Origin of the sequence: Bacteroides sp. 41_26 (assembly GCF_949740115.1) — a bacterium.
GTDB lineage: Bacteria > Bacteroidota > Bacteroidia > Bacteroidales > Bacteroidaceae > Bacteroides > Bacteroides nordii.
The window spans coordinates 1-57,671 of the sequence record NZ_CATJGZ010000123.1; the positions used below are offsets into that span (position 1 = coordinate 1).

38 protein-coding genes and 1 pseudogene (1 of these 39 running past the window's edge) are annotated in these 57,671 nt (G+C 39.5%); 26 read left to right on the forward strand and 13 right to left on the reverse strand.

Going from position 1 to position 57,671, the window contains the following annotated elements; all coding sequences use genetic code 11:
* Window positions 1-127 precede the first annotated feature (127 nt).
* A complete protein-coding gene (locus QX565_RS18150) occupies window positions 128-1,174 on the reverse strand; it encodes a leucine-rich repeat protein (protein WP_122201565.1) in 1,047 nt (348 codons plus the stop codon).
* A 168-nt stretch (window positions 1,175-1,342) separates the two neighbouring features.
* Between QX565_RS18150 and QX565_RS18155 the strand changes: the two genes are divergently transcribed.
* The 3 genes from QX565_RS18155 to QX565_RS18165 all read left to right on the forward strand — a co-directional run bounded on the left by QX565_RS18155 (window position 1,343) and on the right by QX565_RS18165 (window position 6,169).
* Window positions 1,343-2,215, forward strand: a complete 873-nt coding sequence (locus QX565_RS18155) for a CPBP family intramembrane glutamic endopeptidase (RefSeq protein ID WP_289293813.1) — start codon at window positions 1,343-1,345, stop codon at window positions 2,213-2,215.
* A 291-nt stretch (window positions 2,216-2,506) separates the two neighbouring features.
* On the forward strand, window positions 2,507-4,066 hold the full coding sequence (dnaB, locus tag QX565_RS18160; protein WP_025867152.1) for a replicative DNA helicase: 1,560 nt from the start codon (window positions 2,507-2,509) through the stop codon (window positions 4,064-4,066).
* Between the two features lie 198 nt (window positions 4,067-4,264).
* Entirely contained in the window at window positions 4,265-6,169 is a 1,905-nt protein-coding gene (locus QX565_RS18165) for a polysaccharide biosynthesis protein (protein WP_025867153.1), read from the forward strand.
* 65 nt (window positions 6,170-6,234) lie between these two features.
* Here the strand turns inward: QX565_RS18165 and QX565_RS18170 are convergent, their stop codons facing one another.
* The 5 genes from QX565_RS18170 to QX565_RS18190 form a co-directional block, all read right to left on the reverse strand.
* Window positions 6,235-7,206: a dihydroorotate dehydrogenase-like protein gene (locus QX565_RS18170; RefSeq protein WP_221650156.1), complete on the reverse strand. Its 972-nt coding sequence runs from the start codon at window positions 7,204-7,206 to the stop codon at window positions 6,235-6,237.
* Window positions 7,207-7,217: 11 nt separating this feature from the next.
* A complete protein-coding gene (locus QX565_RS18175) occupies window positions 7,218-7,892 on the reverse strand; it encodes a YggS family pyridoxal phosphate-dependent enzyme (RefSeq protein WP_289293815.1) in 675 nt (224 codons plus the stop codon).
* A gap of 94 nt (window positions 7,893-7,986) precedes the next feature.
* A complete protein-coding gene (locus QX565_RS18180; RefSeq protein ID WP_002559826.1) occupies window positions 7,987-8,451 on the reverse strand; it encodes a DUF4494 domain-containing protein in 465 nt (154 codons plus the stop codon).
* A 169-nt stretch (window positions 8,452-8,620) separates the two neighbouring features.
* Complete coding sequence (locus QX565_RS18185) at window positions 8,621-10,507, reverse strand: fimbrillin family protein (RefSeq protein WP_289293816.1); 1,887 nt, start codon at window positions 10,505-10,507, stop codon at window positions 8,621-8,623.
* A 5-nt stretch (window positions 10,508-10,512) separates the two neighbouring features.
* Window positions 10,513-12,405, reverse strand: a complete 1,893-nt coding sequence (locus tag QX565_RS18190; protein WP_289293817.1) for a fimbrillin family protein — start codon at window positions 12,403-12,405, stop codon at window positions 10,513-10,515.
* Window positions 12,406-12,934: 529 nt separating this feature from the next.
* On the opposite strand from QX565_RS18190, the gene QX565_RS18195 reads away from it, so the two are divergent.
* The 11 genes from QX565_RS18195 (at window position 12,935) to QX565_RS18245 (ending at window position 38,920) form a co-directional block, all read left to right on the forward strand.
* A complete protein-coding gene (locus QX565_RS18195; RefSeq protein ID WP_289293818.1) occupies window positions 12,935-16,144 on the forward strand; it encodes a SusC/RagA family TonB-linked outer membrane protein in 3,210 nt (1,069 codons plus the stop codon).
* A gap of 24 nt (window positions 16,145-16,168) precedes the next feature.
* On the forward strand, window positions 16,169-17,899 hold the full coding sequence (locus tag QX565_RS18200; protein ID WP_289293819.1) for a RagB/SusD family nutrient uptake outer membrane protein: 1,731 nt from the start codon (window positions 16,169-16,171) through the stop codon (window positions 17,897-17,899).
* Window positions 17,900-18,034: 135 nt separating this feature from the next.
* On the forward strand, window positions 18,035-20,950 hold the full coding sequence (locus QX565_RS18205) for a chondroitinase family polysaccharide lyase (RefSeq protein WP_289293820.1): 2,916 nt from the start codon (window positions 18,035-18,037) through the stop codon (window positions 20,948-20,950).
* Complete coding sequence (locus QX565_RS18210) at window positions 20,947-23,376, forward strand: glycoside hydrolase family 95 protein (RefSeq protein ID WP_289293822.1); 2,430 nt, start codon at window positions 20,947-20,949, stop codon at window positions 23,374-23,376. The genes QX565_RS18205 and QX565_RS18210 overlap by 4 nt, the downstream gene beginning before the upstream one ends.
* 10 nt (window positions 23,377-23,386) lie before the next feature.
* Window positions 23,387-26,482, forward strand: coding sequence for a glycoside hydrolase family 2 protein (locus QX565_RS18215; RefSeq protein WP_289293823.1), 3,096 nt, complete (start codon window positions 23,387-23,389; stop codon window positions 26,480-26,482).
* A gap of 5 nt (window positions 26,483-26,487) precedes the next feature.
* Window positions 26,488-29,610 carry a chondroitinase family polysaccharide lyase gene (locus QX565_RS18220; protein WP_195349622.1) on the forward strand — a complete coding sequence of 1,041 codons (3,123 nt, stop codon included), beginning with the start codon at window positions 26,488-26,490 and terminating at the stop codon, window positions 29,608-29,610.
* Between the two features lie 35 nt (window positions 29,611-29,645).
* Complete coding sequence (locus tag QX565_RS18225; RefSeq protein ID WP_195349624.1) at window positions 29,646-30,830, forward strand: NHL repeat-containing protein; 1,185 nt, start codon at window positions 29,646-29,648, stop codon at window positions 30,828-30,830.
* 452 nt (window positions 30,831-31,282) lie between these two features.
* The gene (locus tag QX565_RS18230; protein ID WP_289293827.1) at window positions 31,283-35,338 is read left to right on the forward strand and encodes a hybrid sensor histidine kinase/response regulator transcription factor; all 4,056 of its coding nucleotides are present in this window, start codon (window positions 31,283-31,285) and stop codon (window positions 35,336-35,338) included.
* 89 nt (window positions 35,339-35,427) lie between these two features.
* Window positions 35,428-37,890: a phenylalanine--tRNA ligase subunit beta gene (pheT, locus tag QX565_RS18235; protein WP_221650164.1), complete on the forward strand. Its 2,463-nt coding sequence runs from the start codon at window positions 35,428-35,430 to the stop codon at window positions 37,888-37,890.
* A gap of 50 nt (window positions 37,891-37,940) precedes the next feature.
* Window positions 37,941-38,675, forward strand: a complete 735-nt coding sequence (locus QX565_RS18240) for a YebC/PmpR family DNA-binding transcriptional regulator (RefSeq protein WP_221650165.1) — start codon at window positions 37,941-37,943, stop codon at window positions 38,673-38,675.
* Window positions 38,675-38,920, forward strand: coding sequence for a TIGR03905 family TSCPD domain-containing protein (locus QX565_RS18245; protein ID WP_221650166.1), 246 nt, complete (start codon window positions 38,675-38,677; stop codon window positions 38,918-38,920). Before QX565_RS18240 ends, QX565_RS18245 begins: the two co-directional genes overlap by 1 nt.
* Window positions 38,921-38,998: 78 nt before the next feature.
* Here QX565_RS18245 and QX565_RS18250 read toward each other — a convergent pair whose 3' ends face one another.
* On the reverse strand, window positions 38,999-39,391 hold the full coding sequence (locus tag QX565_RS18250; protein ID WP_221650167.1) for a DUF8479 domain-containing protein: 393 nt from the start codon (window positions 39,389-39,391) through the stop codon (window positions 38,999-39,001).
* 195 nt (window positions 39,392-39,586) lie between these two features.
* Between QX565_RS18250 and QX565_RS18255 the strand changes: the two genes are divergently transcribed.
* From QX565_RS18255 to QX565_RS18265, 3 genes are all read left to right on the forward strand, one after another.
* A complete protein-coding gene (locus tag QX565_RS18255) occupies window positions 39,587-40,840 on the forward strand; it encodes an Nramp family divalent metal transporter (protein ID WP_221650168.1) in 1,254 nt (417 codons plus the stop codon).
* A 75-nt stretch (window positions 40,841-40,915) separates the two neighbouring features.
* Complete coding sequence (locus QX565_RS18260; RefSeq protein WP_221650169.1) at window positions 40,916-41,788, forward strand: methylated-DNA--[protein]-cysteine S-methyltransferase; 873 nt, start codon at window positions 40,916-40,918, stop codon at window positions 41,786-41,788.
* Window positions 41,789-41,842: 54 nt separating this feature from the next.
* Complete coding sequence (locus QX565_RS18265) at window positions 41,843-42,607, forward strand: exodeoxyribonuclease III (protein WP_289293830.1); 765 nt, start codon at window positions 41,843-41,845, stop codon at window positions 42,605-42,607.
* 5 nt (window positions 42,608-42,612) lie between these two features.
* Here the strand turns inward: QX565_RS18265 and QX565_RS18270 are convergent, their stop codons facing one another.
* Complete coding sequence (locus tag QX565_RS18270; protein WP_221650171.1) at window positions 42,613-43,020, reverse strand: secondary thiamine-phosphate synthase enzyme YjbQ; 408 nt, start codon at window positions 43,018-43,020, stop codon at window positions 42,613-42,615.
* A 75-nt stretch (window positions 43,021-43,095) separates the two neighbouring features.
* On the opposite strand from QX565_RS18270, the gene QX565_RS18275 reads away from it, so the two are divergent.
* The 6 genes from QX565_RS18275 (at window position 43,096) to nhaA (ending at window position 48,973) form a co-directional block, all read left to right on the forward strand.
* Window positions 43,096-43,554 (forward strand): C-GCAxxG-C-C family protein, encoded by a 459-nt coding sequence (locus QX565_RS18275; protein ID WP_221650172.1) that lies wholly within the window; start codon window positions 43,096-43,098, stop codon window positions 43,552-43,554.
* Window positions 43,555-43,709: 155 nt separating this feature from the next.
* Window positions 43,710-43,910, forward strand: a complete 201-nt coding sequence (locus QX565_RS18280; RefSeq protein ID WP_195350289.1) for a winged helix-turn-helix domain-containing protein — start codon at window positions 43,710-43,712, stop codon at window positions 43,908-43,910.
* 144 nt (window positions 43,911-44,054) lie between these two features.
* Entirely contained in the window at window positions 44,055-44,306 is a 252-nt protein-coding gene (locus QX565_RS18285; protein ID WP_289293833.1) for an SEC-C metal-binding domain-containing protein, read from the forward strand.
* 217 nt (window positions 44,307-44,523) lie between these two features.
* Window positions 44,524-46,305, forward strand: a complete 1,782-nt coding sequence (gene lepA, locus QX565_RS18290; protein WP_007485882.1) for a translation elongation factor 4 — start codon at window positions 44,524-44,526, stop codon at window positions 46,303-46,305.
* A gap of 132 nt (window positions 46,306-46,437) precedes the next feature.
* Window positions 46,438-47,616, forward strand: a complete 1,179-nt coding sequence (locus QX565_RS18295) for a cation:proton antiporter (RefSeq protein ID WP_289293835.1) — start codon at window positions 46,438-46,440, stop codon at window positions 47,614-47,616.
* Window positions 47,617-47,659: 43 nt separating this feature from the next.
* Entirely contained in the window at window positions 47,660-48,973 is a 1,314-nt protein-coding gene (nhaA, locus tag QX565_RS18300; RefSeq protein WP_289293837.1) for a Na+/H+ antiporter NhaA, read from the forward strand.
* 322 nt (window positions 48,974-49,295) lie between these two features.
* On the opposite strand, the gene QX565_RS18305 is transcribed toward nhaA, so the two are convergent.
* Window positions 49,296-50,528, reverse strand: coding sequence for a DNA recombination protein RmuC (locus tag QX565_RS18305; protein ID WP_221650176.1), 1,233 nt, complete (start codon window positions 50,526-50,528; stop codon window positions 49,296-49,298).
* Window positions 50,529-50,531: 3 nt separating this feature from the next.
* Complete coding sequence (gene map / locus QX565_RS18310; protein WP_221650177.1) at window positions 50,532-51,386, reverse strand: type I methionyl aminopeptidase; 855 nt, start codon at window positions 51,384-51,386, stop codon at window positions 50,532-50,534.
* Window positions 51,387-51,822: 436 nt separating this feature from the next.
* Here map and QX565_RS18315 point away from each other — a divergent pair, with 436 nt between their 5' ends.
* Window positions 51,823-53,610, forward strand: a complete 1,788-nt coding sequence (locus tag QX565_RS18315; protein ID WP_289293839.1) for a glycoside hydrolase family 88 protein — start codon at window positions 51,823-51,825, stop codon at window positions 53,608-53,610.
* A gap of 24 nt (window positions 53,611-53,634) precedes the next feature.
* Here QX565_RS18315 and QX565_RS18320 read toward each other — a convergent pair whose 3' ends face one another.
* Window positions 53,635-55,275 (reverse strand): B12-binding domain-containing radical SAM protein, encoded by a 1,641-nt coding sequence (locus QX565_RS18320; RefSeq protein WP_289293841.1) that lies wholly within the window; start codon window positions 55,273-55,275, stop codon window positions 53,635-53,637.
* A gap of 114 nt (window positions 55,276-55,389) precedes the next feature.
* On the opposite strand from QX565_RS18320, the gene QX565_RS18325 reads away from it, so the two are divergent.
* Both QX565_RS18325 and QX565_RS20665 read left to right on the forward strand, forming a co-directional pair.
* A complete protein-coding gene (locus QX565_RS18325) occupies window positions 55,390-55,809 on the forward strand; it encodes a hypothetical protein (protein ID WP_002559847.1) in 420 nt (139 codons plus the stop codon).
* A 10-nt stretch (window positions 55,810-55,819) separates the two neighbouring features.
* Window positions 55,820-56,220: pseudogene (locus QX565_RS20665) on the forward strand (hypothetical protein).
* A 308-nt stretch (window positions 56,221-56,528) separates the two neighbouring features.
* Here the strand turns inward: QX565_RS20665 and QX565_RS18340 are convergent.
* Together QX565_RS18340 and rlmD are read right to left on the reverse strand one after the other, a co-directional pair.
* Entirely contained in the window at window positions 56,529-57,455 is a 927-nt protein-coding gene (locus tag QX565_RS18340; RefSeq protein WP_221650181.1) for an RluA family pseudouridine synthase, read from the reverse strand.
* A gap of 10 nt (window positions 57,456-57,465) precedes the next feature.
* Window positions 57,466-57,671, reverse strand: partial view of a 23S rRNA (uracil(1939)-C(5))-methyltransferase RlmD gene (rlmD, locus tag QX565_RS18345; protein WP_289293845.1) — the 3' end only. Its footprint extends 1,213 nt past the window's final position; the window shows 206 of its 1,419 coding nt (coding positions 1,214-1,419); its start codon lies beyond the right edge, outside the window; its stop codon occupies window positions 57,466-57,468.

Genomic DNA, 57,671 nt, shown 5'->3' on the forward strand with positions numbered 1-57,671 from the left:
AAAATCTAAACTATACCTACAACGAGGAAATACTTTACTTGCCATATGAATTTTTATAATGTTAAAACGGTGTAAAGTAAATCTGTATTAAGTCACTCTGATGTTTCTTTATTAATTTTCTCGATTCCTACTTGTATATCAACTTGTTTTCTACCCCGTCGCCAAATAGATTATCACCCAATGTTGTAATTTTATCTCCTGTAGCTACCACATGCCGTAGATTATCACATCCCATAAATGCACCGAATTCAATAGCGGTTACACTGGCGGGTAACTCTACCGTACCACATAATCTGCCGCAATTGCTAAATACACGTTGGCCGATCACCTTTAGTCCGTGGGGCAATTTTATACGAAGCAAATATTTTTTTTGAGAGAATGTAAAATCCGGAATAGAAGTTGCATTTGTTTTTGCAATATCTACAGCAACGAGGTTGGGCATGTAGTCTCTGATTAGTTTGAAGTCGTTGTTGTCCAATTTACCTTCAATTGTGAGGAAGTTGATATCTTTGGGCTGTAAGCCTGCCTTTTGTATTTCACTCTCCAGACTACTCATTGCACCCACTTGCAAAGTAGCTTCCTGTGGTTCTCCTTCGATGAAGGCAAATGATTTCCAGTTATCCTTTATTTTGTATCCGTCGCTGCTACCTAATGGGACGAAAATGGCAGTAATACTGTCTGCCAACCCTTCCGGAAGGAGATTGGGCGGCGTTTTCTTTCTGATCTGGCAAATAGCAAGATTACTGCAACCCTTAAAAGCAGCATCTTCGATGTTCTTGATCTTTTCTGAAAGAACCACTTTTTTCAATGACATCTTTCCTTGAGGTTGTCCGTTTACTACCTGGCAGAATGCATATGCAGGAATAAAGTTGGGCATATATACATAGAATTTGTCGGGATGTGTTCCGGCTTTTCCTGTATACATTTTGATCTCTGCATTTGAGATATCGAGTACTTCTAAGTTTTTAAATTCATCCCGCAGGTGCCTGAAGTCTTCTGCATTGATTTTTCCTGTCAGTGTAAGATGAGTAACACTGTTTGCTTCGTCTTCGGTCATCATTGAAATCAATGTTCCTGCTTTGGATACAAAATACTGTTTTTTAATAGGTTGCGCCATAATTCCCGGTGTCGTTGCAGCCAGGAGCAGACCTATAAATAAATGTTTTATTTTCATGAGTGAGCTTTTATTTAGACAAATATACAGAAAAAAGGGAGAACACGCCTCTCTTTTTGTTTTTTATAGTTATTTTTGCTTCCGGCTTAACAATTAATAATGCGGCAGTGGGCATAGTTTTACTATAAGGCTATATGATTGTGGCATACTCTAAGTAAATTATTATATATGGAACAAGAAAATGCTATCCGCCAGGAAAATCCCAGGACAGGGGTTCATGTACTTATCAGTCTGTCTGTTTATATAGGATTATATTTCTTTCTTTCCATGGTGCTTTCTGTGGCTGCTTATCTTGGTTTGGGGCTTTCGGGGGTACATGGATCGTATACACTGTCCCAATACGCAGTTATTCAGACAGCCAGTTTGCTGGCCAGTGTCCTTCCTGCTTTGTTTGTTCTTAAGTATTGCGATTATCGTCCGTTTTCTGATTTAGGACTTAGTATCCGGGGGCGTTGGAAAGACTTCTTGTATGGATTGTTGGTGGCTGTACTCCTGTATGGTATTGGATTCGGACTTTCATTAGCATTGGGAGAGGTCAGGATTATGGGAGTTCATTTTAGCTTTACCAATCTGGCGGGGAGTTTCGGTGTCTGTATTCTTGTTGCCTTTACAGAAGAAATAATGATTCGTGGCTATGTTTTGGGACGGTTGCTGCGGACGAGGCTTAACAAATTCCTTTCGTTGCTGATTTCGTCTGTGTTATTTTCTCTGATGCATCTTTTCAATCCGAATGTAGCTTTTCTTCCCATGCTGAATCTTGTGTTGGCTGGCTGTCTGCTCGGAGTTGCTTTTCTCTATACCCGTAATCTCTGGTTCCCGATTTCGTTACATCTGTTCTGGAATTGGTTGCAAGGTCCTGTGTTGGGGTATAAAGTAAGCGGGATTGAGCTTTGTCCGCCACTGTTACAGCTGCAACTGCCAGAGAATACCATTTTGAACGGCGGTACTTTTGGCTTTGAGGGATCTATCATCTGTACGATACTGATGATTGTACTGACGGGAAGTATTATCTGGTACTTTGAAAGAAGAAAATGCAGATAAATAGGTTTTCTTACTTATAAAATTACGTATTTAACGCAGTGTTAAATAGGTAATTAACGCACAGTTAAAATGCATAGTTTATATGGATAAAGTACGTACTTTAATGGTGTAGATATACAAATGTTAAATACACATTATTAGGTTGCAAATAGATATTTCTTATCAGTCTTGCTATCTTATTCTGCTATCAGTCTCATTTTTATTTTCTATCTTTGTCACCCCCTTTGCATACTGGCAGTGTGCTTAAGGATTAGATTGTAAATGAATAGAATTTAAATAGTAAATATAAAGATGGCTGAACAACCCAAAAGAACTCCACGTAATACCAAATCCAAAACTCCACAACCTATAACTGATTACGGACGTATTCAGCCTCAGGCGCCGGAACTGGAAGAGGCTGTATTGGGTGCTTTGATGATCGAGAAAGATGCTTATTCTTTGGTGAGTGAAATACTTCGTCCGGAATCATTCTATGAACATCGTCATCAGTTGATCTATGCTGCTATAACCGATCTGGCAGTCAACCAGCAGCCGGTGGATATTCTCACGGTAAAAGAACAACTTGCCAAACGGGGTGATTTGAAAGAAGTAGGTGGTCCGTTTTATATCACACAGCTGAGTAGTAAAGTAGCCTCTTCTGCGCATATTGAATATCATGCCCGTATCATTGCACAAAAGTATCTGGCACGTGAGCTTATTACTTTTACCAGTGGCATTCAAAGTAAAGCGTTTGACGAAACGCTCGATGTGGATGATTTGATGCAGGAAGCCGAAGGAAAGCTCTTTGAAATTTCGCAGCGGAATATGAAAAAGGACTATACGCAGATCAATCCGGTGATTAGCGAAGCGTATCAGTTGATTCAGAAAGCTGCTGCCCGTGCCGATGGATTAAGTGGTTTGGAGAGTGGTTTCACTAAACTGGATAAGATGACTTCCGGTTGGCAGAATTCCGACCTCATTATTATTGCTGCCCGTCCGGCTATGGGTAAAACGGCTTTTGTGCTTTCCATGGCGAAGAACATAGCTGTCAATTTCCGTAATCCAGTTGCATTGTTTTCGCTTGAAATGAGCAATGTACAGTTGGTGAACCGTCTTATCTCCAATGTGTGCGAAATACCCAGTGAAAAGATCAAGAGCGGACAGCTTGCTGCATATGAGTGGCAACAGTTGGACTATAAACTGAAAGACCTGATCGACGCACCGCTTTATGTAGATGATACGCCTTCTCTATCCGTGTTTGAGCTTCGTACAAAGGCACGCCGTCTGGTACGTGAGCATGGTGTAAGAATCATTATTATTGACTACCTTCAGCTGATGAATGCCAGTGGTATGGCTTTTGGTAGCCGTCAGGAAGAGGTTAGTACTATCTCTCGTTCGCTCAAAGGGCTTGCCAAAGAGTTGAACATTCCTATTATTGCTCTGTCACAGTTGAATCGTGGTGTAGAAAATCGTGAGGGTATTGAAGGAAAACGTCCTCAGTTGAGTGACCTTCGTGAATCCGGAGCCATTGAGCAGGATGCCGATATGGTATGTTTTATTCACCGTCCGGAGTATTACAAAATATTTCAGGACGATCATGGAAATGATCTTCGTGGTATGGCCGAAATAATTATTGCAAAGCATCGTAATGGTGCTGTGGGTGATGTTCTGTTGCGATTTAAAGGTGAATATACTCGTTTCCAGAATCCGGATGATGATATGGTAATACCTGTGCCCGATGCAGGGGCGATGCCTGTACTTGGCTCGCGTATGAATAGTAGCTCCGGTAATGTTCCGCCGCCTGTACCCGATTTTGCTCCACAAAGTGCCAATCCGTTTGGTGGAGGAGATGAAGGACCTTTGCCTTTCTGATTAGTAAGTTTTTGAGAATGTAATAAACGCATTGGAATCATTGAATTTCAATGCGTTTATTACACTTTTTTTATTATTTTCGGTTTCTATTGATTTGTAGGGAAACACAAAAGATTTTTTATTATTTTGTAAAATAAAGCGGTGGTTGATAAAAATAATGTATCTTTGCAACGCCTAAAACAAAAAACTGTAAAAAGAATGAAACCAAGATTTTTTCATCGATACCTTTCCTCAAAGGTGTTGCCTATTTGGACTATTCTGTTGATTGATGTCTTTATTATTGTATCTTCGTGTATGTTGTCATATGCGCTCCGTTATGATTTTCGTAGTATTTTTTTAGACTCTTCTACTATTGATAAGACTATTCTCTGGACAGTAATTGTTAATCTGGTATTTTTCCGGGTATTTCGTACGTATTCCAATGTACTGCGTTTTTCTTCATTTGTTGATATTATGCGCATTTTCGTATCCCTCACCGTATCATATGGGACGTTGATGGTTACGAGTGTTCTTCTGGATACATATTTCAATGTAAAGATAGCTCCGGTAAGTGTGTTGTTTATGGCGTATGTCATAAATTTTGCTCTGATGGCTTGTTCGCGCATTGTGGTTAAAATGTTTTTTGAAATCATTAATTTTGATCGTAGCCAGACAGTTAATGTATTTATTTATGGTGCAAAAGAAGTAGGTGTAAATATAGCCAAGTCACTTCGTGTGAATTTACGTAATCATTATCGTTTGCGTGGTTTTATTGCCGACGAACCGGAATTGATTGATAAGATTATGATGGGAGTGAAGGTGTATCCCAATGATGATACGCTGATTGAGAGGTTGGAGGATCGCGATGTGAACACCATTATCATTTCTCCGGCTAAGATGGATCAGTTGAAGAAAACGGACATAGCAGATCGTTTGTTGGCTCATAATATAAAACTACTTACTGCACCTCCTTTGAGTGAGTGGGGTGGACAGCCTTTGAATCGTACTCAGTTGAAGGAAATCCAGATTGAAGACCTTTTGCAACGCGAACCGATTGAAGTGGATATTCATAAGATTGCTTCTCATCTTGAAGGAAAAAGGGTGATGATTACCGGTGCAGCCGGTTCTATCGGTAGTGAGATAATGCGTCAGGTAGCTTCTTTTAATCCTTATAAACTTATTCTGGTAGATCAGGCAGAGACACCATTGCATGATATTCGTCTTGAATTGCAGGATCGATGGAGAGATATTGATGCTGAGACAATCGTAGCAGATATTTCTAATCCGACCCGTATTGAAGCTATTTTCCGTGAATATAAGCCTCAATATATATTCCATGCAGCTGCCTACAAACATGTGCCAATGATGGAGGATAATGTGTCCGAGTCTATTCAGGTAAACGTAGCAGGTACACGTATTTTAGCTGATTTTGCTGTAAAATACGGTGCAGAGAAGTTTGTGATGATCTCTACTGATAAGGCTGTAAATCCAACGAATGTGATGGGATGTTCCAAACGTATTTGTGAGATTTATGTGCAGTCTTTAGCTAAGAAATTACAGGAAAAAGGAGAGGGAACCGTACAATTTATCACTACTCGTTTTGGAAATGTATTAGGCTCTAATGGCTCTGTTATTCCTCGTTTTCGTGATCAGATTCAGCGCGGAGGTCCTGTAACTGTGACTCACCCTGAAATTATTCGTTATTTTATGACTATTCCTGAAGCTTGTAGATTGGTACTTGAAGCCGGAAGTATGGGAAATGGCGGGGAGATTTATATCTTCGACATGGGCAAACCGGTTAAGATTGTTGATTTGGCTAAGCGTATGATTAGTCTTTCGGGGCGTACAGATGTAAAAATAGAGTTTACCGGATTACGGCATGGAGAAAAGTTATATGAGGAACTTTTGAACGTGAAGGAGTTGACAAAACCTACCTATCACGATAAGATTATGATTGCTACCGTCCGCGAGTATGATTATGATGAAGTAAAAGAGCGTATCCAGAATTTAATTGAAATGAGTTATACGTACGATCAGATGAAGATTGTAGCAGCAATGAAGGATATTGTTCCCGAATTTGTAAGTAAGAACTCTTGTTTTGAAGCGTTGGATAAGAAGAACTAATAGGCAAAAATAAAGGATAAAAAAATAGCTGTGTTACAAAAATAACGCAGCTATTTTTTTATTCTCTATTTGTTGGAGAAGTATTTCAAGAATTGAGTACGTTCCCACATATTGATGCCTTGCACATCTTTTGCATTTAATTTTCCCTTAAACTGTGCAATACTTTTAAACCCTTTCTGTTCCATCCATGTGGCCAGGAAACGGGTCATTTCTCCAATATACATGTTGGTATTTTGGTAGATTGTACTACATACTTCTACAGCTGATGCTCCTGCCAGAATCGCCTTTACTACAGCTGCAGGTTTGTGTACCCCTCCGGATGCTGCGTAATCGATCTTATCAACCATTGAAGAAGCAATTCCTACCCAACGAAGTGTTTTGGATAAGTCGGAAGCACTACTGAATACATTTCCGGAGATATGTTCCATCTTTTCAATATCAATATCCGGCTGGTAAAAACGGTTGAACAATACAACTGCTGCTGCGCCGTTAGCATAAAGTTGGTCAATGAGCGCCACAGGATTGGTCAGGTTATCACCCAGTTTCATGATTACAGGAATCTTAACGACTTTTTTAATATGACTCAGAATATCAATATGGCGTTGTTCAAACGAGCCATATTGATATTGAATGTCCGATTGCACTGCGAGGATATTAATTTCCAATGCATCCGCACCGGCTTCTTCCATCTGCTTTGCAAAATCAATCCATTCTGTATCTGTATAACAGTTGATACTTGCGATGATTGGAATATCACATACTTTCTTGCTTTCTTTGATCAGTTCCAGATATTCGGCCAGTTTATGTTCTCTGATATAATCAGCCAGATAATCATTACCCTCAGAATATGTGGGATCTTTAAGCTGATCAGCTTCAATAAGTATCTGCTCCTCAAAAAGCGATTTCAATACGATGGCTCCGGCTCCTGCTTCGGCCAACTTCTTGTTTTTTCCGGCACTATTGGTTAGTCCCGAACTGCTAATGATAATGGGATTCTTAAGTTGAAGCCCGGCAAAAGTAGTTTTTAAATCGGTCATAGTAGATAATTTTAAATGTTATAGTCTCTTTCTCCAAAAATCTTGCTTCCTATCCGTACAAGTGTACTTCCTTCGGCAATAGCCTGAGGATAATCATGTGACATACCCATAGATAGTTCACAAAAAGTGTCTGAATGAGAGAAGTAAGTAGCTTTCAATTCTTTGAAAAAACTATTTAAAGAACAGAATTCCCGGTCTATTTGTTCAACATCATCTGTGTTGCTGGCCATGCCCATAAGTCCGCATATCTGTACGTTTTTCAGTTCTTTCCATGTTCCGGCAGACAACATCTCCCTGCATTCTTCAGTGCTGAAACCAAACTTTGTCTCTTCTTGTGCTATATGCAATTGCAACAGGCACTTAATGGTACGTTCAACTTTGGCAGCTTGTTTATTGACTTCTACAAGCAGCTTATATGAGTCGATACCATGAATCATGGCTACATAAGGAGCCATATATTTAATTTTGTTTGTTTGCAAATGTCCGATGAAATGCCATTCGATATCCTTGGGTAAGCTCTCGTGTTTGGCAGTCATCTCCTGTACTTTGCTTTCTCCGAAAATACGCTGTCCCGCATTATAAGCTTCTTCTATCGCTTCACTGGGATGGAATTTCGAAACAGCAACCAACCGGACTCCTGAAGGTAGTTCGGTCAATACTTCTCTTAGATTCTCCGCAACACTCATATTGTTGATTTATAAATTATGATTTATGAATTATGATTTATGAAAAACTCCGGTGTATGAATTCATAAACCATAATTCAAAAATCATATATCAATTAAACTTCCGGTTTATCATTAGGTCCTGCACTGTATGGATATACGTCCATAATGGCAGTCTCGGCTACAGAGCCAATTTGGTAATCAGCCATTGTACCTTTCATTCCTTCATCCAGTTTTTTCACAGCATCACGTAAGTCAGATGCCTGCACTAATACCTGTGTGGATGTTTTTTTCTCAGCACCACTTTTTTCGTCCAGAGTGACAAAGATGAGTTTGCATTTGAACCAGCGGTCTGCCGACTCTTCTTCACTGGGAAATAGTTCGCTGTAATTGGCGCGTTTGATATCTGAAACGGTGAATTCTCCTGTGATAAATGGGGTCATCTCTTCGATAATGCGTGCTTCTGCTTCTGTAAAGCTGAGTGCATCTACCAAATAGGGTTCGGTTACCTTTTTATTCATTCCGTTTTCCATTAGTTTTTCGTAACGGATTTTGCACTCAAACCAAGTATGCATTGCCATATTTTTCTGCTTTTTATTTAGTTAATATATTATTTTTCTGCCATTTATCTTTCCAATAGGGCTAAATGGTCTACAAAGATAATTCAAAAAACATCTTTCTGCATCTATAAACAAAAGAATTTATCACAAATAAAGCAGGTTTTAAAGTCTTTTTTCGGGATGAACTTACTTACTCAACTACACATCGCACTGAATATCCACAATAATCTGAATAGGCTGCTCCTTTAATTTCATGCGTGTCATACCTCAGAAGAACACCGTTTTCTGCTACTGCTTTTTGGGTGGCTCCCATATTCCAATAGGCAGTATATTTCCTGGCAAATTGATAGATACTGGAATCGTTCTCTTTTACTTTAGTAAAGATGCCGGTGGCAATAGCATTGAACCCTGTTGCATTGGAAGATATGAATCCGGATTTTTCCCATAAATCATCTCCTTTCAGAACTGCTCCGTCTCCTTCGATGTATATTTTTAATAGTTCCCAGGCACTATTATCGGCTATTTTCCATCCTTTGGGAGCTAACTTTCCGGTGACAACAACTGCTTTATTATAGAAAATAAATGTGGACTCTTTGAAATATCCGGCAGAGCTTTTAGAATAATTGGTAGCTGTTTTTAAAGTGATTTTCTTTCCGTCATTGTATAATGTTGTCCGAAGATCTTTTCTGGTCCAATATTGAGTCCCGATTTTTACAATGGGATACGTGATTATTTCACTTCCTCTGACGTCGGACAATATCTTCTTTTTAATAGACAGTAATACCGGATCGATGGGAGGTATAAATGTAATTGATAAATCAGAGGTGATATAGAAAGAAGAGATTGGACGCTGGTTGCCGGGAGTGTAACTTAATGTGTTTGTATCACTGTGCCACATCACTTTACCACCATGTACTGCATTGTCATCACTGATTATCTGAAGTACGGTTCCTTTTGTCCAGTCACTTTTTCCATCTTTTACAGGATAGATAACAATCGCTTGTGCATGTATTTCGGAAGCAGATAAATATTCCTTGCAAACTTCTGCTACTATTTTTCCATCAGAGGTGATGTTGTATACAGAACTTTGTTCAAAATCAAAATCGCTAATTGAGATACATGTCTTTTCTACTTTTTCAACGGGAGTGATTTCACTTTTGTTTCCTTCTTTCCAGTCATTAATGTCTGGTATTATTCCACTTATTCCTTGTTGCGGATTGTACAGTATTGTAAGTTCACAGGAAGTACCACTTCCTAATTCGTAATTCTCGGCAAGCTGACATTCATAACGTTTAGAATCTGCAGATAGCGTGAGTATCTCTGTTCCTGCTGCTATCGTTTGTGGAATTAATATACTTCTTTTTCCAATTAATGTTCCATTATCGATGCTCCATTCACCGTTTGGAAGAATATTTTGAATTTCATTGAGCAAAGAAAATTCCTTTGTTTCAAAATCATATCTGGCTTGTGTGAAGACGTCATTTATGCGAATTGAGGGATTATTCTTTTTAAGTGCATTTATATCATATCCTCCTGTTGGCTTGATTCTGATAGTTAGTTGGCATAGTTGGTGTATATGAGGCAATTCTACATTCTTTTTACCCGAAGCGACATTACTAACTTGTGCGGTCATGAAATCAGAATTGTTATAGCTGGCTATTGAACTCTGATCCGTACATACGGTTAGATCTATCGTATTTTTCTCCTCTGTAATACCTGCTTTCTGATAAGGGTAATAACTAATAAAATCACATTTTATCTTTTCTGCCGGATAATATATTTCTTCATCAGAAGTAAATCCTGAGGCTGTACAACTAAAACGTTTGTTTGATACATAACGTTCTTTACTCAAAGTCGCAGGTGATACCAGAACATATATTCCAATAGCTTCATTACACTCTTTTTGGTAAATTTGAGTATGGAGTGTTTTTGCCGATATTTTGATAGGAATATCACTGGGAGTAATAGAAGTCTTTTCTTTTTCTTCTTCTCCGATGCTGTTGACACACGAACTGGCTATCAAAGCACTCAATGCAATGATATTTGTACGAATTATTGTCTGGATATAGGTATTCATATGTGTTACTCTTTTAGGCAACGTATGGAATAGGCACAGTAATCGGAGTTTTTGACTCCTCCTGTTTCATTTAGTTTATAGCTGAGAGAAAAACTTTTATCATCAGGTGTTTGGTTTTCTTTTTTTATGCTCCAATAACCTACAAGCTCTTTAGAATAACTATAACTATACAGACCCTTATCGGATTTAGAATAAATACCAATTGGGCTTCCGTTAAATCCGGTTTTATTATTAGCTTGGGATATACTATTATAGGATGTCCATGTATCTGTCTTCAATACCGCAGCTTCATCTTTAATATAGTTTTTTAATTTCTCCCATTCTGTATTATCTGGTAGTTTCCATCCTTGAGGAGCCATCTTACCTGTAGTAATAGCTGCCTGGTTATAGAAATAGTTAGAATATGATAGGTAATAACCTGCTGTTGTATTCTTCAGATTGTTTGTATTATTGGTAATGGAAGTCGCATCATTATACTTAGTTGTCTTCAGATTCTCCTGCATCCAGTATTGAGTACCTATTTTTACAATTGGATAAATATTTGTTTCGGCACCTCTGATATCTGTTAACACACTTTCTTTGGCTTGAATTTGTTGTACGTCCTCACTTTTTTCAAAGATTATATTTCCATTTTCGTCTACATAAATTTGTTCTATTGGAGCTTTATTTCCAGCTATGTAGGTAAATGAATTATTTGTTTTATCCCAGTTGATATTTCCTCCATGTATATTTTGAATTTCACCAAGTATTTGTAGTACAGTTCCTTTGTTTGAATTGTTTGTAGGATATAAAACAATAGCTTGTGCATCGATATTATCACCTAACAGGTATTCTTTACAGATCTCTCCGATCACTATATCCGATGAAGTTGTCAGGTTGTATATACCGGTTTTCTCAAAATTTAAGTCAGAAACAGTTACCGAGCTATTATCAACTTTTTCGTCAAGATCTGTACTACCACTGCTGCCTGGTTTCCAATCACTTATAGATGTTGTGATTCCTCCTATTCCTACCCTTGAGTCATATCTGAGTAAAAGTTCGCAACCGGTTTCACTTTCTAAAGTAAGATCCGTTGGCATGGATGCACAATAAACTTTGTTGTTAACCCGCAATGTTAATTCGCAATCGGGCGTTATAGGTTGTGGTATTAAAATGACTTTTTTTCCGGTAAGTTGGTGACTTTCTTCGTCTATTTCCCATTTTCCGTTTGGAGTAATGCTTTGTGGGGTATTGAATGCGCTGAATAACTCTGTATCCATGTTATATGTAGCTTTTGTATTCAGATTGCTGATACTGATAGATGCATTCTGCTGTAGCTCATTGATATTTTCTTCTTCGTAAACTTGTAGAATGATACTTAACTGGCATAACTTGTGATTATATTGTAAGTTTACGGCCTTCAGGCTTGGGGAGATCCCGGTTGCTTTAGCTACCATGAAATCTGAATTACTATATTCTGTAGTTGAACTTTGGTCGGTGCTGACATTGACTTTTATGTGATTACTTCCTTGTATAATTCCCTCCTCCTGATAAGGGTAATAACTGATAAAATCGCATTTACCTTCTCCTTTAGGATAGTATATTTCTTCTTTAGGCGTAAATCCGTCTGATGAATATGTAAGGCGCATATTCTCTATGTGTCTTGATCCGCTTAGATTTTCCGGTTGGGCTAATACATAAAGTCCAATGGCATTGTCGTTGTCGAATTTGTTATCAGTGATACGTGTGTGAGCCTGGACTTGTAATATTCGTCCGGAAATAGTGATGGGTATATTACCCGAAACAGGTAGAGGAGTAGGCTCTTCTAACAGTTGAATATTGTTAACACAGGAAAAATAGAAAAGAGAAGTTACTGCTATTAAACTATGTTTAGCAGCTTTTTTAAGAGTGTTTTTCATGTTGTTTTATTGTTTGTTATCCGGTAAATGTAATACAATATATCTTATAAATAAAATTTTATCTATCTGATTTCCAATATAATTTGTAATGATTTGGTTTGTAGTATTTTAAAAATAATGTTGTTTGTATTTATTTTTTGATTTTATTATTTAATATAATCCATTTTTTTTAGTCAACGGGCTGTTTCTATGAAGAAAACTTTTCTTTGCTATTTACATATGAAGTTCATTTAAGCGATAGTTACTACGAAATATGAATAAAAAAACAATTTATAATCTAATGATAGTAATATATGAACTGTTATCAGATCGTTGAATACTGACTCTGAAACCGTTGATTTATAACGGTATGAACGATATCTAACTTTGTGCGAACGAAAACAAAATGGAAATCTGTTTTTTTGAATAAACCCGAAACATTTGAATTTTGACCTGTGTGAACGAGTTAATATATTTGCAATATCGATAAGAAACGTACTCTGTATCCTTTCTTATTCTAACTTTATGTATAACTTTATATTTAATTATTATGCAAAGAAAAACAAGATGTCTTTTCGTAGTATTTCTTCTACTTACAAACCTTGTGGTGTATGCACAGAGTATTACGGTGACAGGAAAAGTGGTGGACAGTGACGGTCTGGAAGTCATTGGAGCAAATGTTACTTTAAAAGGAGCGCCCGGAGTAGGGGCGATTACCGATCTGGATGGTCATTACAAATTAAAATCCGACAATCCTTCCAAAGATGTACTGGTATTTACTTTTATAGGAATGGATACCCAGGAAGTACCGGTGAAAGGAAGAAGTAAGATTGATGTAACTTTAAGAGCAAGCTCCGTAATGCTTGATGAAGTAGTGGCAATTGGTTATGGTGGAATGGCCCGTAAGGATATTACAGGATCTGTTGTTTCTGTGGATGCGGAAGCTCTTTCTAAAGTACCTGTGTCGGACATCACCCAAGCTTTGGCAGGACGTGTCTCCGGAGTAATGGTAACACAAAATGAAGGTGAACCGGGATCTTCTATCTCTATTCGTGTACGTGGAGGAATTTCTATTACGCAAAGTAATGAACCGCTGTATATTATTGATGGTTTTCCAAGCGAAGATGGTCTCTCGTCTGTAGACCCTGCAGATGTTGAATCTATTAATATTCTAAAAGATGCTTCTTCAACAGCTGTCTATGGAGCACGTGGAGCCAATGGAGTGGTAGTGATTACTACCAAAACTGGCAGTAAGAATGATAATAAATTCTCTATTTCTTATGATACTTATGTTGGGTTCTCCAAACTGGCAAGTAAGTTGGATATGCTCTCAACAAAGGAGTATGTGTTTCTGGATTATGAAAGACGAAACTTCTCGGATGAAGATATAGATGCCGGTAATATAACCGGGTTTACCAATTTATATGGTGACTTTGCCGATATTGAAAAGAATTATGCAAATCGTAAAGGTATAGATTGGCAGGAAGAGGTTTTCGGAGGAACAAAAGTTATGCAAAACCACCGTGTAAGCATTGCCGGAGGAACAAAAGAGTTGCGATATAACATGTCATATGCCTATTTTGATGAAGAAGGGCTGATGAAAGCCAGTGGGAGCAGCAAGCACAACGCTAAACTGAAAGTTGATCATAAACCGAATGACCGGTTGACTGCTTCGGGATCAATTTCATTTGATCATACTACGGTATATGGTATGGGAACTTCCGGTGATAATTATGGATTTAATAAGATGGGATCTATTTTATCTTATCGTCCTACTGCCGGTATGTTGGGAGATGACAGGCAGTTGGTCGAGAATGATGATCCACTGTATGATGACGATAAGAATGCAATGCAGAATCCTATTATATCAGCCCTCTCGGAACATAAGAAAAGAGAACAGCGGACCATACAGATCAATGGTAGTCTGAGTTATGAATTATTGAAGGGATTGACTTTTAAAAATACTACAGGAGCCCGTTTCTCTACCCGTCGTACGGAAACATTTTACGGAGCACTTTCTTCTACTGCCAAACGTTCGAGCATTAATGGTACTTTGCAGAACAATGAACAAGGTAGTTTCTCAACTTCAAATACTTTGACGTATGCAGGAAAGGTAAAAAAACATAGTTATGATGTGATGCTGGGACAAGAATATGTGGCACGTTGGAGCCGTTGGTTCAGTGCCAGTGCTTCTAACTTTCCAAATGATGATATCGGTTTGAATGATATGTCGTTGGGAGCTACTCCGGGAACTCCAAAATCATCTTATAATGATGATGACATTCTCTTGTCATTCTTTGGGCGTGTGAACTATTCGTATGCAGATAAATATTTATTTTCTGCTTCCATGCGTGCTGACGGTTCTTCAAAATTTGGCGCCAACAATAAATGGGGATATTTTCCGGCTGTATCTGCTGCATGGCGTGTAGGTGAGGAGGCATTTATCAAGAATCTGAATGTGTTTTCTGATCTGAAGTTGCGTATAGGATATGGTTTGGCTGGTAATAATAGAATTAGCAGTTATGCTTCATTACCGATTATGGGTAGTAATAACAATTTTTATCCGAATGGAGAAGGAATAACCAATGGGTTTGCCTCTACACAGATTCCGAATAAAGATCTGAAGTGGGAAGCTAACAAAACATTAAATATCGGTCTTGACTTCGGATTTTTTAATCAGCGTTTAACCATCTCTCCGGAATTTTATATAAACCGTAGTTCCAATCTGCTTTTAAATACAAAGATTCCTACCTCTTCAGGATTTAGCACAATGCTTCAGAATATTGGTGAAACTGAAAATAAAGGTATTGATATCAGTATTACTTCTGTTAATATCCAGACTAAGGATTTTCAATGGATTACCAATCTGAACTTATCGCATAACGTAAATAAGGTGATCGCCTTAAACGATCAGGATAGTTTTCTGGAAGAAGCTAAATTCGGATGGAATCAGAATAACTATATCGTTGAAGTAGGAAAATCATTAGGGCGGATTTATGGTTGGAAAACAGTTGGATTATATCAGGTGGATGATTTTAATTATGATCCTGCAACAAAAAAATATACATTGAAGGAGGGTATTCCCTATAATAAGAATAATGCTCCACAACCGGGATATTGGAAGTTTGAGAACGTAGATGATGAAGGGGTGAGCAAAGGGGTTATTGATGATAATGACAGGACAGTCATTGGTGATACAAATCCTTATTTGTATGGAGGTATGAATAATACGTTCAGTTATAAAGGTTTCGATTTGAGTATTTTCCTTAACTTCAGTTTGGGAGGAGATATTCTGAATGCAACGAAATTGGCTAATACTCTTTCCGGAAGAACAGGAAATACTACAGTACTTGATATTGCCAATTCATCGAACCGTTGGGTAACGATTGGAGAGGATGGTAAGAAGATTACTGATCCTACTGCATTGTCACGTTTAAATTCGGGTAAAACAGTAGCTTGTTACAGTGATATGCAGGATGGCGATAAGTTCATGCACTCATGGGCAATTGAAGATGGCTCGTTTTTGCGAATCAATAATATTTCACTGGGATATACATTCCCGGCAAGTATGTTGAAGAAGACAAAGGTTATCAAGAAATTACGTTTATATCTGACGGCTAATAATATTCATACCTTTACTAAATACAGTGGATTTGACCCGGAAGTTTCAACAATGGGCAATGGAATTACACGTGGAGTGGACTGGGGAGGATATCCGAGAAGCCGTTCTTTTGTTTGTGGTGGAAGCATTACTTTTTAATAACTGATAATGATGAAAAATAATATGAAAAAATATATAGCAATCTTCTGTCTGATGTCCGGACTGACATCTTGTACCGATCTATTGACGGAAACCCCTGAATCCTATTATGATTCAACCAATTATTTCGTCTCAGTTCCTAATGCAAATATGGCTGTTGCTGCCGTGTACAACACTTTAGGAGGTATGGGACATTACGGGCAAGCAGAAATGGCCATACCTACCTCCGATGATATGTATTATGTATCAGGTACTAATACGGATAATCTGCGCCGTGATATTTCGCATTATATGGTTTCAACAAATAACCAGTGGATAGAATCTACATGGGATGCAAAATACAAAGGACTTGACAGGGCGAATTTTGCATTGGATGGAATTCGTTCAATGAAGGAATATGCTATAGGTAATGAAACATTGAAGAAGTATGAAGGTGAACTTTGCTTTCTCCGTGCTTTTATAGCTTTACAGCTGGTGAGAAACTGGGGAGATGTTCCGTATAAAACAACCTATACGGCTTCAGTTAGTGATGCTTATTCTCCTCGTGTAGATCGTGAATTAATCTATGATCAGATTATGTCGGATCTGGAAATAGCCAGAACTCAGCTTCCATGGGCTGATGTAAATACAAGTCCGGAACGGGCAACTCAGGGAGCTGCCAGAGCATTAACTATGAGGGCATTATTGCAAAGAGCCGGATATAGTCTGAAAGCAGATGCTAAACTCTCACGCCCGTCTGAAGATAAAAGAAAAGAGTATTTCAATGCAATCCTGACAGAATGGGAAGCTTTCAAAAAGAGTGGTTTCCATAATTTTTATTCCGGAGGATACGAACAAGCCTGGAAAAATTATTGCCAGAATGTAGATGAACCGGTAGAGACGCTTTGGGAAATAGCATTCTACACTCCCGACGGGAAAGCTCCCGGTGCAGGTATGTGGGGGACTTACATTGGTCCTTCAACAGACCAGGCCAGTATTTACGGACGTGCTAATTCCTTTTTTGTAGTCCTTCCTACGTGGGCTTCTTTCTATGACGAGAATGATATTCGTCTGGATGTAAATATATGCCAATATAAAATTGATAATAAGAGTCAGAAAGTATATAATATTAAGCCTTACGATCCGAAAAAACCAGCTACAAGTCCGGATACCCCTTCCAATAAATTCTATTATCCGGGCAAGTGGAGAAGAGAATGGATTGGGGTAGGTATGTCTAAAGATCCTAATAATACGGATGTGGATTATGCGGTTTTGCGCTATCCGGATGTAGTATTAATGGTAGCTGAAGCTATGAATGAGCTGGATAGAACCGATGAGGCTGTTGAACTGTTAAATATGGTTAGAAAGCGTGCCGGGATAACAGAACTGAAAAAAGACTTCTCTAATTATGCTGCTATTTATAAAGCACCGAAAGTGATAGATCTTGATTTCATTGATGATTCTACTCCTGCGGGTAAATTCAGAACCGCTTTGTATTGGGAAAGAGGCTTTGAACTGTGTTATGAAGGTACTCGTAAATATGATCTGATTCGCTGGGGTATTTTGAAAGAATCATTGGAGAACATGTATAAGTATATGAAGTCGACCGAAAATTTACCTGATGGTGATCCGAAGAAATATAAATATGCATTGAATGCTTTTCCTGCAGGTAAAGGAGATCGGTTTGTAACAGGTAAGCATGAGCTATTTCCGATACCATTGATGGAAATACAACGGAACAAGGCATTGGGCTCATTGAATAATCCGGGTTATTAAGGTTTGTTTTTAGGATAAATTGGATTTGATTTTACCACCGGTATCGCAGGATTTGCAGAGATATTACATTGTCTATTGAATGTATAAAGCTGTGTGAACTGTGCAACCGGTGGTGAATAATTAGTAAATTGGAAGATGAAAATAAAAAAATGGGTTTTGATTGCTTATCTCTTATGCTTCATTACAGAGGTGATGAAAGCACAGGTCTATTCTTTTGAGAATAAAAAAGTACCGGAAGAATGGAGTATCGATGGTGGAAAACTTGAAGTATCCCGTTTAAAGTATAAAGAAGGCAAACAATCACTTAAAGTAGTATGGGATAAAAATGCCATTGTGCGTTTTACAGGAAAGGAGTCTCTGGATGCTGCAAGCCGGTCGGTTAATGGTGGGATTACAGCATGGATATATAATGAGGTACCGGTCACAGAATATATGTATCTCTCGTTTGCTGATGAATCCGGAGCAGAGGTGTGTCGGCTACCTTTTAAAATGGATTTTAAAGGATGGCGTTGTGTATGGGCTAAGTTCAGGGAAGATATGCTGATGAAGCCGGGAACTATAATTACCTCCTGTGCTATGATAATGCCTGAGAACGTAGAAACCGGGACTATATATTTGGACTATGTAGAGTTTACTCCTACGGTTTCGTGGCAGAAGATGTCAGACGCACAATATAAGGTAAATCAAAAGGATTATAGTTTGATTCACGATTTTATAGGATATCGGAATACATTTCCCGATCTTTCGGACGTGATTGTCAGAGATGAGAATAGAAAGGGAGTTGAGACAATTAAAAACAGATTGATGAAGTGGTATTTAGGAGATCAGTCTGCTGATAATCATCCGATGGTAGAAATCAGAAAAAGAGGTGAGAGTGATTTTATAAAGAAAGGTTTGAAAGCTGCGGAAGAAATTCAAATCAGATATGATGCCGATGGAGTGGCAATGGGAGAAGGATTATTTCCATTATACTTCTCTAAAGCAGGTGTTACAAATGTAGCTACCTTCCCGGACATTAATAAGTACATTCTATTACCTCTGGCATTAGATTACCGGAAAAACAAATCAGAAAATAGCCTGAAGAAAGCACTCTATATTTATGATTGGTTTCATGATCAGGGATGGGCTGATGGTAGCGGAATGGGAACATTATGCTTTGAGAAACTGCGCAGTGCAGGATATTTTCATTCGTTCTTTCTGTTAAAAGACAATTTATCTGAAGCTCAGTTGAATCGGGAATTGAAAGCCTTGAAATGGTTCACAATGTTCGGAGCATGTTATCAGAAACCTGAACATGCCGGAGAAGTAGCAGATAATCTTCGTGCATTGGCTTTACCTAAATTGATATATGCACTTTCGTTGACTGATTTGACAGAACAGCAAGCAGCTATGACAGCTTTTTCTTCTTATATGAATAATGCACTTGATTTTGGTCCGGGCTTCTTTGGGACTATCAAAGCCGATTATTCAGGCTATCACCATCGGGGTCCTTATAACAGCGCATATTATCCTCATGCACTTTATGCTGCATCTTTAGTAGCTTATCTTTTGCACGATACCCCCTATGCTCTTTCAGAATCTTCATTGACGCACCTGAAACAAGCATTACTTACTTTCAGATTTTTTTCGGCCAATCTGAATATACCGTCAGGTACGGTAGGACGTTTCCCTCGTGGACAACAAGTATTGCAGGAGTTGTTGCCGGCTTTTGCCTATGTTGCTCAGTCGTTTCCCGAAACAGATACTGAACTGACTGCTGCTTTTAAACGCTTGGTTCGCAAAAATCCGGATGTAGTAAAATCGTTTATGGCAGAGGTGAATTCTGATCTTACTTATACTAACAGTGTGGGCGAAGCAGAAGCTATGATCAAGCTGTTACAAATGGATATAGAAGAGGAATCAGCGCCGGAAGGTTCTCTGTTTATGCCTTATTCCGGTTTGTTGGTAGTCAAAAATAAAGATTATCATATTAATGTAAAAGGGTTTAGCAAATATATATGGGATTATGAATCGTCTGTATCCGAAAATTTATATGGGCGCTATTTGTCTTACGGGCAGATTGAGTATTTCCATTTTGGGAAAAATACCCGTAGCTTCTATCCGGCTAATCAGGCTTTTGACTGGAATTATTTGTCGGGAACTACTTCTATTGTATTACCTGTTACAGAATTGGGAGCGAAGAAAAATAAGCACCGCAATTTCTCGGATGAAACCTTTTTGTGTGGTGTCAGTACTACCGGTCAACGGTCTATGTTTTCGATGAGGCTGCATGATTTGAAATATGATGATAGTTTTCGTGCTAACAAATCGGTTTTTGTAATAGATGATATTATTCTATGTCTTGGATCTGATATCCGTAATGGCGATAAGCAACATAAAACTGTAACGACTCTGTTTCAGTCTCCTGTGAAACAAAAAGTGAAGATGGAGAAACGTAAAACAGGAGTATTACTCAATGATCATTCAGGTATGTTGTATGCTATGAAAGATTGTGATCCGGTAGTTCAAAAAAATGATTCGTTTACAATTGCATACATTGATCATGACGTAGCTCCCGACCGGGCAGGGTATCAATATTACGTAGTTACTAACGGAGATAAACAACTGGCTGCACACCTGTTGTCAGAAAATACACCCATACAGATTCTGCGTCAGGATGATAAAGCTCATATAGTGAGAGTAAAAGACAGGGATATCACCTATGGAGCAGTTTTTAATAAGGATCAGACGTTTGATTCATTGTTAGTGAAGCGTGTTAATATTCCTCTTTCCTATATAATAGAAAGTGAGGATAAAGATAAAATGAAAGTTTTCTTTTCAGAGCCGGATATGCGGAGAGTTTCGAGAACCAGTATGGACGGTTTATCAGAAGAAGACGTGATAGAGGAAGAAAGAGCTATTGAAACAGAGTTGGTTCTTAATGGTATGTATGACGTTTATAGTCCTGTTACTCCGTTGAAAGTTCAATATGAAGATGGAAATACATTAGTACGTGTTTTGACGATACGTGGTAATAACTATATGTTTAATCTCCGAAAGAAAAGCTTATGAAAAAGATTTGGTTAATAGTGATCTGTTGTTTGCCGATTTTTTGTGTAAATGCACAGAATGATCTGACGTTATGGTATACAACTCCCGCCCGTGTATGGGAAGAGGCTTTACCTCTCGGAAACGGGCGGTTGGGAGCTATGGTGTTTGGAGATACCCAAAAAGAGCGGATACAATTTAACGAAAACACATTGTATAGTGGTGAACCTGGTGCATTAAACCGCTCTACTTGTATCCTGCCTCAATATGAAAAAGTACGGGATTTACTGAAGCAGGGTAAGAATGTTGAGGCCGAGAAGATCATGCAATATGAATGGATAGGCAGGCTTAATGAAGTATATCAGCCTTTTGGAGATGTCTGTTTTGATTTCAAAATGAAAGGAGAAGTGACGGAGTATGTTCATTCGCTGGATGTGGAGCAGGCAGTGGTTACTACCCGGTATAAACAAGGAGGGACAGGGATTTTACGAGAGGTCTTTGCTTCATTTCCGGGACAGGCTATCGTAATACATTTAAAGGCTGAAAAGCCGGTATTACACTTTGAGATGCAACTTGCATCATTGCATCCGGTTCATCTGTCCACTGAAGGAGGAAGACTTCAGATGGAAGGACGGGCTCCTTCACATGTACAGCGGAGAACTATTGAGGGGATGAGGAAATATAATACAGAGCGTCTGCATCCTGAATATTTTGATGAAAGGGGAAAAGTGATCCGTACGGAACAAGTGATTTATGCAGAAGACACAGGTATGGCATTTGAAGCTTGCGTTATACCGCTGAAGAAGGATGGAGTAATCACCCTCAAAGGTAACAGACTGGTTGTGAAAGATGCGTCGGAAATAACATTTCTGCTTTATGCAGCAACTTCTTACAATGGTTTTGATAAGAGTCCGTCAAAGGCAGGGAAGAATGTGGCAAAAGAACTGCAAGCACAGCAGAAAAAACTTGCCGGCAAAGAATATCAGCAAATCAGAAATGAACACGTCGCTGATTACCAGTCTCTGTTCAAACGGGTAGACCTGGTATTACCATCTTTTCCGAATCAAAAAGATAAGCCGACAGATATCCGGTTGAAAGAATTTCAAACGAAGACTGATCTGTCATTAATAGCACAATTATTTCAATATGGCAGATATCTGATGATTTCAGGTTCCCGTCCCGGAGGGCAGCCATTGAATTTACAGGGCTTGTGGAATGATAAAATAATTCCGCCCTGGAATTCGGGCTATACGACAAATATTAACTTGCAGATGAATTACTGGCAGGCTGAAGTAACTAATCTGTCCGAATGTCATCAGCCGCTTTTTACATTTATCGAAGAAATAGCACAGTCGGGTAAGGAGGCTGCCCGTAATATGTATGGGCGAAATGGTTGGATTGCCCATCATAATATGTCTATCTGGCGGGAAGCCTATCCGGCAGATGGATTTGTGCATTGGTTTTTCTGGAATATGTCTGGTCCCTGGTTGTGTAGTCACATCTGGGAGCATTATCTTTATACGAAAGATGTTGCTTTTTTAAGAGAGTATTATCCGATATTAAAGGAGTCTGCACGTTTTTGTTCCGAATGGCTGGTGCAGAATACAAAAGGAGAATGGGTGACTCCGGTCAGTACTTCTCCGGAAAATACATTTCGTATGCCGGATGAGAGAGAAGCAGCTGTATGTGAAGGATTGACTATGGATATGGCTATTATCAGAAATCTGTTTGGAAATACGATTCATGCTGCTGAGCTACTGGATATTGATATAGAGTTTCGTAAAATGCTTGAACAGAAATCAAAATATTTAGCCGGATATCAAATCGGTTCACACGGACAATTGTTGGAGTGGGATAAAGAATATGAGGAGACAGAACCTCAACATCGTCATCTGTCACATCTCTTCGGTTTATATCCGGGCTGTGATATTACTCCTGATACACCGGAGGTTTTCAAAGCTGCCCGGCAAACATTGATTGATCGGGGGAATAAAACCACAGGTTGGAGTATGGCATGGAAAACAGCTTTATGGGCACGCCAGTATGAAGGTGAGCAGTCATATGCCGCATTAAAAAATCTGATGAGTTTTATTGATCCGCTTGTGGAAAGCAAAAAAGGAGGCGGATTGTATCGGAATATGCTTAATGCACTTCCTTTTCAGATTGACGGAAACTTCGGGATTACTGCCGGTATTGCAGAAATGTTGCTGCAAAGCCATCTTGGAAATATTCATTTACTTCCTGCTTTGCCGACGGAGTGGAAAGAAGGAAAGATTACCGGATTGAAAGCAAGAGGTGGTTTCCTGGTGAATATGGAATGGCAAGATGGTAAACTGCGGACTGCAACCATTCGAAGTGAATACCCGGCAGAAGCTACAGTCGTTTATAAAGATGAGAGACGGGTGTTGTCATGGAGGGCCGGAGAGGAGAAACTGCTGACTTTTAATTAAACCATATGAAATGTATATAAAAATTATCTATACGATACTAGGACTATTAATTGGTTTTGGAGATTTCTTTTTATGTGCTCAGAATAAAGTTGAAACGGAAGCTGATTTCTATACTAAGATTGCTCAGAACGAATCAGGAGAACAACTATTCCGGACTTTGGAAAGTCCACTTGGGAAAACTTTACCTGTGGATAAACAGCTAAAGTGGAGTGGAACGACTGGATATCAGTTTAAGCCAATGGAAAAGATTGATAATTCGGAGGAAATGAAGGAAGCACTGAACCGGATGAGAAAAGACCTTGCGGTATATCTGAAAGATGTGGCACCGAAGAGTGTGGATGTAAGGAGGCGTCTGGTGATATCGAAGATGCAATTTCGTTATGAGACGGAAGAAGACCGGGAAGACTTTACTTGTTTGTTGCGGGGAGAGGGACAATGGGATTCAGTACCCATCCCTTACTATCACGGCCCACAAGGGCCATCGACCGCCTGGTATAGGGTAGAGTTGGAATTATCCGAAAATATGTTTTCATTTCCTGCCTTAATGCTTCACTTTAATGGAGCAGATTACTATACAGATGCATTTCTGAATGGGCATCATGTGGGTTATCACGAAGGAATGCTCGATTCGTTTGAATTTGATATAAAGAAATATGCTCGCAAGGGGAAGAATATTCTGTTAGTTAGGTTACGCAATGATTATTCCTTACTGGGAAGTGAAGGGGAGAATCGCCGTTGGGGACATAAATTAGCTGCTAGTAATTCTCCGGGATGGGACGATCCTTTCACTGGATGGTCTTGTTGCCCTGCCGGATATGGGATATACCAGTCCCTTTATCTGGAAACTCGTTCGGTTCCATATATTGAAGATATATTTCCTCGTCCCAACTTAAAGGATAAAAAAATTATTCTTCATGTGGAAATAGAGTTGGCAAATGGAGATGAAGCGGAAGAGTTTATGTTGAAATATAGTGTTTACGGGCAAAATTTTGCCTGTTGTGTAACTCGGGATCAATGGCAGAAAGTGGAAGTTGTGGGTGGGAGAGTAGTCACCTCAATTGAGATATCTATGCTTAAACCGGAGTTAAGGCTTTGGTCACCTGAAAGTCCCTGGCTATATCAGGCACAGGTAGAGTTGTATGATAAAACGGGAAGGGTAAGACTCGATAGTCGTAAGCGACAATTTGGTATGCGTTCTTTTGAAATATCAGCCAGTAGTATCCCGAAAGGACGAATGCTGCTGAATGGAGAAGAAATTCGTCTGCGAGGGGCTAATACAATGGGGTTCTTTCAGTTGGATGTGATGCGGAAAGACACAGCTCAGCTAATAGATGATATTTTGCTGGCGCGTTTGACCAATATGAATTTTATCAGAACTACACAACGGACAATGCCCGAAGAAGTCTACGATTATGCAGATCGTCTGGGGTTATTGTTACAGTCAGATTTACCATTATTTGCTTATATTAATCACAAACAATACAGTGAAATATTGAAACAGGCGGGTAATATAGAACGGTTATTACGTAGTCATCCCTCTGTTATTTTGCTGAGTTATCTGAATGAATCGATGGCCGGGAAAAAACCTCACGCTTTAAATCGGCAAGAATATGAACGGTTGTTTGAAGCTTTGGATGTTGTAGTGCATCATGAGAATCCCGATCGGGTAGTGAAGTATATAGACGGAGACTATCAAATGCCTAACGGCGGGTTCCCAGACCACCATCTATATAATATATGGTATGAGAATCATGGTATTTCCATAGATAGAATGTGCAGAGGCGATTGGATGAAAGTTCCGGAAGGCTGGATGTATGGTTGTGGTGAGTTCGGGGCTGAAGGACTTGATTTTGTCGAAGTTATGTGTAAATATTATCCTCAGGAGTGGTTACGGACGGACTTGGTAGGAGATTGGTCTCCCAAGAATCTGATAGCTCGTCATTCGAAGGCTCAGACTTGGGATAGGCATTGGCATTGGTTTGAAACCCAGAAAAGTATGGAGGATTGGGTGGAAGAGAGTCAGACTCATCAAGCTTGGGGAATATCCAAAGTAGCACGTGCTTTCCGGAGAATGCCTCGTATGAACTCGTTTGCTGTCCATCTGTTTATCGATGCCTGGCCCAATGGTTGGATGAAGGCAATCATGGATTGTAAAAGGAATCCTAAAAAAGCATGGTTTGCTTATCGGGAAGCTCTAACACCACTGGCAGTTCAGGTAGAGTCTGAACGCAACTTGTTTTATGCGGGAGAAGAGTATCCTTTTCAGATATGGATTTGTAATGATGGTCGATATTTCTCAGATATGCAGTTGAGATATGTGATGGAATATTCAGGAAAGGTATTGGATAGTGGACAATGTGATGCTGTAATACCTACTGTCAGTGACGGGTCTGCGTTCCAAGGATTTCTGAAGGTGAAGTTGCCCGAGGTTAATCGACGTTCTGTAGTAATAATACGAATTGGACTATTCAGTAAGAGTACAGGAGAGCAACTTCACGAGGATGTATTTAGTTGTACCGTATTTCCCAGGTTATCAATAGAAGATTCCCAGGTGATATATCCATTAGGTGAATGTGCTGACGAGAAAGAAATACTAAGTGTGTTTCAGCCAAGAATGATAAGGCAAAGTGGAGGAAATATAGTGCCTGAGAATATTATTCTTATCAGTGATCTTAAAGCCTATATGCTGCGAAAAGAGGAAATAGATAAAGCTGTTAGGAATGGAGCAAAGGTGGTTTTCTTGAGAGAAGCATTGGCGGAGGATGCGGAACTTTGTGGGAGTAGTGTTGAACCGGACAACTTAAAAGGACATAGTTGGATATTATTTCGTAATGCGTCGCATCCCTGGTTGCGTCAAAGTGGAAGTACGGATTTGAAATATGCATTTGATTCATCGGTGAATGCACCGCAGCGTTATACGTTTACTACTCTTCGTGCTCCGGAATTCGTGCCTGTACTGACTTTTAAAGATCAGGTAGTGGTCGCTGAGAAACCATATGGAAAAGGGCAGGTTGTTTTACTTTCGCTTAATTTGGCAGGCAGATTGACAACTAATCCTGTTCTTGGTAATATATTGAATTCAATAATGAAACGAACTAATCAATGAAAAATATGAATAGAATCAAATTTTTTTTCTTTTTTGTCTTTTTGACTGTGACATTTGGTCTACAGGGACAGGTTATTTCTTTTGAAGAAGATGATGCACTCAATGCATGGAAGTGTACTAAAGGAACTGTAACGATTTCCTCTGCAAAAGTAAAAGTAGGTGATGCTGCTTTGTGTTGGAATATAGAGCCCGGAAGTGTATTGACTGCAGAAAACTTAACTTCGCTTAAAACAGTATCGACAAAGAGTAAAGGTGGTGTAAATTTGTGGATATATAGTTCAAAAGCTATGGATGATGTGATGCAGATAGGATTTTATAATGCTTCGGGAGTGAAGAAGTGTAAACTTGATTTCCGTATGAACTTTGTAGGATGGCGTTGTTTGTGGGCATGCTTTACAGAAGATATGGGACATGATCGTACTCAACTGACCACAATGAAATTTGAGATGCCTGCCGGAGCTTCCGGAACGGTTTATCTGGATTATATCGAATTTGTAGCAACCAGTTCCTGGCAAAGGATGCCCGATTATCAGAATCGTACCATTAAAGGAGATGAATCTTACTTGACCTCTCGTGAAATTTCAGTTCCTTCTTCTGTTGGGGTGACTGACGAACAGGAGGAGGCGATTAGGGTAATAAGTAAAAGATTGGAAAATTGGTATTTAGGAACAGGGAGATATACTTCGAATGATATATATAAAAAACGTAAAACAGCTGTCAATAGTTGGATGAGCACCGGACGGCGTAATGCTCCCACTATTGATGAGAATGGAACGGTTGATAAATCCGGGTTATTTTCATTAGGATTTGATGGGAAGTCGGTGGATGGAGTGAAACTGAAAACATTTAAGAATATCAATGAGTCATGCTTACTCCAACTGGCATTTGATTATCGTATTAATAATAACTCTGCCAGTTTGGATAAAGCAAAAAAGATTTATGAATGGTATTACGATCAAGGTTGGGCTGATGGGAGTGCTTTGGGGACGTTGTATCTCGAAATGCTACGTAGCAGTGGCTTTTATCATTCCGTGTTTTTGTTGCGTGATCAACTTTCGGAAGAGGAGAGTAAACATATAACCGAAGCTCAGCATTGGTATACCCGTTTGGGAGATGCATTTATTGTACCGGAGACACCGGGAGAATTGGCCGACTATATCCGTTCACTTGCTGTACCCAAACTACATGCTATCTTAATGATGACTGACAAGCATCAACAGATTGCTTCTATGGAGTCTTATTGTAAATATCTGAATAATGCTTTTTCTTATGCTCCCGGATTTGCCGGTTCATTCAAGCCTGATGGTTCTGGTTATCATCACCGTGGAACATATCTGAGTGCTTATTATCCTCAAGTAGTTTATGTGGCTTCTATGCTCTACTATCTGCTTCATGATACGCCTTTTCAACTGGATAATGAGATCTACGATATTCTCAGGAATGCATTGCTTTCTTATCGTTTCTTCTGTGGTGAATATGCTGTGCCCGGTAGTACTTGCGGACGTTTTCCCGAAGGGGCTGAGGTACTTCATACGCTGATACCGGCATATGCTTATCTGGTGATGTCTTCCGGAGAGTTGGATACTGAACTTCAGGCTGCTTTCCTGCGTTTGTGGAAGCCTGAACATAGTTTGGTAAGTGCTTATTTGGCAAAAACAGCCGTAGATATTTGTTATACAAGAAGTTTGGGTGAAGTGGAATTGCTTCTGGATGCTGCATCTAAAGGAGGGGATGCTGAAACGAATCTTGCAGGTACTAAGTTCATGCCTTATTCAGGGCTATTGGTATATCGCCAGCCGGAGTGGATGTTTACTATAAAAGGGTTCAGCAAATATATCTGGGATTATGAGAGTTCCAACTCAGAGAATGTATATGGACGGTATCTGAGTTACGGACATGTGGAATATACCGATCTGCAAAACGGTCAATCGACTTTACGCCCCAAAGAATGGGATTGGACACATCTCCCCGGAACAACTGCAAAGCAGCTATCTGATAATGAATTACACTTTAGTACGGTGGGAGATAAACATCGTAATTTCTCAGATCAGAGTTTCCTCGGAGGGATTGCTTTCGATAAAAATACGAGTCTGTTTACCAACCGGATGCATGACAATGCCATTGACAAGACGTTCTACGCAGATAAATCTTTCTTTGTTTTTGGCAATGTGGTTTATTGCATGGGCAGTGGCATCAAGTCGGGATCGGCAGATGTAGAAGTGCACACCACTCTCTATCAGAATCTGAAAGGAGAGAATAGCAAGGCAGTACAGCGACCGGATGAAAAGACCGTGTATGATAATTGGGGAAATCTGTTTCTGATTCACCAGGGAAACCTGTCACTGTCAGAAAACGAAAAGTTCGATTTGGGATATATCAATCATGGAAAAGGAGCTAGCAATGCGCTTTATGCTTACACCTGGCTCATCAAACCGGAAGAAGGACAATCGGACGTTTATAGGAATAATTCTCCTTTTGAAGTGCTGAAACAAAATGAAGAAGGCCATGTGTTGTGGCACAGGCAACAAAAAGTCCTTATGGCATCTATCTTCAAAAAAGGAGATGTCACGGGGTGTAAGCACATTCGTTATGTAAATAAACCGATGATGATTGTGCTGAAAGAGGACAACGGAATGCTGGATGTTGCTTTCACCAATCCGGATATGGATAGAGAGAGTGCATCCAATAACAATGCACTTACAGATGCAATGGTGAACATGCCGGGACGTATTTCTGAAATATCTTTCCGCATTGATGGAGAGTATAGGAATACCGACGTAGATAGCCCTGTCAAAGTAACCAGTGAAAACGGAGTCACTACAGTGACTTATTCCGAATCGGGCAACGGAGAGACTTACAGAGTATTACTGACCAATAAAGCTACCGGATTGGAAGTTATATCTTCAAAAGAGAAAATTGAAATCTACAAAGAAGCTACCGGTTATTGTATTGTTACTGGAGGAATTCCGGCTGCGGTATCGGTTTTGGATGTAAACGGTCGTGTAGTGAAAACCATTTATGGGCACGGTGAAAATCTGACGTTGCCATTAGACGATTATCCTCATGGTGTTCTTATGATAAAAGTGACTACTCGTGAAGAGGTTGTAGTTAAGAAGATTATTTTTTAATCAAAATAAATTATAAACAATTAAATCGAAAAACTATGTGTGGAAAAACATTATTGTTCGCTTTGGCCTTGACTTGTGCCGCTTCTATGAATGCTCAGAATTATACACTTTCGGATGTTTCTGTATCAGGGACAGCTCCCAAAGGAATAGTCGTTAAAGGAGAAGCATTGTATATTGCCTTTTCGGGTGATAATAAAGTGGTGAAAACCTCTTTGGATGGCAAAAATACACTATTAACAATCACAGAGGGATTGAATCTACCCTATGATGTAGATTGCGATATGGATGGAAGAATTTTTGTTGCCAATCAGGGAGAAAAGGAAATTAAAGTTTACGATGCAAATGGAACTCTCGAGAAGTCTGTATCTATAAAAAAGATGAACGGAGATGTTGTAGGTAGTGCCGTTACCGGTGTAACTATAGGCAAAGATGGAAAAATTTATGTAGCTGTAGGAGGCAGTTCTTACAATGCTATCCATATTTATGACAGTGAGTTAAAGCTGATTCAAGTGTTGGATCAGATGGCACCGGATAACGGAATACCGGGATGTGATAAACTTCGTATTGTGAGAAAGGTCTTTTTCGATTCGAAAGGAACAATGTACATTTCGGATAAAAATACCGGAGTAATTGTTGTCGATTTCTATGATGATAATGTGATATATCCGTTTTCGTTGATAAAACGGGAAGATGGTATTAATAGATATAATAATGTAGCCGGTATAACAGAGACTTCGGATGGAAACCTGATAATAGCATTGGATGCGGATAAGAAACAAGGTTCGGATATTTTATCTTATAAAGGAGTATGCTGTTTTTCTCCGGAGGGAGTATTCACAAAAATGATAGGTGCCGTTGATGGTAGTGATTACGGAATGCCTTATGGGTTGGCCGTGAATGCTGATAATGATTTATATGTTGCAGATTCCAATAAGAATGTTGTTAAAATGTGGAAAGCTACAGGTGCCTCGGGTATTCATTCTGTTGGAGATGTAACTGTATCTTGCTTCCCGAATCCGTTTGTGGAAAGTCTCACTGTAGAACTGGATGCGGTTGCTTTGCATCGGATAGAGCTGTGTGATGTGATGGGGCGCATTGCTTATTCGGCTGAGTCAAAAGGAACTTCACATTTGATTATTCCTACTAATTCACTTTCAGAGGGTGTGTATTTGCTGCTGATTGATGGAAAAGCGTCAGGAGGAAAGTTGATTAAGAAATAAGAAAGAAATGTGACAGATACTAAAACAACGTTTTGGTATCTGTCACATAGATGTTTATGTGTAACTGATCTAAATAAATTTTATGGATTAATTGGGGGGGGTATCTGACAAATGTATAGTTGTCAAAAAAGTAATTACAAGCTTTTTGAAGAAGATACGTGAGATAAGGTATGAATGTTTTTGTTGTATAATTGCTTGATTTATAGCGAATATCAACCTCCTGGTTTAAGGTAGACAAGGTTGTACACTTTAGTATGGTATAAGTGTACAACCTTGTAAAGTAAAGCCAAAGCGTTAAAAAACGATTAAAGATATTAACAAATGATGCGTTCATTGGATACTTCAGAAGAATGTTATTGAACTTAAATTAAAGCCATTCAGAGCAAGATATATTTCTTATTTCCGTTGTAAATCTATATATTTGTGTCACACTATTCACTGGTAATAATACTATGATAAGAAAAAACAGTTTGCTATTAATCTTTCTTCTTCTTTTCTCGGCTTCTCTCCATTCGGCAGTAGATATGAATGAGGTCGTATTTACACATATCGGATCAGAAAAGGGTCTTTCCCAAAACACTGTTTTTGATATAACTCAGGATACAAAAGGAAATATGTGGTTTGTCACTAATGATGGAGTGAATAGATATAATGGATATACTTGTACCGTGTTTCAACATGATGTAACAGATAGTACTTCTATAGCAAATAACATTGCTCACTCTATTCTGATTGACAGTAAAGGAAGAATCTGGGTTACCACAAGAAACGGTTTGTCGTATTACAACGAAGAGAAAGATTATTTCATAAATTTTGAATATTTAAAGGAGGGACAGAGGCAAGAGTTTATGAAAATTGTGGAAGCAGATCCGGACCATTTACTTTTGATTACGAAAAGAGCTTTGTTTTTGTTTGATATAAAAGAAACTTCTTTTAAAGAGGTGTCATTGTCCCATATTGAAGGTCCCATGTTACTTTCGATGTTGATGAAACAAGATGGGATTATATATGTAGGTGCCCGGGAAGGTTTGTTTACGTATTGTCCGACAGAATCTAAACTAAGTTTAGTGTATGGCCCGTTTAATAAAAGACTGGTTAATACGGTTTGGAAAAGTGCTGCCGATTGTTTGTGGGTAGGGACTGAAGGAGAAGGATTGTATAAGATAAACCCTCTTACAGGAGAGAGGAAAAACTACCGGCATATATCGTCTGATAAACGGAGTTTAGCATCGAATTATGTTCGCGCGTTAAGGTCCGATGAGCAGAATCGCTTGTGGGTAGGAACGTTTGATGCGTTATCTATCTATGATGAAGAGAATGACTCGTTTACTTCTTATAAAAATAATCCTGTACAACCCGAAAGTATTTCTCAAAGCTCAGTTCGCTGTATTTTTAGGGATATACAAGGGGGGATGTGGCTGGGGACTTTCTGGGGAGGGGTGAACTATTACCATCCTTTGAAAAACCGTTTTCGTAATATGAAGCATATTCCGTTTCAGAATTCATTGAGTAGCGATGTTGTCAATTGTATAGTGGAAGATGCTGAATCGAATTTATGGATTGGTACCGACGGTGGCGGACTGAATTTCTATAATACAACAACCCAAAAGTTCACTTCTTATTCCCTGAAAGTAGAAAAAAACAATCAGAAGGTCAGTGCCAATAATATCAAGGCTATTTATATTGATGAAAAGAATGATCTGGTTTTTATTGGAGCACATGCAGGCGGATTAGCTGTTCTTCATCGGAGATCGGGTAAGATGGAATATTACAACAGTGGACTTTCAGACGAGAATGTGTATGCCATTATTCCTGATGGAGAAGATGCTTTATGGATCGGAACACTAAATACTTTGGCCAGATTTCGGATTAAAGAGAGAAAGTCTGTAGCTGTTTCAAGGCAGAAAGATGGTACTCCTTTCCAGAGTAGACGGATCAGGGTTTTGTTCAGAGATTCGAAACAAAGAATATGGATGGGAGGGGAAAATGGATTGCAGGTCTATCGTCAAATAGGAGAAGAATTACAGTTGCAATACGTTATACCAAAAGATTCGCCATTGAATGACAGTTATATTACTTGTGTATATGAAGTACATGATGGGATATTCTGGATTGGAAGCAGGGAAGGGTTGTATAAATATAATGATAATACCGGGCAGGTGAATTGTTATACGAAGCGGAACGGACTGTTTAATGATGTGATCTGTGGAGTTATGGAAGATACTTTCGGTCGGTTATGGATAAGCTCTAACAGAGGATTGAGTTGTTTGGATACTGAAACGGAAATCTTCAGGAACTATACGGGAGTAGACGGCTTGCAGAATAATCAATTCAATATGCTATCTTGTTGTCATGCATCGGATGGACAAATGTATTTTGGAGGTATTAAGGGAATAACGACATTTATTCCGGAAAAACTGATGGATAATCCTTATACACCATCGGTGATGATTACAGATTTTCAGTTATTTGGAAGTTCTATTCGTCCGGATGATGAGACGGGTATTTTACAGAAAAATATAAGTGAGACGGACAAGATAACACTTACATCCTCACAATCTTCATTCTCTATAGATTTTGTAGTCTCTAACTACATTTCGGGAGAACATAATACGTTTGCTTATCAGTTGAAAGGATATGATAAGCAGTGGTACATATCTTCAGACAGAAGAACAGTGTCTTATACAAATCTTCCCGACGGGACTTATCATTTTCTTGTAAAGGCTGCCAATAATGATGGGAGGTGGAATGAACAGCCCACCCGGCTGGAGATTGTAGTGTTGCCTGTGTGGTATAAAACCTGGTGGGCCATTTTGCTGTTTATTATTCTTGCTTTGACAGTAGTGGCTTTTGTCTTTCGTTACTTTTGGCAACGCAAAATAATGCAGGCACAGATAGAACAGGAAAGAAAAGATAAGGAAAGGCAAGAAGAGTTGAATCAGATGAAGATACACTTTTTTATTAATATGTCTCATGAACTACGTACGCCACTGACTCTTATTCTTGCACCTTTGCATGAAGTACTTGCCCGAATTGACGATCAGTGGACTCGTACACAATTGAAATATGCCCAGAAAAGTGGACAAAAAATGCTACGTCTGGTGAACCAGTTAATGAATTATCGTCAGGCTGAATTGGGAGTTTTCCACCTTAAAGTACAAAAAGGGAATGTCTGTCGGTTGATAAGTGATACGTTTATGTCTTTTGAACGGTTGGCACGTAGTCGGAAAATAGATTATAATCTATATATTGAGATAAATGATGATGAGTGGATCTTTGATGCCAGATATCTGGAATTGATAACAAACAACCTGCTTTCTAATGCTTTTAAATATACAGGTGATGGTGGAAGTATTACGGTAAAGGTACGTGAACAGAATAATTGTTTGCTATTGCAGGTTGTTGATACCGGGATAGGGATTACTCAAGAGAATCAGAAGAAGATTTTTGAGCGTTTTTATCAGGTTCACGAGGGTGGAAACGGAAGTGGAATCGGATTATCCCTGGTTAAAAAACTGATAGAACTTCATCATGGAACAATCACTTTGGAGAGTGAGGTGGGGAAAGGTTCTGTGTTCTCGGTATATATTCCGCAAAATATAGTTGTATACAGAGAAGACGAGTGGATGTCGGACGAAGCAGAACAAGCAATGCTAGAAAAGGGCAATGTATTGCCGGATGGTGTTCAGTATGAGGTGAAAGAGATAAATGAGAAAGAAACAGATACTGATACAAAGGATACCATTAAGCAGAAAGAAAGAGTACTTATTGTTGAAGATAATGAAGATATCAGACGATATTTGGCGGAAGAACTAAGAGGCTTATTTGAGGTTTGTGAAGCTACTAACGGAGAGGAAGCATGGAAGCTCCTGAATGAACAAGAGGTAGATGTAGTCATTACAGATGTAATGATGCCTGTAATGGACGGGGTGAAGTTAACAAAACTGATAAAAAGGAATATTCGTACGTGTCATATTTTTGTGTTGATGTTAACTGCAAAAACAGAAATCGAACATCAATTAGAAGGTTTACAGACAGGAGCAGACGATTATATCCCTAAGCCTTTTGTGATGGGTATACTTATACTGAAGATACAGAACTTTATACGTGCCCGTTATCGCATTCTTGATCATTATGCAAAGTCATTGGAAGTTGATCCGCATAAAATGACTTTTAATGCATTGGATGAGGCTTTCCTGAAAAAGGCAGTGGATGTTGTTGAAGCCAATATGAGTAATCCGGAATTCTTAACAGAAGATTTTACTTCTGAGATGGGAATGGGGCGCACTGCATTACACTTGAAAATGAAGGCTATCACAGGAGAGTCTACCACTGATTTTGTACGAAAAATACGTTTTAACAGAGCGTGTGCTTTGCTGAAAGAAGGGCGTTATACTGTTGCAGAAATTAGTGTAATGGTGGGTTTCAGCAGTCCTTCTTATTTCACAACCAGCTTTAAGAAATATGTAGGTTGTTCGCCGGGAGAATATAGCAAAGGAAAGTGGTGAAAGTTAATTTTCTACATATTAATTCCCTGCCAACCAAAAAAACTTATTAACTTTGCGAATCTTTTTGGAAACAATAAAAACTTAATGATATGAATATCTCTTATAACTGGCTGAAAGAGTATGTTAACTTCGATCTGACACCTGATGAAGTAGCTGCTGCGCTTACTTCCATCGGACTGGAAACAGGGGGCGTGGAAGAAGTTCAAACCATTAAAGGAGGTTTGGAAGGACTCGTGATTGGCGAAGTGCTGACATGTGTGGAGCATCCTAATTCAGACCACTTACACATCACCACAGTAAATCTGGGAAATGGGGAACCTACTCAGATTGTGTGCGGAGCTCCTAATGTAGCTGCCGGACAAAAAGTAGTAGTTGCCACATTAGGTACGAAACTTTATGACGGTGATGAATGCTTTACTATAAAGAAATCAAAAATCCGTGGTGTGGAATCTATCGGGATGATCTGTGCAGAGGATGAAATTGGTATCGGAACCTCCCACGACGGTATCATTGTATTGCCGGAAGATGCTGTTCCGGGTACGTTGGCCAAAGATTACTATAATGTAAAGAGTGATTACGTACTTGAAGTAGATATCACTCCAAATCGTGCAGATGCTTGTTCTCATTACGGTGTGGCTCGTGATCTGTATGCTTATCTTATTCAGAATGGTAAACAGGCTACATTACAGCGCCCATCAGTAGAGGCTTTTGCCGTAGAAAATCATGATCTTGATATTAAGGTAACAGTAGAGAATAGTGAAGCATGTCCTCGCTATGCCGGTGTGACTGTAAAGGGTGTGACTGTGAAAGAAAGCCCGGAATGGTTGCAGAATAAACTTCACCTCATTGGTGTGCGGCCTATTAATAATGTAGTAGATATCACCAATTATATTGTTCATGCTTTCGGACAACCGTTGCACTGCTTTGATGCAGATAAAATCAAGGGTGGGGAAGTAATTGTGAAAACAATGCCTGAAGGTACTCCTTTTGTGACATTGGATGGTGTGGAACGTAAGTTGAATGAACGTGACCTGATGATCTGCAATAAGGAAGAAGCTATGTGCATTGCCGGTGTATTCGGCGGATTGGATTCCGGCTCTACAGAAACTACAACAGATGTATTTATCGAAAGTGCTTATTTTCATCCTACATGGGTGCGTAAGACAGCCCGTCGTCATGGTTTAAATACTGATGCTTCGTTCCGCTTTGAAAGAGGTATCGATCCTAATATTACTATCTACTGTCTGAAACTGGCTGCCTTGTTGGTGAAAGAACTGGCGGGAGGTACAATCTCCAGTGAGATTAAAGATATTTGCGTTGCACCTGCACAGGATTTTGTAGTCGAGCTTGCGTATGAGAAAATATATTCGTTGGTGGGCAAAGTAATTCCGGTGGAAACAATTAAAAGTATTGTATCCAGTCTGGAGATGAAGATTACAAATGAAACAGTTGAAGGTTTGACATTGGCTGTTCCTCCTTATCGTGTAGATGTGCAACGTGATTGTGATGTGATTGAAGACATCCTTCGTATCTATGGATACAATAATGTGGAAATTCCTTCTACATTGAAGTCCAGCCTGACAACTAAAGGTGATGCGGATAAATCAAACAAATTACAAAATTTGGTTGCTGAACAATTGGTTGGTTGCGGGTTTAATGAAATATTGAATAACTCTTTGACTCGTGCTGCCTACTATGATGGATTGGAAACTTATCCCTCTAATCATCTGGTAATGTTGATGAATCCGTTGAGTGCTGATTTGAACAGTATGCGTCAGACATTGTTATTTGGTGGTCTTGAGAGTATTGCTCATAATGCCAATCGTAAGAATGCCGATTTGAAATTCTTTGAATTCGGTAATTGTTATTACTTTGATGCCGATAAGAAGAATCCGGAAAAGACATTGGCTGCATATGCGGAAGATTATCACCTTGGGTTATGGGTGACAGGCAAGAGAGTTTCAAACTCATGGGCGCATGCAGATGAAAACAGTTCGGTGTATGAGTTAAAGGCTTATGTAGAGAATATACTGAAACGTCTGGGACTTGATTTACACAATCTTGTAGTGGGTAATCTGACTGATGATATATTTGCAGCTGCTCTTTCTGTTAATACAAAGGGTGGAAAACGTTTGGCTACATTTGGTGTCGTAACGAAGAAGTTGCTGAAAGCATTTGATATTGATAATGAAGTGTATTATGCTGATTTTGACTGGAAAGAACTGATGAAAGCTATTCGTTCAGTGAAGATCAGTTACAAGGAAATATCCAAATTTCCGGCTGTGAAACGTGACCTTGCATTGTTGCTTGATAAGAATGTTCAGTTTGCTGAGATTGAAAAGATAGCGTATGAAACAGAGAAGAAACTTTTGAAAGAGGTAGAACTTTTCGATGTGTACGAAGGTAAGAATCTGGAAGCCGGTAAGAAATCGTATGCAGTGAGTTTCTTGTTGCAGGACGAGTCACAGACACTTAACGATAAGATGATTGACAAAATCATGTCTAAGCTAGTGAAGAATCTGGAAGAAAAGCTAAATGCGAAACTGAGATAGAAATCTTGTGGAAATTAATAATTTAAAATTAATAATTAAAATATAGACCAATGGGAAGAGCGTTCGAATATAGAAAAGCTACCAAGCTGAAAAGATGGGGTAATATGGCCCGTACATTTACGAGAATAGGTAAACAGATTGCTATTGCTGTAAAAGCCGGTGGGCCGGATCCTGAAAATAATCCGCACCTGCGTGCAGTTGTTGCTACTGCAAAACGTGAGAATATGCCGAAGGATAACGTGGAACGCGCTATCAAAAATGCAATGGGTAAAGATCAGAAGGACTATAAAGAAATGAATTATGAAGGATATGGTCCATTTGGTATTGCTGTATTTGTAGAAACTGCAACTGATAATACTACCCGTACTGTAGCTAATGTACGTAGTGTTTTCAATAAATTTGGTGGAACATTGGGTACTTCCGGTAGCCTCGATTTTATGTTCAGTTGGAAATCTATGTTCACTATTGCCAAGAAAGAAGGATTGGAAATGGATGAACTGATTCTTGAACTGATCGATTACGGAGTAGAGGATGAATATGATGAGGATGAGGAAGAAATCACAATTTATGGTGATCCTAAATCATTTGCTCAGATTCAGAAATATCTTGAAGACAATGGTTTTGAGGTAAAGGCTGCAGAATTTACCCGTATTCCGAATGACGAAAAAGAACTGAATGACGAACAACGTGCTACTATTGATAAGATGGTAGAACGCCTTGAAGATGACGAGGATGTTCAGAATGTATATACTAATATGAAACCGGCGCCTGAGGACGGAGAATAATGAAGTATGTCTATAGAACCCAGGGTACTTGTAGTACGAATATTGAACTCGATGTAGAGAATGGTATTCTGAAAGAAGTGGCCTATTGGGGTGGATGTAATGGTAACTTACAGGGAGTTTCCCGTTTAGTGAAGGGGATGAAAGTAGAGGAGGTGATTACCAGACTGGAGGGTATCCGGTGTAGTGGCCGTCCAACTTCCTGTCCCGATCAGTTATGCAAAGCATTGCACGAAATGGGATATTGAAATTAATATAGCATCAAATAAAAACGGAGACACTATTTTTAAGTGCCTCCGTTTTTATTTGATAGAAATTCTTTTTTTTTATTTGTACAGATCCGGTGTTATCTTAACACGAAACAGCTCTTGATGAGTCTTGTCTGATAGATAGACATACAGCATAGTTACATCCATTTCTCTGTATATTTTAAGATCATCCGTGTTTTTGATAATTTCCGGAAGACTTTCTGCCAATTGCTTTTGAGTAGCCTCTGCAATAGTAGGATCATCAGCAGTACCCGTGAGGGTATAATAGTAGGTAAATGTGTTATCACCACCTGTGTAACTGGTACTGTCCATTCTTGTCATTTCGTCTATAGTCATAGGACATTGTTTATTTACTTCTTGAGAAGCAATCTCGAATACTTTTTGTTTTGCCTGCTGGCAAGAGGTTAATGTAAGTACAGTAAGGCAAACTGCTGAGAGGATTTTTTTCATATAATGTCTTATTTTAAATTAAATAACGTTCAAAGATAAGGGTTTTTGATGAACAGAACAAACGGCTGGATTGTTTTATTTATTATCATTAAGGTAGATTGCTACCTTTCAACAAAACCAGATTAAACATTGTTTTTGATAGCATTTAATCGTAATTTTGTGCAAACATTAAAGAAAAAAGAACAGAACTTTATTATGCGGAATATATTTAAGGATTTAAAGCGTAAAGACCATAAACGCTATTTAGGGGGACTGGATGTGTTCAGATATATCGGTCCCGGCTTACTTGTCACTGTAGGATTTATCGACCCGGGTAACTGGGCTTCTAACTTTGCCGCTGGTTCTGAGTTTGGTTACTCCTTATTATGGGTAGTAACGCTGTCTACCATCATGTTAATCGTACTTCAGCATAATGTAGCGCATTTGGGTATTGTAACCGGACTTTGTTTGTCAGAGGCTGCTACTCAATATGCCCCCAAATGGGTATCACGTCCTATCCTTGGGACGGCTGTATTAGCTTCTATATCTACTTCGTTGGCTGAGATTCTTGGGGGGGCCATTGCATTGGAGATGCTGCTTGATATCCCTATAATCTGGGGAGCTGTATTGACCACGGCTTTCGTTTCTGTTATGTTATTTACCAATTCCTATAAAAAGATAGAACGTTCTATTATTGCTTTTGTGTCTGTTATTGGACTTTCGTTTATTTATGAGTTGTTTCTTGTAGATATAGACTGGCCGTTAGCTGCGCAAGGTTGGGTGACGCCTGCCATTCCGAAAGGGAGTATGCTTATCATTATGAGTGTGCTTGGAGCGGTAGTAATGCCTCACAATCTGTTTCTTCATTCGGAGGTGATACAAAGCCATGAATATAATAAGCAAGATGATACTTCTATCCGGAAGGTTCTTAAATATGAATTATTCGATACACTTTTTTCAATGATCGTCGGATGGGCCATTAATAGTGCGATGATTCTGCTTGCTGCTGCTACTTTTTTTAAAAGTGGAATACAGGTAGAGGAGTTGCAGCAGGCAAAATCATTATTAGAGCCTTTGTTAGGCAGTAATGCCGCTATTGTGTTTGCTTTGGCTCTGTTGATGGCGGGAATTTCTTCTACCATAACCAGTGGAATGGCTGCCGGATCTATTTTTGCGGGGATCTTTGGTGAATCGTATCATATAAAGGATAGTCATTCACAGGTGGGCGTTATTCTCTCTTTAGGTATTGCTTTGCTACTGATATTTTTTATTGGTGATCCTTTCAAAGGATTGATTATATCACAGATGGTGTTGAGTATTCAATTGCCGTTTACTGTATTTTTGCAAGTCGGGTTAACTTCTTCGCGGAAAGTAATGGGCAATTATGTGAATAGTCGTTGGAGTACATTTGTGCTTTATGCTATTGCAGTAGTAGTATCTGTATTGAATATCATGTTGTTGTTTTCCTGAAAAGATAAGATAGCAAGAAACAGGTTGCCATTGCTGAATGGTAGTACTAATTTTACCCGGTAAAACTTAATAATTATGAGTAATAAACAAGACGAGATTAATTTTGCCCGCGTGGCAGACGCCATTGAGTATATTACCCGAAACTACCAGGAGCAGCCTTCGTTATTTGATATAGCGGAGGAGGCGAATGTAAGTATTTATCATTTTCAGCGGCTATTTACAGAATGGGTAGGAGTGAGTCCGAAGAAATTCCTGCAATATATCAGTGTAAATCGTGCTAAGAGAATCTTGAAAGAAGGGCAGGGAAGTATTTTTGATGCTGCTTTTGAAACCGGGCTTTCGGGGACGGGGCGATTGCACGAACTTTTTATTCATATTGAAGGAATGACTCCCGGAGAATATAAAGTTGGTGGCAGAGGATTGACCATAAACTATCGTTTTGCCAAAACTCTTTTTGGTGAAATATTAGTCGCATCTACTTCCAAAGGAGTATGTTATATGACTTTTTGTGACGATCGGGAACAGGCATTGGCAGAACTGGGACATCACTTTCCGTTCGCTACGTTCGAGAAGCATCCCGATGAATTTCAGGAACGTGCCCTTGCTGTTTTTTCTATGGACTGGACAAATCTCAATGAGGTAAAGCTACATTTGCGTGGTACGGAATTTCAATTGAAGGTTTGGGAGGCGTTACTGAAGATACCAATGGGAACATTGACCACCTATGGAGACATTGCTAACTATCTGGATAGTCCCGGTTCATCCCGTGCTGTAGGAACAGCAGTAGGAGACAATCCGGTAGCATTCTTAATTCCTTGTCACCGTGTCATTCGCTCTACCGGTGCCTTGGGAGGGTACCATTGGGGATTGACTCGCAAAACTGCTATGATAGGATGGGAAGCCGCTAAGATAGAAGAACAAAGAAATCGTCTAATGACTGATAACTAATATTCGTAGAAATCTTGTGAACTCAGGATTCTCGATTGTAAATATAAACATCTTATGAAGATAATAACTTATAATGTGAATGGCTTGCGTGCCGCAGTTTCAAAAGGTTTGCCTAAGTGGTTGGCACAAGAACAGCCGGATGTACTTTGTTTGCAGGAAACCAAATTGCAACCAGAACAATATCCCGGAGAAGCTTTTGAGGCATTGGGATATAAGGGCTATTTATATTCAGCACAAAAGAAAGGCTACAGTGGTGTAGCTATCCTTACCCGTCGTGAACCCGATCATGTGGAATATGGAATGGGAATCGAAGAGTATGATAATGAGGGACGTTTTATTCGTGCCGATTTTGGTGATTTATCAGTTGTGAGTGTATATCATCCTTCAGGGACGAGTGGTGATGAACGGCAGGCATTCAAAATGGTATGGCTGGAAGCTTTTCAGAAATATGTAACAGAATTGCAAAAGTCCCGTCCCAATTTGATTCTTTGCGGAGATTACAATATCTGTCATGAAGCGATAGATATCCATGATCCTGTCCGTAATGCTACGAATAGCGGTTTCTTACCAGAGGAACGGGAATGGATGACTCGCTTTCTTTCTGCTGGTTTTGTTGATTCTTTCCGCACATTGTATCCCGAAAAGCAAGAGTACACCTGGTGGAGTTATCGCTTCAATTCACGTGCAAAGAATAAAGGGTGGCGTATAGACTACTGTATGGTAAGTGAACCTGTACGCCCGATGCTGAAGAGTGCCTGTATATTGAATGAAGCGGTACACTCTGATCATTGTCCGATGGTGTTGGAAGTAAAGGACTGATTACATTAGAGTACACTAATGCTTAGTTTCCGACTGTCTCCTCCGTCACGAAACTCACACAGATAAATTCCCTGCCAGGTACCCAGGTTTAACTTGTGGTTCTTGATGGGGATTGTGACTGAACTGCCAATTAATGACGCTTTAATATGTGCACTCATATCGTCTGGTCCTTCCAGGGTATGAATGAAGTAAGGTGCTCCATCCGGAACCAACTTATTAAAGAAGGTCTGGAAGTCTTTACGGACATCCGGATCTGCATTTTCATTGATTGTAATTCCTGCTGAAGTATGTTTGATAAACACTACAAGCAATCCATTTTCGGGGAGCTCAGGTAAATGTGATACAATGTCACGGGTTATCAGATGAAAACCACGTGAGTAGTGTGGCAATTGTATATCAAAGGTTGTAGCCATTATATTACTGCATTTTAGTTATGCCTGCAAAGATACTTTTTTATACTTTTGCACAAATAAATAATAGAAACAAAAATGGAAGATAGAATACAACGTGCCGTTGAACTTTTCAAGAGCGGTTATAATTGTTCTCAGTCTGTAGTGGCTGCTTTTGCTGATATGTATGGATTTACCGAAGAACAGGCTTTTCGTATGTCAGCCTCTTTCGGAGGGGGAATTGGCCGTATGAGAGAAACTTGTGGTGCTGCTTGCGGTATGTTTCTGCTGGCCGGACTGGAAACAGGGGCAACTGACGGAGCCGATAAAGAAGGGAAAGCTGCTAATTATGCTTTGGTACAGGAACTTGCTGCTGAGTTCAGGAAAAGGAATGGTTCATTGAACTGTGGCGAACTATTAGGTTTGAAGAAGAAACCTCTTTTGTCATCAGTTCCTGAAGAAAGAACTGAGCAATATTATGCTAAACGTCCGTGTTCCAGGATGGTAGAAGAGGCTGCCCGAATTTGGGCAGAATATCTCGAAAAACATCTGAAATAGCTTTTAAAAAGCCGTTTTTATTACAGATTATGTAAAAAAATGCCTAATAAAGTGTTATATAACATAAATATAACTATATTTGCAGCTGAAATAAAACCTGAAAGCTGAGAGGCTGTAAGTTTTTACATCATGTTTAACTAAAATTTCTAAAGCAAATGTTGAAAGAAAAAGCAGGTGAAATTGCAGGTAAAATCTGGAATGCACTGGACGGTACAGAAGGTCTGACCGCTAAGCAAATCAAGAAAGTAACTAAGCTGGTAGACAAAGACTTGTTCTTGGGTCTTGGTTGGTTGCTAAGAGAAGACAAAGTTTCTACTCAGGAAATTGAAGGTGAACTTTTCATTAAATTGAACTAAGAGAGTAAATCACTTACCCATAAAAAATGCGTTGATACATTTCTGAATGTTATCAGCGCATTTTTTTATGTAGATGATTCGCAAAATTTTATTGTAAATAAAGGCAAATGATATGAATCTGGTACGGATTTTCTAACTTCCAGTATGGAGTATTTGATAAAATATCCAAATGGTAAATATTTAGAGTTAGTTCAAAAAAAAATAGAAGACTCGAATGAAAAGTTAAAAAAAACTTCTGTTTCTACTTTTATAAGTTCTATGGAAAAAAATAAAGTAACATTGCAAGATAAGAATTCTGAAGATATCCAAGAAAAAACTGCATCAAGAATAATAAGTCGAAATGATTTATGTCCATGTGGAAGCGGCAAGAAATATAAGAATTGTCATGGAAGATAGCCTTGTTTTAGTTGTCTTTTTGTTTTATTACAGTAGTACACTTAGTCCTTTGGAGTTATTAAAAAATAGCTTTTAAAACCTCATATTTTTCATTATCTTTGTGCCCAATAAAAGAGTTGTTATTTATTGTATATTGTCATTTGTTTTACGAATGTTTTACGAGAGTATCCTTCTTTTATCATAAAGTTCTTATTTATAATTAGATAGTTGTTTTAGAATGAAGAATATACGTAATTTTTGCATTATTGCTCATATTGACCACGGTAAATCAACGTTAGCAGATCGTCTGTTGGAATTCACCAACACCATACAGGTGACCGCAGGCCAGATGCTGGATGATATGGATCTGGAAAAGGAGAGAGGTATCACCATTAAGAGCCATGCCATACAGATGGAGTATACATATAAAGGCGAAAAGTATATTCTGAATTTAATTGATACTCCGGGACATGTGGACTTCTCGTATGAAGTTTCCCGTTCTATTGCTGCTTGTGAAGGTGCATTACTCATTGTAGATGCTTCGCAGGGAGTACAGGCGCAGACAATCTCGAATCTTTATATGGCCATTGAACATGATCTGGAAATTATTCCTGTCATTAATAAATGCGATATGGCAAGTGCCATGCCCGAAGAAGTAGAAGACGAAATCGTTGAGTTGCTGGGCTGTAAACGTGATGAAATCATACGTGCATCCGGAAAGACGGGTATGGGAGTAGAGGAAATACTCGCTGCTGTTATTGAGCGTATACCTCATCCGCAGGGAGATGATGAAGCACCGTTGCAGGCATTGATTTTTGACTCTGTATTTAATTCTTTCCGCGGAATCATTGCTTACTTCAAAATAGTAAACGGAGTGATTCGTTCCGGTGATAAGGTGAAATTTTTTAATACCGGAAAAGAATATGCAGCCGACGAAATCGGAGTTCTCAAGATGGATATGGTTCCGCGTAAGGAATTACGTACCGGAGATGTAGGATATATCATTTCGGGTATTAAGACTTCCAAAGAAGTAAAGGTAGGTGATACTATCACACATATTGCCCGTCCTTGTGACAGAGCAATTGATGGGTTTGAAGAAGTAAAACCAATGGTATTTGCCGGTGTATATCCTATTGAGGCCGAAGAGTTTGAAGACCTGCGTGCTTCTTTGGAGAAATTGCAGCTGAACGATGCTTCTCTTACTTTCCAGCCGGAATCTTCATTAGCTTTAGGCTTTGGATTCCGTTGCGGATTCCTGGGGCTGCTTCATATGGAGATTGTGCAGGAACGTCTTGATCGTGAGTTCGACATGAATGTGATTACTACCGTGCCAAACGTTTCTTATAATATCTACGACAAGCAGGGAAACATGACTGAGGTGCACAACCCTGGTGGTATGCCCGATCCTACAATGATAGATCGTATTGAAGAACCGTATATCAAGTCATCCATTATCACCACTACCGACTATATCGGTCCTATTATGACCCTTTGTTTGGGCAAACGCGGTGAGCTGATTAAGCAGGAATATATTTCCGGCAATCGTGTAGAAATATATTATAACATGCCTTTGGGTGAGATTGTGATCGATTTCTACGATCGACTGAAAAGTATTTCCAAAGGATATGCTTCTTTTGATTATCATCCGGATGGTTTCCGTCCGTCTAAGCTCGTAAAACTGGATATTTTGCTGAACGGAGAATCTGTTGATGCGCTTTCTACACTGACCCATTTTGATAATGCTTACGATATGGGGCGCCGTATGTGCGAGAAGTTGAAGGAACTGATTCCCAGACAGCAGTTTGAAATTGCTATCCAGGCAGCTATCGGTGCTAAGATTATAGCCCGCGAAACGATAAAAGCGGTTCGTAAGGATGTGACTGCAAAATGTTATGGTGGTGATATCAGCCGTAAACGTAAGTTGCTTGAAAAACAGAAAAAAGGAAAGAAACGTATGAAGCAGATCGGTAATGTAGAGGTGCCTCAGAAAGCCTTCCTTGCTGTACTGAAGCTTGATTAATTCTTTTTTATGATAGCTAAAAGAGGGTGTATCTTGAACAAATAGCGCTGCTAATAGTTTTAGATACACCAGGTAATCGCCATCTGTCCACAGAGCTTTCCCTGGCAATTACTTAAATACGTACAATACAAAATGAGAAAAGTTCTGTCTTTTTCGGTTTTCCTTATAATAGGTCTTTTCCTGTCCCAGTTCCTGCCTGTGCTTGTGGGAGAAGGATATGGTGTAGTGAAGACGATTTCCAATATACTGCTTTATATCTGTCTGGGTTTCATTATGATTAATGTAGGCAGGGAGTTTGAAGTCGATAAATCCCGTTGGAAAAGTTACACTGAAGATTATTTTATAGCAATGGCTACGGCTGCTGTGCCTTGGTTGCTGATTGCCCTCTATTATATATTTGTATTGCTTCCGCCGGAGTTTTGGAATAGTTGGGAAGCGTGGAAAGAGAACTTATTACTGAGCCGTTTTGCTGCTCCTACTTCTGCCGGTATCCTTTTTACTATGCTGGCTGCCATTGGGCTCAAAGCAAGTTGGATGTACAAAAAGATTCAGGTACTTGCCATTTTCGATGATCTTGATACCATTCTTTTGATGATTCCCCTTCAGATTATGATGATTGGCTTACGCTGGCAGCTGATCATTGTCGTTCTGATTGTATTTTTGTTACTGTTGTTTGGCTGGAGACAGTTGAGCAAATACAATTGGAGGCAGGACTGGAAAGCAATTTTATTTTATTCTACCCTTGTCTTTATTGCTACTCAATCTTTGTATCTGATCAGTAAAAGTCTGTATGGCGAAGAAGGAAGTATTCACATTGAAGTGTTGCTGCCTGCGTTTATATTAGGTATGATAATGAAGCACAAAGAGATAGATACCCCAATGGAACGCAAAGTTTCTACCGGCATTTCTTTCCTGTTTATGTTTCTGGTAGGTATGAGTATGCCTCATTTTATAGGTGTCAATTTTGCAGAGACTCAAACGGGAGAATATTCCGTTACCGGCTCACAGGAGATGATGCCGTGGGGAGTGATTGCTCTTCATGTGCTCATTGTTTCTTCATTATCGAATATCGGAAAGTTATTTCCCGTCTTTTTCTATCGGGATCGCAAATTCAGTGAGCGATTAGCTTTGTCTATTGGTATGTTTACCCGTGGTGAAGTAGGAGCAGGGGTTATTTTCATAGCTCTTGGTTACAATCTTGGTGGGCCTGCTTTGGCTATTTCGGTTCTCACAATCGTACTGAACTTAATATTAACCGGAATCTTTGTTCTCTGGGTAAAAAAACTAGCTTTGAGAAGCTATATGGAATAATAGAAATAATATTAAATCATATACTAACTAAAACACACATATTATGACTATCTTACGTTCAATGAGGAATTTCTCGGCTATGAATATTGTGGCGAGTATTTTGTTGTTTGTAACTGCCATAGCTGCTGCTATTATTGCTAATTCTCCGTTGGCTCCTGCCTATCAGGAGTTTCTTTCACATGAACTTCATTTTCGGATAGGAAGTTTCAACCTGCTTTCACATGGAGGTCAAAATCTGACTATGATTGAGTTTATTAACGATGGGTTGATGACTGTATTTTTTCTGTTAGTTGGGTTGGAGATAAAACGTGAATTATTGGTGGGAGAGTTGTCTTCTTTCCGTAAAGCAGTATTACCGTTTATTGCAGCCTGTGGTGGTATGCTGATTCCTGTTCTTATTTATTCGTTTATTTGTACCTCGTACACTCCGGAAGGACAGGGGCTTGCCATTCCGATGGCTACAGATATTGCTTTTTCATTGGGTGTGCTTAGCTTATTGGGGAAACGTGTCCCGTTAAGTCTGAAAATTTTTCTGACAGCTTTTGCCGTGGTCGATGATATTGGCGGTATTCTTGTTATTGCAGTCTTTTATAGTTCGCATGTGGCTTATGGATATCTGCTGGTAGCTGCTTTGCTTTTTGTACTACTTTATTTTATCGGTAAACATGGAGCAACCAATAAATTGTTCTTTTTGATTATTGGGGTTATTATCTGGTATCTTTTCTTGCAATCAGGTATTCATAGTACGATTGCCGGGGTACTGTTTGCCTTTATAATTCCGGCCAAACCTCAGTTGCATGTTGGTAAGTATATTGAGCGTATCCGCCGTATAATCAATACATTCCCGACTATGGAAGGAAACAGCATTGTTCTTACTAATGAGCAAATTGCCAAGCTGAAACAGGTAGAGTCTGCTTCCGACCGTGTAATTAGCCCTTTACAATCCTTGGAAGATAATCTTCATGGAGCAGTCAATTACATTATTCTACCATTGTTTGCTTTTGTAAATGCAGGAGTTGTGTTTAGTGGAGGGGGAGAAGTAATGGGCAAGGTCAGTATAGCAGTAGCTTTAGGTTTACTGTGTGGTAAGTTTTTGGGGATTTATTTCTTTACCTGGCTGGCTATTAAGAGCAGGCTGACACCTATGCCGGAAGGTATGAATTGGAAGAATATAGCAGGTGTTTCTTTGTTGGGTGGTATTGGTTTTACCGTGTCATTGTTCATTGCTAATCTTTCATTCGGCTCCACATATCCTATATTGTTGAATCAGGCTAAATTCGGAGTCCTTTCAGGTACGGTTTTGGCAGGTGCTTTAGGATATATTGTACTCTATCTGGTATTACCCAAGAAGAAATGACTATTTTTTGCGACTTTATTTGCTGTTGTAAATATTTGTGGATAGAAAAAGAAACAGAAATGAAAAAACTGAATATGTTAGTTGAGTAAGAAAAGTACACAAACCTGTGTTTTGCTAAATGGTTGATTATGAGATTGTTATAGGATGCTATTTTTACTCGTAGAAGATCGACCCGAAACACACCGAGGAACACTTCGTTGGTCGTAGAGAAACGAACCGTTTCTCTACGACCAATAATTTGATTTTTTATAAGAATTTACAAAAATAAGGCGGAAGAAGGGGGGAGGCTTTCTTTGTTGTAAGTAAAACTTATTTCTTTATGTTATTCGTCATCTCCTTCACTTTCATCGATAGGCAGAATTTTCTGACTTTCTTCATGTGGCAATTGTTCCACTTGCCGGAGCTTTCTTTCGATGGCACGGGTACGTTTTCCCATTACCTCTTCCAGCTGATCACCGGCATTTTGCAGATTCTTTTGTACTTTTTCAAGTAATCCGCCAAATTTGCTGAATTCTGTTTTTACCGCTCCCAGCACAGTCCATACTTCTCCCGTTCTTTTTTGAATGGCAAGTGTGCGGAAGCCCATTTGCAGGCTGTTTAGAATGGCACCCAGAGTGGTTGGTCCTGTAATTACGATTTTGTATTCCTTTTGCAGCATTTCTACTAAGGCTGTGCGGCGTATAACTTCTGCGTAAATGCTCTCGAAGGGCAGAAACAGGATGGCAAAGTCTGTTGTGTAAGGTGGGTCAACGTATTTATCATGAATGTCTTTTGCCATTTTTTTGATTGTATTCTCCAGTTGTTTCCCGGATGATTCTATCAGTGCGGTATCTCCTGCTTCAAAGGCATCATAGTATTGCTCGTAGACATCTTTTGGAAATTTCGCATCAATAGGAAGATATACCGTACTGTTAGCATCATCTTTACCCGGTAGCTTGATGGCGAACTCCACGAATTCAGTTCCGCTTTTCTTCGTTTTGACATTGGCATCATATTGTTCGGGACTCATCATTTGTTCCAGTAATGCTCCCAATTGTACTTCACCGAAAGTGCCCCGCATTTTTACATTGCTCAGCACTTTTTTCAGCCCTCCTACGTCTTGTGCCAGAGATTTCATTTCTCCCAATCCTTTCTGCACATTTTCGAGCTGTGACCGGACTATCTCAAAAGACTGCCCGATACGTTCGTTCAGCGTTTTCTGTAACTTTTCTTCTACCATGAGCCGCATGTCATCCAGACGCTTTTCTGTAGATTTTAGTAACATTTCCTGCTGACGTGCCATTGTATCAAACTTCTGTCTTTGCAGTTCTCCGGTGGTCATCATATTTTTGTGCAGTACATCCTGTACTTGTTGCATGCTTTGATTGAGGGCTTGTGTCATTTCCATGCGGAGTTCGCGTATGCTACGATTCAGCTCTTCACGGTTCTCCTGCATTTGCTGTCGCAAAGCAGTTTGCAGTTGCTCACTTTGTGCCTGCCCGTTATTTTTAGTCAGTATTAAAATGATGAGCCCAATCAGTAGTATGATAGTGACAATGAGTAAAATCAGTTCCATGAGTTAATACGTCAGTATTTCATTACCGGTTTCAGTTATCAGAATCATGTTTTCCCATTGTGCCGACGGCATTCCGTCGTCCGTACAGACAGTCCATCCGTCCGCGTCATCTATGAATACTTCGTATGTACCCATATTTATCATCGGTTCTATGGTAAATGTCATTCCCGGAACAATCATCATACCTGTACCCCGGCGGCCAAAGTGTTCCACATCCGGTTCCTCATGAAACTGCATACCTACTCCATGTCCGCAAAGATCACGTACTACACTATATCCGTTTTTCTCGGCATGTTCCTGGATAGCGGCACCTACATCGCCCAGTCGTGCCCAGGGTTGCGCAGCAGCAATGCCTATTTCCATACATTCTTTGGTGACTTGTACCAGCCGGCGCATCTCCGGATTTACATCTCCAATCATAAACATACGTGAGGCATCCGAGAAATATCCTTTATAGATAGTTGAAACATCTACATTAACAATATCTCCACTACTCAGAATTTCATTTTTACTTGGTATACCGTGACATACTACTTCGTTGATGCTCGTACATACACTTTTGGGGAATCCTTCATAATTGAGTGGGGCAGGGGTAGCACCGTGGCTGGTAGTGAAATCATATACCATACGGTCGATTTCTTCTGTAGACATGCCTTCACGAATGTTCTCGGAAATATAATCCAGCAGTGCAGTATTGATTTTAGCACTTTCGCGTATACCTTCCAATTGTTCCGGTGTACGGAGTACCTTTCGTGGAGGGAGTTTTATGCCTTGTTTTCTGTATTTTTGAATTTTATCTTCTATCTCGTCCGGGTAATTAGAAGGGGTGAACCGGAAGCCCTTGATGAACTTTTTCATTGTTTCTGTATATTTTATCTTTCAGTCAATGGTACAAAGGTAGAGAATTAATATTAGTAATTAATTGCTTTCGGTTGGATAAATAACGATCTTTATCGATTGAATGTATTTGCGGTTAGGTATTGTTTATAGAATTTGGAGATTGAAACTTTTGAATTTTAAATTAATAATCAGAGTTATATTGTTCTTCGGTTTGTTTATAAGTTATTAATGGGTTTGTCGATTCCCCAGACCTTGGAATAGAAATCGAATAAATCTCTCATATACATTGACTCTGCTATTCCCTTGTTAACCATTATAATTAATGTATCAGCAAAAAGCATCCTTCTGCTACAAAATTTTAGGATTAATCTTTTTCAATTATTTAATGATTTGTATATTGTAGCCGTTTTATAAAAACTTCATAAACACAAACCAGAATAATTAAAGAAGTAGTATGAATTTGAATAAATGTATTTTGAGGAAACAGTTACTGGTTTCCTTTTGTTGTGTGCCCATTTTATCTGTTAGTGCAACTATATTGCAGTTACCTACAAAGATGGAAGTCTTTCAGCAAATGGCTTTAGTGAACAACTATTACATGACCAACAATGCAATTTCCGCAGGAACTAACGATTGGGTAAAATCCGCTTATTTCACAGGATGTATGGAGTTTTATAAGGTTTATCAGGATCAGAAGTTACTTGATTATATGACCTTATGGGCCGAAAAAAATAAGTGGGCGTTGGGAGTAAATGCCGACAAGCATGGTGCTGACGGGCAAGTGTGTGGGCAAACTTACATTGATTTGTACCGGTTGGATAAAAATAAACAGGAGTATAAGATACAGGCCATTAAAGAGTGTGTGGATAATTTGATTGCTAATCCGCAGGAATCTATTGACGATTGGTGGTGGGTAGATTCTTATTTTATGGCGATGCCTCTTTTCTCGAAACTGGGAGATTTGTATAAAGATAACGTTTATTTTGAACGGATGCATGCTATGCATACCTATTCAAAAGCGCGTTGGAAACTTTATGATGAAACAGACCACATTTGGTTTCGTGATAGTACGCAGGTACCTGCCAAGAGCCTGAGTCCTAATAAGAAGAAAGTCTGCTGGTCTCGTGGAAATGGTTGGGCGGTTGCTGCTTGTGTTCGTGTCTTGAATGACCTGCCTGCCGATCATTCTTATAGGGTGGAATATGTTCAGTTGCTGACGGAAATGGCAGCAACTTTAAAAGCCTGTCAGCGTGAAGATGGCTTCTGGAATAGAAATCTGTCCGATCCGGAACATCTTGCTGGTCCGGAAACAAGCGGTACAGCCCTTTTTGTATATGGCTTATCCTGGGGAATAAATCACGGAGTACTCGATAGAGAGCTTTATCTGCCTGTGGTTCTCAAAGCGTGGAATGGAATGACTACGATTGCGGTTCATAAAAACGGACTTTTAGGATATGTTCAAGGACCAGGTTTCAAGCCGGAGTCAAACTATCCCTTAAATGCTGAATCGACCTGGGACTATGGAGTCGGAGCTTTCCTGTTGGCCGGAAGTGAAGTTGTAAAACTGGCCGAAGGTGAAATGCCGGAAGTAGGTGATTTACCGGAATCGCCTGTCGAGGCAGTGAACATAAACGTGACAGCAAGTACTTATGAAACCGGTACGACAAATACCCCGGAAAAGACTTTGGATCGGGATTTCAATACACGTTGGTCGGCCGAAGGTGAACAATGGATTAAGTACGATTTACTATCAGAAGAAACTATAGCAACGGTTGATATTGCATTTTGGGATGGGCATAAGCGCAAGTTTAACTTTTCAATAGAGCTTTCGACGGATGATGAAAACTGGACAGAAGTTTTTAATGGCCAATCCGGAGGAAATACGGATCGTTGGGAGACGTTTTACATAGGTCCTTGTAAAGCCCGCTATGTCAGAATAAGCGGAAAGGGAAATACTAAAAATAAATGGAACAGTATTTTAGAGACTCGTATTAATATCATAGACGTGCCAACGGATATCAATAGGATCGAAAATCAAACAGCTGTGACGATATATCCGAATCCGGCTTCAGATGTCTTGAATATTGAAGGTACTGATGATGGTGAGACGATTTGTATATACAATGCTTTGGGAGTCAAGGTTACAGAAACATGGAACCGGACAATTGATATATCTTCTTTTTCAACCGGGATTTATTTTGTGAAAGTTCAGAATGCGGTCTTTAAGGTTATCAAACAATGATTTTGATACTTGCTATGTTGCGTATCATGTTGTGAACGCCTTAAAAACCGGTTCGATTTTCTGTATTTCCGATTCAAATCCAAACCAATAACCGGCTTGTCCCTCCTGATTTATTGGCAAAAAGCACAAACGCAGTGTTTCTTTGTATTTGCCATAGATGGTTGTCCATGTTTCAGGAGGAACCTGCCGCTTGGTTTTGACTTTTTCAGCCGGAAGTTTCTTTAACGACATACCCGCCTCTATCCAGGCAATACTTACTTGTGTCTGATAGTCAGTATAGTACTTTTTACAGAATTCATACAGAATCAATCCTCTTTTCTCCAGGCTCAGCGGTTGGTCTATCAGCCCTATCTCTATCAGATGATTTAAAAGATCGTGTAGAAATGTTTGGTTTTCCAGAATCAATTTTCGCGTGATAGACTGCCAGGCAGGAGTGTTATAGAAACCATCTAATAATCGTGAGAGGTAGCGGGCTGTTTGTAGCTCATCTACACTGATTTCCCTGGTTTGCAACACTTCGTAAGGTGGGAGTGGAGCATATTGAATCCCTAATTCTTCCGCTCTTCTCCGCATTTCTGTACCGGGAAGCAACTTTAACGATTCCAATTGTATTTCTCCTGCTCCATATTCGGCAAGGGTTCGTATGTCTTCGAATATTTCGGAGAGATGATACAGCGGTAGTCCGGCAATAAGATCGGCATGAGTCTCCATATTGGGCAGTGTACATAGGTATTTCAGTCCATTCAGTGCGTCGGATAAGCGTCCCATCCGTCGGCTTTGTTCCAGTACAGGCTCACGCAAACTCTGAATACCGGCTTCCAGATGGAGCAAACCTTTGGGAAGCTTGGCAAGTTCCTGTTTCAGCTCTTCGGAGAGCAAGGCCGGGTGTATCTCAAGATGAAAGCAGATATCAGGAGAAAATTCGAGAAACAGATTGAGTAGTTCTTTGGCCCGTTTGTTATTGTAATTGAAGGTACGGTCAAGTACACGAATGTTTTTGATACCATGTCGGTGGATCTCTTTTAAGCGTTCACGGATGACCTCTATAGAGAGTGTCCGTACCGGTTTTTCTCCACCACTTACACAGAAGGCGCACGTGTTGAAGCAGCCTCGTGTTGTTTCAAGTTGTACAAATGGTTTACTCCAGTTGAAGAAGCGACTTTGTTCAGGCGAAATGAGATTGGCGAATTCCATAACGCGGGCAATGCCATTGTCGCGATATCCTCCTTCTTTATCAAGGTAGCACAATCCGGCAATGGCATTCCAGTTTTCCGGTTGGTTCCAACACTCAAGCCACTGTGGGAATACCTCTTCACCTTCTCCACGAAACACACAACTGACAAATGGATTCTTGCGCAGAAACGCTTCATTGTCTCCCAAAAACTCAGGTCCTCCCATAACTACACAACATTGCGGAAGCAACGCTTTAGCTCTTGAAACAATATGTAACAACTGCTCGTGATTGAACAGCCAATTGGTAGCGGCAATGATATCCGGTTGGTGATAATAGATACTGTTTGCCACCATACCTGCATTTTCATTGATAGTAGCTGATACGATTTCCCATTCGATGGAGTTATCTGTTGCAATCTGAGCATGCAGTGCCGGTAACGCCAAAGAGGAGTGGGCATAAGAGCTATTTAAGTCGAGCCAAAGAATTTTCATGCAAGAATTTTAACGTTTATGGCCGCAAAGGTATAAAAAAGCAGGCTTTATTCACACATCGTTGATTAAAAACGCTATATTTGTCGTCATATATTAACTATAAGTCATAAGAATATGAGAAAATTAAACTATGCACGATTTATATTGTTATTAGTATTGACACTTGGTTTAAATGCTTGTGGTGGTGACGATGTTTACTACACAGATGATTATTTGCGTAATAGTGATGAAAAGTTGTGTGGAAAAACGTGGTCGGAAAATTATACAGAAGATAATATGAAGTGTGTCCATCAGCTGAAATTTACGAAAGATAGGAGCGGACAAGAGATATTCAACTATTATCGTGTCGGCGAATCACGTCCTGCACGTACTGAAAGTTATAATTTTGATTGGGAATGGATAGATCAGGAAATGGAAGGGTTGAAACTGGATCGTGGTGCCGGAGAGATTCACTATTTTGATAATGTCTGGGTACGTCAGAACTATCTTTCTGGTAAATTGGATGGTATAGAAGTGACATTTGTAAAAGAATAAAATAACGAATATGAAAATATTGAATCCTATAAAGTTGCTGTTGGTATTGACCATGCTGGCTGTTGGCTTTTCTTCTTGTGAAGAAGATGATGAAACCTCTATGATTATCTCATTGGGCGTACGTGGGTCGGTAATTTAGGCTTTGCCGTAGGACCTTATGATGTGGAAAGTGGTGTCACTTTCAAAGGGAATGATTATGCCATAGATGAGCAATACTATTATGGAGATGGCGGAAGGGCGGCTACCCTGAATCTGCGTTGGTGGATAGATATGGGAACGTTATATCTGGATTATGGTTCGGATTATCCTCTGTTGGAAATCAGAGGAGTGTATGTTACCGGACGTTTCCTTTATGGTGAGCTTTATGCAGATGGAGATTATGAATTCGGCGTCACGTTGGAAGCAAACTAAGTTAAGCCTTATTGTAACCCTTTGATTTTTTGTTTGCAAACTTAGTATTTTAACGGTGATTTAAAATGCATATTAACAGTGTGTTAAGTACGTACTTTTGTGTCCTAAAAGTACGTACTTTTTTATTGTCTGATTTTCAGTTGCTTCTGGGTGTTTTTGATATGTTTTCCAGGTGGGGATCAGAAGAAGAGGTCTTTCTTTTTTCAGCTTTACTATACTTTGTCTGAAAATGGCTGTATTTATAAAAGGGGTAACTCTTTCTGAGCCCCCCCTTTTATAAATATCAAATACTAATTTACAATATACGATTATTGCTTTAGAAACAACTTTTTGAAATTAGGCGGATACGGCGTCTCAAACTCCATTAGTTCGTTTGTCACCGGATGATAGAAACAAAGTTTGAAAGCATGCAGAGCCAATCGGCCAATAGGGTTGGGAACACCTTCGCCACCATATCTTCCGTCACCGATAATAGGATGTCCCAAGTCTTGCATATGTACACGAATCTGATTCTTACGTCCTGTTTCCAGATCGAGTTCCATCAATGAGTATCCATTGGCACGTTTGATGGTGTGATAATGTGTGATTGATTTAGAGCCACCATCATCGTACTGACTGGAGCTTACGTATAGTGTACGGTCTGTTAACCAGGAGGTTACTGTGCCGTGATCCTTCTCCATTTCGCCTTCCACAACTGCTACATAGCGACGGTCTGTAACAATATCATGCCAGTATTCGCGCAAAGTATGCTGGGTCTTTTCGTCTTTAGCAAACATCATTATGCCTGATGTATCGCGGTCCAGACGATGTACTACATATACGCGGTGGTGTTTGCCCGAGCGTTGTACATATTCATTCAGGATGGTATAGGCTGTGCGTTCTTTCTGGCGTTCGGTATTCACAGAAAGTAACCCTTCCTTTTTCTCTATTACAATGATAAAGGCATCTTCGTACACAATCTTCAGCAGGCGGTTATTGAATTCTTTCCGGCCTTTATCTTTGCTGATCTGTATTTTCATGCCTGGCTTTAAAGCAAAGTCAAACTGAGTGGTTATTACATTGTCTACATAAACCACACGTTTGCTTAATAATGATTTCAGCTTTGTGCGGCTGGCATCCGGCATTTTAGCGGCGAGGAATTCCATGAGTTCCATTGGTTCCTTCACCAGATAACCGGTATATTGCGCCCGGGCTTTCTCAGCCGGGGTTCTTCTGGGTCTTTTTTCTTTAGCCATTTTTTCTCTTTTATCTGAGTTCAAGCAATACTACGTTTTCTACATGGTGCGTATGTGGGAACATATCGACCGGTTGCACGGCTGTCACCTTATATTTCACATCAAGCAGCTGTAAGTCGCGTGCTTGGGTGCCCGGATTACAACTAACGTATACAATCCGTTTGGGTTCGGCAAACAAGATAACATCTACCACATCCTGATGCATTCCGGCACGGG

What these genes read in the sequence shown, in the direction of transcription:
- QX565_RS18150 (WP_122201565.1), bottom strand. Translation starts at nt 1,174, where the DNA reads ATGAAAATAAAACATTTATTTATAGGTCTGCTCCTGGCTGCAACGACA.
- QX565_RS18155 (WP_289293813.1), top strand. Translation starts at nt 1,343, where the DNA reads ATGGAACAAGAAAATGCTATCCGCCAGGAAAATCCCAGGACAGGGGTT.
- dnaB (WP_025867152.1), top strand. Translation starts at nt 2,507, where the DNA reads ATGGCTGAACAACCCAAAAGAACTCCACGTAATACCAAATCCAAAACT.
- QX565_RS18165 (WP_025867153.1), top strand. Translation starts at nt 4,265, where the DNA reads ATGAAACCAAGATTTTTTCATCGATACCTTTCCTCAAAGGTGTTGCCT.
- QX565_RS18170 (WP_221650156.1), bottom strand. Translation starts at nt 7,206, where the DNA reads ATGACCGATTTAAAAACTACTTTTGCCGGGCTTCAACTTAAGAATCCC.
- QX565_RS18175 (WP_289293815.1), bottom strand. Translation starts at nt 7,892, where the DNA reads ATGAGTGTTGCGGAGAATCTAAGAGAAGTATTGACCGAACTACCTTCA.
- QX565_RS18180 (WP_002559826.1), bottom strand. Translation starts at nt 8,451, where the DNA reads ATGGCAATGCATACTTGGTTTGAGTGCAAAATCCGTTACGAAAAACTA.
- QX565_RS18185 (WP_289293816.1), bottom strand. Translation starts at nt 10,507, where the DNA reads ATGAATACCTATATCCAGACAATAATTCGTACAAATATCATTGCATTG.
- QX565_RS18190 (WP_289293817.1), bottom strand. Translation starts at nt 12,405, where the DNA reads ATGAAAAACACTCTTAAAAAAGCTGCTAAACATAGTTTAATAGCAGTA.
- QX565_RS18195 (WP_289293818.1), top strand. Translation starts at nt 12,935, where the DNA reads ATGCAAAGAAAAACAAGATGTCTTTTCGTAGTATTTCTTCTACTTACA.
- QX565_RS18200 (WP_289293819.1), top strand. Translation starts at nt 16,169, where the DNA reads ATGAAAAAATATATAGCAATCTTCTGTCTGATGTCCGGACTGACATCT.
- QX565_RS18205 (WP_289293820.1), top strand. Translation starts at nt 18,035, where the DNA reads ATGAAAATAAAAAAATGGGTTTTGATTGCTTATCTCTTATGCTTCATT.
- QX565_RS18210 (WP_289293822.1), top strand. Translation starts at nt 20,947, where the DNA reads ATGAAAAAGATTTGGTTAATAGTGATCTGTTGTTTGCCGATTTTTTGT.
- QX565_RS18215 (WP_289293823.1), top strand. Translation starts at nt 23,387, where the DNA reads ATGTATATAAAAATTATCTATACGATACTAGGACTATTAATTGGTTTT.
- QX565_RS18220 (WP_195349622.1), top strand. Translation starts at nt 26,488, where the DNA reads ATGAATAGAATCAAATTTTTTTTCTTTTTTGTCTTTTTGACTGTGACA.
- QX565_RS18225 (WP_195349624.1), top strand. Translation starts at nt 29,646, where the DNA reads ATGTGTGGAAAAACATTATTGTTCGCTTTGGCCTTGACTTGTGCCGCT.
- QX565_RS18230 (WP_289293827.1), top strand. Translation starts at nt 31,283, where the DNA reads ATGATAAGAAAAAACAGTTTGCTATTAATCTTTCTTCTTCTTTTCTCG.
- pheT (WP_221650164.1), top strand. Translation starts at nt 35,428, where the DNA reads ATGAATATCTCTTATAACTGGCTGAAAGAGTATGTTAACTTCGATCTG.
- QX565_RS18240 (WP_221650165.1), top strand. Translation starts at nt 37,941, where the DNA reads ATGGGAAGAGCGTTCGAATATAGAAAAGCTACCAAGCTGAAAAGATGG.
- QX565_RS18245 (WP_221650166.1), top strand. Translation starts at nt 38,675, where the DNA reads ATGAAGTATGTCTATAGAACCCAGGGTACTTGTAGTACGAATATTGAA.
- QX565_RS18250 (WP_221650167.1), bottom strand. Translation starts at nt 39,391, where the DNA reads ATGAAAAAAATCCTCTCAGCAGTTTGCCTTACTGTACTTACATTAACC.
- QX565_RS18255 (WP_221650168.1), top strand. Translation starts at nt 39,587, where the DNA reads ATGCGGAATATATTTAAGGATTTAAAGCGTAAAGACCATAAACGCTAT.
- QX565_RS18260 (WP_221650169.1), top strand. Translation starts at nt 40,916, where the DNA reads ATGAGTAATAAACAAGACGAGATTAATTTTGCCCGCGTGGCAGACGCC.
- QX565_RS18265 (WP_289293830.1), top strand. Translation starts at nt 41,843, where the DNA reads ATGAAGATAATAACTTATAATGTGAATGGCTTGCGTGCCGCAGTTTCA.
- QX565_RS18270 (WP_221650171.1), bottom strand. Translation starts at nt 43,020, where the DNA reads ATGGCTACAACCTTTGATATACAATTGCCACACTACTCACGTGGTTTT.
- QX565_RS18275 (WP_221650172.1), top strand. Translation starts at nt 43,096, where the DNA reads ATGGAAGATAGAATACAACGTGCCGTTGAACTTTTCAAGAGCGGTTAT.
- QX565_RS18280 (WP_195350289.1), top strand. Translation starts at nt 43,710, where the DNA reads ATGTTGAAAGAAAAAGCAGGTGAAATTGCAGGTAAAATCTGGAATGCA.
- QX565_RS18285 (WP_289293833.1), top strand. Translation starts at nt 44,055, where the DNA reads ATGGAGTATTTGATAAAATATCCAAATGGTAAATATTTAGAGTTAGTT.
- lepA (WP_007485882.1), top strand. Translation starts at nt 44,524, where the DNA reads ATGAAGAATATACGTAATTTTTGCATTATTGCTCATATTGACCACGGT.
- QX565_RS18295 (WP_289293835.1), top strand. Translation starts at nt 46,438, where the DNA reads ATGAGAAAAGTTCTGTCTTTTTCGGTTTTCCTTATAATAGGTCTTTTC.
- nhaA (WP_289293837.1), top strand. Translation starts at nt 47,660, where the DNA reads ATGACTATCTTACGTTCAATGAGGAATTTCTCGGCTATGAATATTGTG.
- QX565_RS18305 (WP_221650176.1), bottom strand. Translation starts at nt 50,528, where the DNA reads ATGGAACTGATTTTACTCATTGTCACTATCATACTACTGATTGGGCTC.
- map (WP_221650177.1), bottom strand. Translation starts at nt 51,386, where the DNA reads ATGAAAAAGTTCATCAAGGGCTTCCGGTTCACCCCTTCTAATTACCCG.
- QX565_RS18315 (WP_289293839.1), top strand. Translation starts at nt 51,823, where the DNA reads ATGAATTTGAATAAATGTATTTTGAGGAAACAGTTACTGGTTTCCTTT.
- QX565_RS18320 (WP_289293841.1), bottom strand. Translation starts at nt 55,275, where the DNA reads ATGAAAATTCTTTGGCTCGACTTAAATAGCTCTTATGCCCACTCCTCT.
- QX565_RS18325 (WP_002559847.1), top strand. Translation starts at nt 55,390, where the DNA reads ATGAGAAAATTAAACTATGCACGATTTATATTGTTATTAGTATTGACA.
- QX565_RS18340 (WP_221650181.1), bottom strand. Translation starts at nt 57,455, where the DNA reads ATGGCTAAAGAAAAAAGACCCAGAAGAACCCCGGCTGAGAAAGCCCGG.